This is a genomic window from Alloyangia mangrovi, from assembly GCF_002300555.2.
GTDB classification, from domain to species: Bacteria; Pseudomonadota; Alphaproteobacteria; order Rhodobacterales; family Rhodobacteraceae; genus Salipiger; species Salipiger mangrovi.
In genome coordinates this window covers 1-53,500 of sequence record NZ_NTHN02000035.1, presented here as the reverse complement: position 1 = coordinate 53,500, position 53,500 = coordinate 1, and the positions used below count along the sequence as shown (strand labels likewise).

Annotated in this window: 59 protein-coding genes and 4 pseudogenes (1 of these 63 cut by a window edge); 36 read left to right on the top strand and 27 right to left on the bottom strand. The window is 67.5% G+C overall.

Annotation, left to right across the window (positions count from 1 at the left end; all coding sequences use genetic code 11):
- The 3 genes from CLG85_RS17790 to CLG85_RS17780 all read right to left on the bottom strand — a co-directional run.
- Window positions 1-373 carry the 5' portion of a hypothetical protein gene (locus tag CLG85_RS17790; RefSeq protein ID WP_260349764.1) on the bottom strand. The gene continues 8 nt to the left of window position 1, outside the view, so 373 of the gene's 381 nt are visible here — the first part of the coding sequence; the start codon lies at window positions 371-373; its stop codon lies off the left edge, out of view.
- A 408-nt stretch (window positions 374-781) separates the two neighbouring features.
- A complete protein-coding gene (locus CLG85_RS17785) occupies window positions 782-925 on the bottom strand; it encodes a hypothetical protein (RefSeq protein ID WP_176476569.1) in 144 nt (47 codons plus the stop codon).
- A gap of 256 nt (window positions 926-1,181) precedes the next feature.
- Window positions 1,182-2,204 carry an aspartate-semialdehyde dehydrogenase gene (locus CLG85_RS17780; RefSeq protein ID WP_095881967.1) on the bottom strand — a complete coding sequence of 341 codons (1,023 nt, stop codon included), beginning with the start codon at window positions 2,202-2,204 and terminating at the stop codon, window positions 1,182-1,184.
- Window positions 2,205-2,550: 346 nt separating this feature from the next.
- Between CLG85_RS17780 and CLG85_RS17775 the strand changes: the two genes are divergently transcribed.
- Window positions 2,551-4,521, top strand: coding sequence for a polysaccharide biosynthesis protein (locus CLG85_RS17775; protein WP_095881966.1), 1,971 nt, complete (start codon window positions 2,551-2,553; stop codon window positions 4,519-4,521).
- Between the two features lie 102 nt (window positions 4,522-4,623).
- On the opposite strand, the gene CLG85_RS17770 is transcribed toward CLG85_RS17775, so the two are convergent.
- The gene (locus CLG85_RS17770) at window positions 4,624-5,466 is read right to left on the bottom strand and encodes an LOG family protein (protein WP_095881965.1); all 843 of its coding nucleotides are present in this window, start codon (window positions 5,464-5,466) and stop codon (window positions 4,624-4,626) included.
- A 74-nt stretch (window positions 5,467-5,540) separates the two neighbouring features.
- Between CLG85_RS17770 and CLG85_RS17765 the strand changes: the two are divergent.
- Window positions 5,541-6,457, top strand: a pseudogene (locus tag CLG85_RS17765) (threonine/serine dehydratase).
- 101 nt (window positions 6,458-6,558) lie between these two features.
- On the opposite strand, the gene CLG85_RS17760 reads toward CLG85_RS17765, so the two are convergent.
- Window positions 6,559-6,954, bottom strand: a complete 396-nt coding sequence (locus CLG85_RS17760) for a VOC family protein (RefSeq protein WP_095883737.1) — start codon at window positions 6,952-6,954, stop codon at window positions 6,559-6,561.
- A 111-nt stretch (window positions 6,955-7,065) separates the two neighbouring features.
- Between CLG85_RS17760 and dapD the strand changes: the two genes are divergently transcribed.
- The 3 genes from dapD to CLG85_RS17745 all read left to right on the top strand — a co-directional run bounded on the left by dapD (window position 7,066) and on the right by CLG85_RS17745 (window position 8,738).
- Window positions 7,066-7,893: a 2,3,4,5-tetrahydropyridine-2,6-dicarboxylate N-succinyltransferase gene (gene dapD, locus CLG85_RS17755; RefSeq protein WP_095883736.1), complete on the top strand. Its 828-nt coding sequence runs from the start codon at window positions 7,066-7,068 to the stop codon at window positions 7,891-7,893.
- 170 nt (window positions 7,894-8,063) lie between these two features.
- Complete coding sequence (locus CLG85_RS17750) at window positions 8,064-8,306, top strand: GlsB/YeaQ/YmgE family stress response membrane protein (protein ID WP_095883735.1); 243 nt, start codon at window positions 8,064-8,066, stop codon at window positions 8,304-8,306.
- Window positions 8,307-8,390: 84 nt separating this feature from the next.
- Window positions 8,391-8,738, top strand: coding sequence for a DUF8846 family protein (locus CLG85_RS17745; RefSeq protein ID WP_095883734.1), 348 nt, complete (start codon window positions 8,391-8,393; stop codon window positions 8,736-8,738).
- Window positions 8,739-8,744: 6 nt separating this feature from the next.
- Here CLG85_RS17745 and ade read toward each other — a convergent pair.
- A pseudogene (ade, locus tag CLG85_RS17740) lies at window positions 8,745-10,443 on the bottom strand (adenine deaminase).
- Window positions 10,444-10,610: 167 nt separating this feature from the next.
- Here ade and choX point away from each other — a divergent pair.
- Together choX and CLG85_RS17730 are read left to right on the top strand one after the other, a co-directional pair.
- On the top strand, window positions 10,611-11,531 hold the full coding sequence (choX, locus tag CLG85_RS17735; RefSeq protein WP_095883732.1) for a choline ABC transporter substrate-binding protein: 921 nt from the start codon (window positions 10,611-10,613) through the stop codon (window positions 11,529-11,531).
- A 156-nt stretch (window positions 11,532-11,687) separates the two neighbouring features.
- Window positions 11,688-13,793, top strand: a complete 2,106-nt coding sequence (locus CLG85_RS17730) for a methyl-accepting chemotaxis protein (protein ID WP_095883731.1) — start codon at window positions 11,688-11,690, stop codon at window positions 13,791-13,793.
- A gap of 96 nt (window positions 13,794-13,889) precedes the next feature.
- Here the strand turns inward: CLG85_RS17730 and CLG85_RS17725 are convergent, their stop codons facing one another.
- Window positions 13,890-14,498 (bottom strand): enoyl-CoA hydratase/isomerase family protein, encoded by a 609-nt coding sequence (locus tag CLG85_RS17725; protein WP_095883730.1) that lies wholly within the window; start codon window positions 14,496-14,498, stop codon window positions 13,890-13,892.
- Complete coding sequence (locus CLG85_RS17720) at window positions 14,495-15,244, bottom strand: SDR family oxidoreductase (protein ID WP_095883729.1); 750 nt, start codon at window positions 15,242-15,244, stop codon at window positions 14,495-14,497. The genes CLG85_RS17725 and CLG85_RS17720 overlap by 4 nt, the downstream gene beginning before the upstream one ends.
- A gap of 133 nt (window positions 15,245-15,377) precedes the next feature.
- Here CLG85_RS17720 and CLG85_RS17715 point away from each other — a divergent pair, with 133 nt between their 5' ends.
- Window positions 15,378-16,955: a DUF2125 domain-containing protein gene (locus CLG85_RS17715; RefSeq protein ID WP_095883728.1), complete on the top strand. Its 1,578-nt coding sequence runs from the start codon at window positions 15,378-15,380 to the stop codon at window positions 16,953-16,955.
- Between the two features lie 117 nt (window positions 16,956-17,072).
- Here CLG85_RS17715 and CLG85_RS17710 read toward each other — a convergent pair whose 3' ends face one another.
- Window positions 17,073-18,290: a UbiH/UbiF/VisC/COQ6 family ubiquinone biosynthesis hydroxylase gene (locus CLG85_RS17710; protein ID WP_260349759.1), complete on the bottom strand. Its 1,218-nt coding sequence runs from the start codon at window positions 18,288-18,290 to the stop codon at window positions 17,073-17,075.
- A 120-nt stretch (window positions 18,291-18,410) separates the two neighbouring features.
- Here CLG85_RS17710 and CLG85_RS17705 point away from each other — a divergent pair, with 120 nt between their 5' ends.
- The gene (locus tag CLG85_RS17705; RefSeq protein WP_260349758.1) at window positions 18,411-19,739 is read left to right on the top strand and encodes an amidase; all 1,329 of its coding nucleotides are present in this window, start codon (window positions 18,411-18,413) and stop codon (window positions 19,737-19,739) included.
- Between the two features lie 62 nt (window positions 19,740-19,801).
- Here the strand turns inward: CLG85_RS17705 and CLG85_RS17700 are convergent, their stop codons facing one another.
- On the bottom strand, window positions 19,802-20,977 hold the full coding sequence (locus CLG85_RS17700; protein WP_095883707.1) for a lytic murein transglycosylase: 1,176 nt from the start codon (window positions 20,975-20,977) through the stop codon (window positions 19,802-19,804).
- Window positions 20,978-21,220: 243 nt separating this feature from the next.
- Here CLG85_RS17700 and CLG85_RS17695 point away from each other — a divergent pair, with 243 nt between their 5' ends.
- Complete coding sequence (locus CLG85_RS17695; RefSeq protein ID WP_095883708.1) at window positions 21,221-21,589, top strand: response regulator transcription factor; 369 nt, start codon at window positions 21,221-21,223, stop codon at window positions 21,587-21,589.
- A 25-nt stretch (window positions 21,590-21,614) separates the two neighbouring features.
- On the opposite strand, the gene CLG85_RS17690 is transcribed toward CLG85_RS17695, so the two are convergent.
- The 6 genes from CLG85_RS17690 to def (CLG85_RS17665) form a co-directional block, all read right to left on the bottom strand.
- Window positions 21,615-22,595 (bottom strand): glutathione S-transferase family protein, encoded by a 981-nt coding sequence (locus CLG85_RS17690; RefSeq protein WP_095883709.1) that lies wholly within the window; start codon window positions 22,593-22,595, stop codon window positions 21,615-21,617.
- A gap of 117 nt (window positions 22,596-22,712) precedes the next feature.
- A complete protein-coding gene (locus tag CLG85_RS17685) occupies window positions 22,713-22,949 on the bottom strand; it encodes a GlsB/YeaQ/YmgE family stress response membrane protein (protein ID WP_095883710.1) in 237 nt (78 codons plus the stop codon).
- A 14-nt stretch (window positions 22,950-22,963) separates the two neighbouring features.
- Entirely contained in the window at window positions 22,964-23,878 is a 915-nt protein-coding gene (gene fmt / locus CLG85_RS17680) for a methionyl-tRNA formyltransferase (RefSeq protein WP_260349756.1), read from the bottom strand.
- Window positions 23,879-24,010: 132 nt separating this feature from the next.
- Window positions 24,011-24,505 carry a peptide deformylase gene (gene def / locus CLG85_RS17675; RefSeq protein WP_095883979.1) on the bottom strand — a complete coding sequence of 165 codons (495 nt, stop codon included), beginning with the start codon at window positions 24,503-24,505 and terminating at the stop codon, window positions 24,011-24,013.
- Window positions 24,506-24,516: 11 nt separating this feature from the next.
- Complete coding sequence (def, locus tag CLG85_RS17670) at window positions 24,517-25,014, bottom strand: peptide deformylase (RefSeq protein WP_095883978.1); 498 nt, start codon at window positions 25,012-25,014, stop codon at window positions 24,517-24,519.
- Window positions 25,011-25,532 carry a peptide deformylase gene (gene def / locus CLG85_RS17665; protein WP_095883982.1) on the bottom strand — a complete coding sequence of 174 codons (522 nt, stop codon included), beginning with the start codon at window positions 25,530-25,532 and terminating at the stop codon, window positions 25,011-25,013. Before def (CLG85_RS17665) ends, def (CLG85_RS17670) begins: the two co-directional genes overlap by 4 nt.
- A 131-nt stretch (window positions 25,533-25,663) precedes the next feature.
- Here def (CLG85_RS17665) and CLG85_RS17660 point away from each other — a divergent pair, with 131 nt between their 5' ends.
- Window positions 25,664-26,842 carry a MalY/PatB family protein gene (locus tag CLG85_RS17660; RefSeq protein WP_095883977.1) on the top strand — a complete coding sequence of 393 codons (1,179 nt, stop codon included), beginning with the start codon at window positions 25,664-25,666 and terminating at the stop codon, window positions 26,840-26,842.
- A 148-nt stretch (window positions 26,843-26,990) separates the two neighbouring features.
- On the opposite strand, the gene CLG85_RS17655 is transcribed toward CLG85_RS17660, so the two are convergent.
- From CLG85_RS17655 to CLG85_RS17625, 7 genes and pseudogenes are all read right to left on the bottom strand, one after another.
- The gene (locus CLG85_RS17655) at window positions 26,991-27,614 is read right to left on the bottom strand and encodes a trimeric intracellular cation channel family protein (protein WP_095883976.1); all 624 of its coding nucleotides are present in this window, start codon (window positions 27,612-27,614) and stop codon (window positions 26,991-26,993) included.
- 5 nt (window positions 27,615-27,619) lie between these two features.
- Window positions 27,620-28,072, bottom strand: a complete 453-nt coding sequence (gene rnhA, locus CLG85_RS17650; RefSeq protein ID WP_095883975.1) for a ribonuclease HI — start codon at window positions 28,070-28,072, stop codon at window positions 27,620-27,622.
- Window positions 28,073-28,183: 111 nt separating this feature from the next.
- Entirely contained in the window at window positions 28,184-28,636 is a 453-nt protein-coding gene (locus tag CLG85_RS17645) for a DUF3429 domain-containing protein (protein WP_095883974.1), read from the bottom strand.
- Window positions 28,637-28,750: 114 nt separating this feature from the next.
- Window positions 28,751-29,143 (bottom strand): ACT domain-containing protein, encoded by a 393-nt coding sequence (locus CLG85_RS17640; RefSeq protein WP_224847806.1) that lies wholly within the window; start codon window positions 29,141-29,143, stop codon window positions 28,751-28,753.
- Window positions 29,140-30,091, bottom strand: a pseudogene (ispH, locus tag CLG85_RS17635) (4-hydroxy-3-methylbut-2-enyl diphosphate reductase). The gene CLG85_RS17640 and the pseudogene ispH overlap by 4 nt, the downstream one beginning before the upstream one ends.
- Before the next feature lie 68 nt (window positions 30,092-30,159).
- Window positions 30,160-30,600, bottom strand: a complete 441-nt coding sequence (locus CLG85_RS17630; protein ID WP_095883972.1) for a YqaA family protein — start codon at window positions 30,598-30,600, stop codon at window positions 30,160-30,162.
- A 54-nt stretch (window positions 30,601-30,654) separates the two neighbouring features.
- Entirely contained in the window at window positions 30,655-31,227 is a 573-nt protein-coding gene (locus CLG85_RS17625) for a LabA-like NYN domain-containing protein (protein WP_092427755.1), read from the bottom strand.
- Window positions 31,228-31,361: 134 nt separating this feature from the next.
- Here CLG85_RS17625 and folK point away from each other — a divergent pair, with 134 nt between their 5' ends.
- The 11 genes from folK (at window position 31,362) to CLG85_RS17570 (ending at window position 40,300) form a co-directional block, all read left to right on the top strand.
- Window positions 31,362-31,928 carry a 2-amino-4-hydroxy-6-hydroxymethyldihydropteridine diphosphokinase gene (gene folK / locus CLG85_RS17620; protein WP_235865494.1) on the top strand — a complete coding sequence of 189 codons (567 nt, stop codon included), beginning with the start codon at window positions 31,362-31,364 and terminating at the stop codon, window positions 31,926-31,928.
- A gap of 98 nt (window positions 31,929-32,026) precedes the next feature.
- Window positions 32,027-32,380 carry a DNA-directed RNA polymerase subunit omega gene (rpoZ, locus tag CLG85_RS17615; protein WP_095883970.1) on the top strand — a complete coding sequence of 118 codons (354 nt, stop codon included), beginning with the start codon at window positions 32,027-32,029 and terminating at the stop codon, window positions 32,378-32,380.
- A 40-nt stretch (window positions 32,381-32,420) separates the two neighbouring features.
- Window positions 32,421-34,559, top strand: coding sequence for a RelA/SpoT family protein (locus CLG85_RS17610; RefSeq protein WP_095883969.1), 2,139 nt, complete (start codon window positions 32,421-32,423; stop codon window positions 34,557-34,559).
- A 21-nt stretch (window positions 34,560-34,580) separates the two neighbouring features.
- Window positions 34,581-35,234 (top strand): DUF2062 domain-containing protein, encoded by a 654-nt coding sequence (locus CLG85_RS17605; RefSeq protein ID WP_095883968.1) that lies wholly within the window; start codon window positions 34,581-34,583, stop codon window positions 35,232-35,234.
- A gap of 45 nt (window positions 35,235-35,279) precedes the next feature.
- Window positions 35,280-36,032, top strand: a complete 753-nt coding sequence (locus tag CLG85_RS17600; RefSeq protein WP_095883967.1) for a pyridoxine 5'-phosphate synthase — start codon at window positions 35,280-35,282, stop codon at window positions 36,030-36,032.
- A 25-nt stretch (window positions 36,033-36,057) separates the two neighbouring features.
- On the top strand, window positions 36,058-36,477 hold the full coding sequence (acpS, locus tag CLG85_RS17595) for a holo-ACP synthase (protein WP_095883966.1): 420 nt from the start codon (window positions 36,058-36,060) through the stop codon (window positions 36,475-36,477).
- A 140-nt stretch (window positions 36,478-36,617) separates the two neighbouring features.
- A complete protein-coding gene (gene lepB, locus CLG85_RS17590; protein ID WP_095884171.1) occupies window positions 36,618-37,451 on the top strand; it encodes a signal peptidase I in 834 nt (277 codons plus the stop codon).
- Window positions 37,448-38,134 carry a ribonuclease III gene (gene rnc, locus CLG85_RS17585; RefSeq protein WP_095884170.1) on the top strand — a complete coding sequence of 229 codons (687 nt, stop codon included), beginning with the start codon at window positions 37,448-37,450 and terminating at the stop codon, window positions 38,132-38,134. The genes lepB and rnc overlap by 4 nt, the downstream gene beginning before the upstream one ends.
- Window positions 38,127-39,053 carry a DMT family transporter gene (locus CLG85_RS17580; RefSeq protein ID WP_235865509.1) on the top strand — a complete coding sequence of 309 codons (927 nt, stop codon included), beginning with the start codon at window positions 38,127-38,129 and terminating at the stop codon, window positions 39,051-39,053. The genes rnc and CLG85_RS17580 overlap by 8 nt, the downstream gene beginning before the upstream one ends.
- A gap of 13 nt (window positions 39,054-39,066) precedes the next feature.
- Entirely contained in the window at window positions 39,067-39,975 is a 909-nt protein-coding gene (gene era / locus CLG85_RS17575) for a GTPase Era (protein WP_095884169.1), read from the top strand.
- Window positions 39,968-40,300, top strand: coding sequence for a DUF1491 family protein (locus CLG85_RS17570; RefSeq protein WP_095884168.1), 333 nt, complete (start codon window positions 39,968-39,970; stop codon window positions 40,298-40,300). Before era ends, CLG85_RS17570 begins: the two co-directional genes overlap by 8 nt.
- Here CLG85_RS17570 and CLG85_RS17565 read toward each other — a convergent pair.
- Window positions 40,245-40,886, bottom strand: a complete 642-nt coding sequence (locus CLG85_RS17565; RefSeq protein WP_235865508.1) for a Pr6Pr family membrane protein — start codon at window positions 40,884-40,886, stop codon at window positions 40,245-40,247. The two genes, CLG85_RS17570 and CLG85_RS17565, sit on opposite strands and share 56 nt — an antisense overlap.
- A gap of 193 nt (window positions 40,887-41,079) precedes the next feature.
- Here CLG85_RS17565 and recO point away from each other — a divergent pair, with 193 nt between their 5' ends.
- From recO to CLG85_RS17540, 5 genes are all read left to right on the top strand, one after another.
- On the top strand, window positions 41,080-41,808 hold the full coding sequence (gene recO, locus CLG85_RS17560; protein WP_095884166.1) for a DNA repair protein RecO: 729 nt from the start codon (window positions 41,080-41,082) through the stop codon (window positions 41,806-41,808).
- 55 nt (window positions 41,809-41,863) lie between these two features.
- On the top strand, window positions 41,864-42,529 hold the full coding sequence (pgsA, locus tag CLG85_RS17555; protein WP_095884165.1) for a CDP-diacylglycerol--glycerol-3-phosphate 3-phosphatidyltransferase: 666 nt from the start codon (window positions 41,864-41,866) through the stop codon (window positions 42,527-42,529).
- The gene (gene moaD, locus CLG85_RS17550; protein ID WP_095884164.1) at window positions 42,529-42,774 is read left to right on the top strand and encodes a molybdopterin converting factor subunit 1; all 246 of its coding nucleotides are present in this window, start codon (window positions 42,529-42,531) and stop codon (window positions 42,772-42,774) included. Before pgsA ends, moaD begins: the two co-directional genes overlap by 1 nt.
- Window positions 42,775-42,778: 4 nt before the next feature.
- Window positions 42,779-43,225, top strand: coding sequence for a molybdenum cofactor biosynthesis protein MoaE (locus CLG85_RS17545; protein ID WP_095884163.1), 447 nt, complete (start codon window positions 42,779-42,781; stop codon window positions 43,223-43,225).
- A 112-nt stretch (window positions 43,226-43,337) separates the two neighbouring features.
- Window positions 43,338-44,108: a FadR/GntR family transcriptional regulator gene (locus CLG85_RS17540; RefSeq protein WP_224847780.1), complete on the top strand. Its 771-nt coding sequence runs from the start codon at window positions 43,338-43,340 to the stop codon at window positions 44,106-44,108.
- Window positions 44,109-44,200: 92 nt separating this feature from the next.
- On the opposite strand, the gene CLG85_RS17535 is transcribed toward CLG85_RS17540, so the two are convergent.
- Window positions 44,201-44,575, bottom strand: coding sequence for a rhodanese-like domain-containing protein (locus CLG85_RS17535; RefSeq protein WP_224847778.1), 375 nt, complete (start codon window positions 44,573-44,575; stop codon window positions 44,201-44,203).
- Between the two features lie 157 nt (window positions 44,576-44,732).
- On the opposite strand from CLG85_RS17535, the gene CLG85_RS17530 reads away from it, so the two are divergent.
- The 6 genes from CLG85_RS17530 to CLG85_RS17505 all read left to right on the top strand — a co-directional run bounded on the left by CLG85_RS17530 (window position 44,733) and on the right by CLG85_RS17505 (window position 50,206).
- The gene (locus CLG85_RS17530) at window positions 44,733-45,788 is read left to right on the top strand and encodes a bifunctional transcriptional activator/DNA repair enzyme AdaA (RefSeq protein WP_260349749.1); all 1,056 of its coding nucleotides are present in this window, start codon (window positions 44,733-44,735) and stop codon (window positions 45,786-45,788) included.
- 39 nt (window positions 45,789-45,827) lie between these two features.
- Window positions 45,828-46,178: a YigZ family protein gene (locus tag CLG85_RS17525; RefSeq protein WP_095883907.1), complete on the top strand. Its 351-nt coding sequence runs from the start codon at window positions 45,828-45,830 to the stop codon at window positions 46,176-46,178.
- On the top strand, window positions 46,175-46,537 hold the full coding sequence (locus CLG85_RS17520) for a DUF4186 domain-containing protein (protein WP_095883906.1): 363 nt from the start codon (window positions 46,175-46,177) through the stop codon (window positions 46,535-46,537). Before CLG85_RS17525 ends, CLG85_RS17520 begins: the two co-directional genes overlap by 4 nt.
- Window positions 46,534-47,010 carry an aminoacyl-tRNA deacylase gene (locus CLG85_RS17515; protein ID WP_095883905.1) on the top strand — a complete coding sequence of 159 codons (477 nt, stop codon included), beginning with the start codon at window positions 46,534-46,536 and terminating at the stop codon, window positions 47,008-47,010. The genes CLG85_RS17520 and CLG85_RS17515 overlap by 4 nt, the downstream gene beginning before the upstream one ends.
- Window positions 47,011-47,084: 74 nt before the next feature.
- The gene (gene mutL, locus CLG85_RS17510) at window positions 47,085-49,070 is read left to right on the top strand and encodes a DNA mismatch repair endonuclease MutL (RefSeq protein WP_260349748.1); all 1,986 of its coding nucleotides are present in this window, start codon (window positions 47,085-47,087) and stop codon (window positions 49,068-49,070) included.
- Complete coding sequence (locus CLG85_RS17505; RefSeq protein WP_095882519.1) at window positions 49,067-50,206, top strand: DNA recombination protein RmuC; 1,140 nt, start codon at window positions 49,067-49,069, stop codon at window positions 50,204-50,206. Before mutL ends, CLG85_RS17505 begins: the two co-directional genes overlap by 4 nt.
- Window positions 50,207-50,289: 83 nt before the next feature.
- Here CLG85_RS17505 and CLG85_RS17500 read toward each other — a convergent pair whose 3' ends face one another.
- Complete coding sequence (locus tag CLG85_RS17500) at window positions 50,290-50,427, bottom strand: hypothetical protein (protein WP_260349746.1); 138 nt, start codon at window positions 50,425-50,427, stop codon at window positions 50,290-50,292.
- Between the two features lie 65 nt (window positions 50,428-50,492).
- Between CLG85_RS17500 and CLG85_RS17495 the strand changes: the two genes are divergently transcribed.
- Both CLG85_RS17495 and CLG85_RS17490 read left to right on the top strand, forming a co-directional pair.
- Window positions 50,493-51,254, top strand: a complete 762-nt coding sequence (locus tag CLG85_RS17495; RefSeq protein WP_260349745.1) for an alpha/beta hydrolase family protein — start codon at window positions 50,493-50,495, stop codon at window positions 51,252-51,254.
- A 91-nt stretch (window positions 51,255-51,345) separates the two neighbouring features.
- Window positions 51,346-51,675 carry a DUF3775 domain-containing protein gene (locus CLG85_RS17490; RefSeq protein WP_095881894.1) on the top strand — a complete coding sequence of 110 codons (330 nt, stop codon included), beginning with the start codon at window positions 51,346-51,348 and terminating at the stop codon, window positions 51,673-51,675.
- A gap of 2 nt (window positions 51,676-51,677) precedes the next feature.
- Here CLG85_RS17490 and CLG85_RS17485 read toward each other — a convergent pair.
- A pseudogene (locus CLG85_RS17485) lies at window positions 51,678-52,932 on the bottom strand (DNA polymerase IV).
- Window positions 52,933-53,010: 78 nt separating this feature from the next.
- Here CLG85_RS17485 and CLG85_RS17480 point away from each other — a divergent pair.
- The gene (locus CLG85_RS17480) at window positions 53,011-53,409 is read left to right on the top strand and encodes an NUDIX domain-containing protein (RefSeq protein ID WP_095881892.1); all 399 of its coding nucleotides are present in this window, start codon (window positions 53,011-53,013) and stop codon (window positions 53,407-53,409) included.
- The last annotated feature ends 91 nt before the right edge of the window (window positions 53,410-53,500 follow it).

Below are 53,500 nucleotides of genomic sequence, written 5' to 3'. Positions count from 1 at the left end.
GAAGCCTGGCGCTCAGCCCGTCGCGGCTGAGCCGAAGTGCCGGGCGCCCGAGCCGCGCCGCAAGACCCCGCAGGGGCGCACCGAGGCTGCGCCCCGTGCAAATCTCCGCCCCACTGTCGAGCCGGTTGAGAATCATCCGTCCCGCACGAAAGCCGAGCCCGAATCCCTTTTCCCTCAGCCGCATGACCAGATCGCCCCAACTGGAGGCAGCTTCGATCTGCGGCAGAACAACCATGCGAAGAAGCGCCGCGGTTTCGGAATCGAGATCGCCCGGCATCGTGTCGGGCGCGCAGTGTTCTTGAGAGGTGGAGGAGGGGAGGAGTGGCGAAGATTCGCCGAAAAAAAGGCGCTGGCATGGCGCCGGAACGATCAAGACTATCCATTGCTCAAATCTCGTCCATACTGAAAACACGGCGAGTGTACCACGGATCGACCCCGGACCGGATCACGTTTGACGACGGCATGTGACGGGAGGGACGTGACGGGTGCTATTCGGCGGAAGGATCGGCGGCCGTCGACCGATCGACAAGAAAACCAGCGGGGCCCGCGACCACCTGACCACGCGCCCCGCCATTACTGGTACTACACACACTCACGCTCTCCGAAACACTCGGAGACCCCCGCGTCCATGCCGGCACTCAAAACAACACCGCCGGCAAAACTCAACGCGACACGAGGGTCGGTGGGGGCTCGAAACTCCCCGCCCCCGGGGGATAACTCGCCTTGTTACGTGGCGACCTCAGGTCGCCGAGGCGGCACTCGTGAAAATCCTTTGGTCCCTTCAGGCCGGCAGGCGAAAGCCGCGCAGCAGGCGCGCCATCAGGGTGGGCATCGGACGGCTCCGCCGGCTCAGCAGCGACATGTCGCGGGCAGCAACGGCAACGATGCGGCGGCCACGGGCGACGTCTGCGAGGTCAATGGTCATGTCGGCACTCCTCTAACTGGCTGCGCCTTCTGGCGGGTGCGGCGGAAACCGTCGCTGTCGATGCACCTTTTCTACCAGCAGGTGCATTGTCCGCCCATCCTGACGGCGGAGTAGGTGCCGTTCCCAGTGGGCGAGGCCCACCTATCCCAACGGATGGGGTGTGATCCGAATTTCTGGGAAATGCTTATAAACATAGTAAAAACCCGCCCCCTTTCGGAGGCGGGCGTTAAGGATTTGTTAGTAATTTGGGAGAGCCTCAGCCCTTCTTGAGCACTTTCTGCCCAAGCACCTCTGCAATCTGCACGGCATTGAGAGCCGCGCCCTTGCGCAGGTTGTCCGAGACGCACCAGAGGTTCAGGCCGTTCTCGATCGTGCTGTCCTGGCGGATCCGGCTGATGAAGGTGGCGAAGTCGCCCACGCATTCCTTCGGGGTGACGTAGCCGCCATCCTCGCGCTTATCGATCACCATGATGCCCGGTGCTTCGCGCAGGATGTCGCGTGCCTCGTCCTCGTCGAGGAAGTCCTCGAACTCGATGTTGATTGCCTCCGAGTGGCCGACGAAGACCGGCACCCGCACGCAGGTTGCGGTGACCTTGATCGACGGATCGACGATCTTCTTGGTCTCGGCGACCATCTTCCACTCTTCCTTGGTCGAGCCGTCTTCCATGAAGACGTCGATGTGCGGAATGACGTTGAAGGCGATTTCCTTGGGGTACTTCTTCGGCGGCACCTCGGAGACCGGGTTATAGACGGCCTTGGTCTGCTCCCAGAGCTCGTCCATGCCTTCCTTGCCCGAGCCCGATACCGACTGGTAGGTCGACACGACGACGCGCTTGATCTTTGCACGGTCGTGCAGCGGCTTCAGCGCCACGACCATCTGGGCGGTCGAGCAGTTGGGGTTCGCGATGATGTTCTTCTTGGAATAGCCGAACACCGCGTCTGCGTTCACTTCCGGCACGATCAGCGGAACGTCCGGATCGTAGCGGTAAAGCGAGCTGTTGTCGATCACGACGCAGCCCGCCGCGGCGGCCTTGGGCGCGAATTCCTTGGTCGGCCCCGACCCCACGGCAAAGAGCGCCATGTCCCAGCCGGTGAAGTCGAAGGTGGCGAGATCCTGGGTCTTGAGTGTCTTGTCGCCGAAGCTCACCTCGGTTCCCAGAGATTTTCGCGATGCAAGCACGGCGATCTCGTCGACCGGGAACTCGCGCTCGGCGAGGATGTTCAGCATTTCACGGCCCACGTTCCCCGTGGCACCGGCAACAACGACCTTGTAGCCCATGGTTCTGGCTCTCCTTCCTGGATGCTGCGCGCGAGTGGATCCCGCGATGCAGGCTGGCGCGCGTCTTATCGCATGCCACCTATATCGGGAAGGGCTGTTTTCCACTGTTTCCCGGCCACCGGCGGGCCCATGCTGCGAAATAACCACGCTTCCGGCGAACTTTGCCCCAAAACCCCGGAATGCCGGGAGTTTTCCTTCTCCGCCGCCGATTTTCGTGGCATTGAAATCGCATTCTAGGGAAGAAATCCGCTCTTCCCCGCGGAAGCAGCATCTCCGCTCTTGTCCAATGTTTAGGCAGGTGCGTAGATCATGAACGTATTTGAAGACTATTTGGGCAGAAGCAACAATGCGGCGAACGACTAAGAGGCAGCAGAATTTCCAAAGCCGCACCGGTGCCGCCAAGACGCGATCACGCCCCAGCAAGACAAGGCTGCGCTTCTACAGATCTGCCATCTCCCTGTCCCGCCCGCAGAAACAGGTCATCTTCCTCAGCCTCGACATCGTCATGATCGCCGTCGCGCTCGGCCTTGCGCTGATGCTGCACGCGATGGTGCGTGCCGGCCTGCCAAGTGCCGCGCAGCTGACTCCGCTGGTGATCCTGATCATGCTCGCGGGCGGCGCGATCTCCTGGCACCTGCAATTGCCGCGGATCAAGCTCAACGCCTTCGAAACCCGGGCGATCACCCGCACCGCGCTCTTCTCGGTGCTGACCGCGGTGGCGGCGCTGGTCATCGATGCGCTGCTCTCCCCGGGGCTCGCCATTCCGGTCTACTTCAACTTCGGCATCCTTCTCATGGTGCTCAGCGCCTTCTGGCGGATCGCGCTGCGCCACGTCACCATCGTCGCCTACCGCCGCACCAAGCCGCGGATGCGGGTGCTGATCTACGGCGCCGGCAAGACCGGCCAGCAGCTGGTCGCGGCGCTGCGTCAGGACGATGCGATCGAGCCGGTGTGTTTCGTCGACGACAACCCGACGCTGCAATCGCTGGTGGTCTCGGGGCTGCGCGTGCATGCGCCCTCGACGGTCAAACACCTGATCGAGACCCGCAACATCGACCGCGTCGTGCTCGCCATGCCCTCGATCCGCCCGCCCGAGCTTGCGCGCATCGCCCACCGGCTGCGCGCCATCGGCTGCGAGGTCCACGCCCTGCCCTCCTTCGCCGAACTGGTCGGCGAGGGCGAGCTGCGCAAGCGCGTTTCGCCGGTGTCGCTCGATGACCTGCTCGGCCGCGGCCGGCTCGAGAGCGAGCTGCCCGGCGTCAGCCACGCCTACTCCGGGCGCCGCATCCTGATCACCGGCGCCGGTGGCTCGATCGGCTCCGAGCTCTGCCGCCAACTCCTTGGCTGCAAGCCCGAGTGCATCGTCGCACTCGATCACTCGGAACTGGCGCTCTACAACATCGATAAGGAACTGCGCGACCTCTCCGGGGACGGGCTCAAGATCACCCCCGTGCTCGGCTCGGTGCTCGACGAGACCCTCATCGCCCGCGTGCTCGAGCAGTACCGCATCGACGTGGTGCTGCATGCCGCCGCCTACAAGCACCTACCGCTGGTGGAAAACAACGTCATCGCCGGCATGCGCAACAACGTGCTGGGCACCAAGGTGATCGCCGAGGCCGCGCGCGAGGCCGGGGTCGAGCGCTTCATCCTCGTCTCCTCCGACAAGGCCGTGCGCCCGACCAATGTCATGGGCGCCTCGAAACGCCTCGCCGAGCTGCTGGTGCAGGATCTCGCCACCCGCAGCAGCGACACCCGCTTCTCGATGGTGCGCTTCGGCAACGTGCTGGGCTCCTCGGGCTCGGTCATCCCGCTCTTCGAAGAGCAGATCGCCCGCGGCGGCCCGGTCACCCTCACCGACACGCGGGTCACCCGCTATTTCATGACCATCTCCGAGGCGGCCCGGCTGGTGCTGCTCGCCGGGTCCTTCTCGCGCGGCGGAGACGTCTTCGTGCTCGACATGGGCGAGCCGGTTCCGATCCACAAGCTGGCCCGCCAGATGATCGAGGGCGCCGGCTACACCGTGCGCGACGACACCACCCCCGACGGCGATATCGAGATCAAGGTGACCGGCCTGCGCAAGGGCGAAAAGCTGCACGAAGAGCTGCTGATCTCCACCGACATGCTGACCACGCCGCACCACAAGATCCTCCGCGCGCAGGAGAGCTACCTGTCGGAGTTCGAGATCGCCACCGCGATGAAGGACCTGCGCCAGGCCATCGGCGAGCGTGACGAGGAGTTCGCGCGCGAGATCATCGCGCGCTGGGTCGAGCGCTGCGAGGATGTGCCGGCCAAGACGGAAGAGAAACAGTCGCTCTGACCTCAGGCCCGGCAGGGTCCGTCGCAGCGGAAACGAGCACGAAAACGAACACGAAAAAGGGGCGCGGATCACGCGCCCCTTCGTCTTTCATGGAACCGCGCGTCAGCGGCCCGGGATATCGCTCCGCGCCGGCGCCGGATCCCATTCCTCGATGATATGCGCTGCCTCTTCCGCGCTCTCGACGAAGCGGAAGAGATCGAGATCCTCGGGGCTGATCGTTCCCGCCTCCTGCAGCGCCTCCCAGTTGATGATCGTCTCCCAGAAGCTGCGCCCGAACAGCAGGAAGGGCACCCGTTCCATGCGCCCGGTCTGGATCAGTGTCAGCGCCTCGAACATCTCGTCGAGCGTACCGAAACCGCCGGGGAAGACGCAGATCGCCCGCGCCCGCATCAGGAAGTGCATCTTGCGGATCGCGAAGTAGTGGAAGTTGAAGCACAGGTTCGGCGTCACGTATTCGTTCGGCGCCTGCTCGTGTGGAAGCACGATGTTGAGCCCGATCGATACGCCGCCCGCCTCCTCGGCGCCGCGGTTGCCCGCCTCCATCACGCCCGGTCCGCCGCCGGTGGTGATGACGAACTCCCGGTTGCCGGTGGCGATCGACTTGCGGGTCATCGCCTGCGCAAACAGCCGCGCCTCCTCGTAGAAACGCGACAGATCCGCCAATGTCTGCGTCCGCGCGCCGTCCTTGTGCTCCGGCGCGGGAATCCGCGCGCCACCGAACAGCACGATGGTGCTCTCGATCTGCCGCTCGTCGAGCTCGAGCTGCGGCTTCAGCAGCTCCAGCTGCAGCCTCACCGGGCGCAGCTCCTCGCGGCATAGGAAAGCCTCATCGGCAAAGGCGAGGCGGTAGGACGGGGCGCGCGTCTGCGGCGTGTCCGGGATCTGCTCGGCAGTCTTGCGGTCACGTCCGGCGTCGCGGAAGATGGAGTGGCGTTCGTCATTCATGTCGGCCGTCCTTGTTCTGCTCAGACTCTGAATATAGCGTGCCCTGCGGCAAGAGCATCAGAGGAAAACGGAAAATGGACTGGAAAGCCGAGATCGCCGCCGCCGCGGAGCGCAGCACCGCCTACGTGCAGCGCACCCCGGTGATGCGCAGCGCGGTGCTGTGGGAACACCCCGTCGACCTCAAGCTCGAACATCTCCAGCACACCGGCAGTTTTAAGGCCCGCGGCGCCTTCAATACGCTGCTCAGCCTGCCGGTGCCCGGCGCCGGGGTTGTCGCGGCCTCCGGTGGCAACCACGGCGCGGCGGTCGCCTACGCGGCCACGCGGCTCGGTTATCGCGCCCAGATCTTCGTGCCCGAGATCGCCGGTACCGCCAAGATCGCGCTGATCGAGCGCACCGGCGCCGCGCTCACCGTGGTGCCGGGTGAATACGCCAACGCGCTGGAGCAGGCCCGCGCCTATGAGGCCGAGACCGGCGCGATGCAGGTCCACGCCTATGACGCCGTCCCCACACTCGCCGGGCAAGGCACCTTGATGCGCGAATGGGAACAGCAGGGCCTCGCCGCCGATACCGTGCTGATCGCCGTCGGCGGCGGCGGACTGATCGGCGGCGCGCTCGGTTGGCTGCAGGGCGCGCGCCGGGTCGTCGCCGTCGAGCCGCAACAAGCCCGCACGCTGGATGCGGCACTGCAGGCCGGCGCCCCGGTCGATGTCGAGGTCTCCGGCGTCGCCGCCAATGCCCTCGGCGCCCGGCGTATCGGCAGCCTCTGCTTTGGGCTGGCGCAAAGGCACCTCGCCCGTCGCGTCACCGTCACGGACGCCGCGATTGTCGAGGCGCAGCGCGCGCTCTGGCAGGCCCACCGCCTGCTGGTCGAGCCCGCCGGGGCCACCGCGCTCGCTGCGCTCCGCTCCGGCGCTATCGCCCCGAGCCGGGCGAGCGCGTGGCCGTGCTGCTCTGCGGCGGCAATATCACCCCCGACCCGCTCGCCTGAGCCCGCCGCGTTCTTCTAGGCTCAAATATCCCGGGGGGTGGCCGCAGGCCGGGGGGGCAGCGCCCCCCCTCTCCCCTCGCCGTCCCGCGCCGGTCAGCGGATCACGAGAATCGCCCGCTGCGCTCCAGCACCTCGATCTGATAGCCGTCGGGGTCGGCAATGAAGAAGAACCGCGCCACCACCTCGCCCGCGGGCGCAAATTCCACCAGCTTGCGCGGCGCAAGGCCCGCCGCGGTGAGCCGCGCGTGCTCTGCCTCAAGGTCGGCGACCGAGACCGCGAAATGGCCGTAACCGTCGCCGAGCTCGTAGGGCTCGGTCCGCTCCTTGTTCACCGTTAGCTCCAGCTCGAAGCCGCTCTCGGGAGCGCTGAGGTAGATCAGGGTGAACTCCGGAAAATCCAGCCGGTCCGCAACCTTCAGCCCGAAGGCCGTGTCGTAGAAGGCAACCGAGCGCGCTTCGTCGAGCACGCGGATCATGCTGTGGATGGGTTTTGCCACGGGTCTCTCCTGTCTTGGCCTGCCTTGCAGGGGCGGCCCGGCGACGTCTCGCATTGTCGCGGCGGCACCCTGCCGCTATAGGGCAGTAAACCCGGACGACAGGAGACGCAAATGTCCAACGCCCAGCTCGAGACCGCCATCGAAGCCGCCTGGGAGGCGCGCGACACGATCACCCCCGCAACCACCGGTGAAACCCGCGAGGCCATCGAGGACACGCTGAACGCCCTCGACAGCGGCACGCTGCGCGTGGCGGAGAAACAGGCGGACGGCAGCTGGCACGTCAACCAGTGGGCCAAGAAGGCGGTGCTGCTCGGCTTCCGCATCAAGGACATGGAGCAGCATGACGGCGGCCCGCAGGGCTCCGGCTGGTGGGACAAGGTTGACAGCAAGTTCAAGGGCTGGGGCGAAAACCAGTGGAAGGCCGCGGGCTTCCGCGCGGTGCCGAACGCCGTCGTCCGCAAGTCGGCCTATATCGCGCCGGGCGTGGTGCTGATGCCGTCCTTCGTCAACCTCGGCGCCTATGTCGACAGCGGCACCATGGTGGACACCTGGGCGACCGTCGGCTCCTGCGCGCAAATCGGCAAGGGCGTGCATCTCTCGGGCGGCGTCGGCATCGGCGGCGTGCTCGAGCCCATGCAGGCCGGGCCGACCATCATCGAGGACAATTGCTTCATCGGCGCCCGCTCCGAGGTGGTCGAGGGCGTGATCGTCCGCGAGGGCTCGGTGCTCGGCATGGGCGTCTTCCTCGGCCAGTCGACCAAGATCGTCGACCGCGAGACCGGCGAAGTCATGTACGGCGAAGTGCCGCCCTACTCGGTGGTCGTCGCAGGCTCGATGCCCTCGAAGAACGGCGTCAGCCTCTACTGCGCTGTCATCGTCAAGCGCGTCGACGAGAAGACCCGCTCGAAGACCGGCATCAACGAACTGCTGCGCGACTGAGCGCGCGGGTCCCGACCCGGCAGAGCATTTGAGAAGGGGCGCCGTGCGGCGCCCCTTTCTTTTGCCCGCGCGCCATGGCGCACCCGACGCCCTGTGCGCCCGCTCTGAGGAACCATTTTCCGCCCAAGGCGTTCCCCTAGCGTCACTTTTCCAAATAGGGGATACGTACCATGGGTCTCGGAATTATCGCGTCCATCATCGTCGGCGGGCTTGCCGGCTGGATCGCGTCGATGATCATGAAGGCCGACACCGGCATTCTCACCAATATCATCCTCGGCATCATCGGCGCCGTGGTGCTGAACCTGATCCTCTCGGTGGTCGGCATCTACGCCGCCAACACCTGGATCCCGCAGCTCATCGTCGGCATCATCGGCGCCGTCCTGCTGATCTGGGGCTACCGAAAGCTTCGCTGAGCCTGCCCCCCGCCGCGTGCCCTTTGCTTGACAGCGGCGCGCGGCTTGCCCATTGCGGAGGGCAACCACCGCGGAGCGAAGAATATGGGCAAGAAACCGTCAAAACAGCAGGTCTACACGCTCCTGGTCGAAGTCGGCCGCAAGGATGGCGACGGCCTTCCCAAGGGCGCGACCGGCGCCGGGCTGCTCTGCTACGCCTCGGGCGTGGACGAGGCCGAGGCGGTGCGCGAGACCGTGGCGATCCTCAAGCAGGCCGACATGAACCCGCTCGACGTGACCGGCTACGGCACCGAGGAAGAGCGTGTCGCGCAGGGCATGGAGATCGACGAGGCCGAGCGCGAGCTGATGGCCCGCGCACTTGAGGAAAACTCGGTGATCGTCGCCCAGGTTACGCCGTTCTACGACGATGACGAGGACGACGACGAGGAGTGATCCCGCTCAGCCGGGGATGATCTCGAACTTGGTGACATCCACCATGCCGCGGTCGGTGATTTTCAGCGCGGGGATTACCGGCAGCGCAAGGAAGGCAAGCTGAAGGAAGGGCTCCTCCAGCGTCACGCCAAGACTGCGCGCCGCGGCGCGCAGCTCGACCAGCCGGTCGCGTACCTCTTCGAAGGGCAAGAGGCTCATCAGCCCCGCCACCGGCAGCGCCAGCTCGGCGAGGATCCTCCCCTCGGCCGCTACGACGAAGCCACCCTCTATCTCCGCCAGACGGTTCGACGCCAGCGCCATGTCGGCGTAATCCGCGCCGACGCAGGCGATGTTGTGATGGTCGTGGCAGACGGTCGAGGCGATCGCTCCCTTCTGCAGCCCGAAGCCGCGCACGAAACCCGTGGCGATATTGCCGTTCTTGCCATGCCGCTCGACCACCGCGATGCGGATCAGATCGCGCGCCACGTCGGGCGCCTTGTCACCGTTCTCGATAACCACTGTCTCGTGCAGGTGGTCGGTGAGGATCTGCCCCTCGCGGATGCCGATCACATCAGTCTCCTCGCGGTTGGCGGTGGCGCGGAAACTCTGCGCGTCGAGCCTCGGTGCATGCACCGAAGAGCGCCCCACCTCGGGGATCGTCTCGCGCGCGGCAAAGGCGGCATCCTCCACCACCACGCCGCCTGCCAGCACCAGCTGCGCGTGGCACCCTTCAAGGCTGTCGATGGCGACGATATCCGCCCGCTTGCCCGGCGCGATCATGCCGCGGTCCTTGAGACCGAAGGCCTCGGCCGCCGACAACGACGCCGCACGGTAGGCAGCCAAGGGCGGCGTACCCAGTTCGATCAGCGTGCGGATCATGTAATCGAGATGCCCGTGCTCGCCGATGTCCAGCGGGTTCCGGTCGTCGGTGCAAAGGCACATGTAGGGCGAGGTCCGCTCGCTTAGCAGCGGCTGCAGCGCGTGCAGGTCTTTGGACACCGACCCCTCGCGGATCAACACCCGCATCCCCTTGCGCAGCTTCTCCAGCGCCTCCTCGGCGCTGGTCGCCTCGTGCTCGGTGCGGATGCCCGCCGCCACATAGGCATTGAGGTCCCGCCCCGACAGCAGCGGGCAATGGCCGTCCACATGCCCGCCTTCGAAGAGCTTCAATTTCTTCATCGCCTCGGGATCGCGATGGATCACCCCGGGGTAATTCATGAATTCCGCCAGCCCGATGCCCGAGGGATGGCCCATCAGCGCGGCGATATCCTCGGCCAGCAGCTCGGCCCCGGCGGTCTCCATGTGGGTGGAAGGCACGCAGGACGACAGCTGCACCCGGATGTCCATCAGCGTGTGCGCCGAGGCCTGCTGGAAGTAGCGGATGCCCGCCGCGCCGATCACGTTGGCGATCTCATGCGGGTCGCAGATCGCCGTGGTCACCCCGCGCGGCGTCACGCAGCGGTCGAACTCGAAGGGGGTGACCAGCGAGCTCTCGATGTGCAGATGCGTATCGATGAACCCGGGCACCAGGATCGCGCCCGCCACGTCGATCTCCTCGCGCCCCTCGTAGCTCTCATAGACCCCGACGATCGTATCCTCGCAGATCGCCACGTCGCCCGCGATCAGCTCGCCGGTGACCAGGTCGAGGATGCGCCCCCCCCTTGAGCACCAGGTCCGCCGCCTCGTCGCCGCGCCCCTGCGCGATCTTCGTCTCGAGTTCCGCCATTGCCTGCCTCCGTCCGCCGGTCTTGCTGTTGTGCCTTGTTGTCGTGTTTTGCGCAGCCTGCCACAGCCCGCGCCCGAAAGGCGAGAGGCCTTGCGCGCCGCCCGGTTGCAAAGCATTGGCGAAGGGCGCTTACTTGCGCGCACAAAGAACCAACAGGGGACAAGATCATGACTATTTGCCGCCTCGCGCTCTTCGCCGCGTTGGCCAGTGCCGGCGCCGCACAGGCAGATTGCGACAGCATCACTTTCTCGGACGTCGGCTGGACCGACATCACCGCCACCACCGCCGCCACCACCGTTGTGCTGCAGGCCCTCGGCTATGACACCGACATCAAGGTGCTCTCGGTGCCGGTCACCTACACCTCGATGGACCGCGGCGACGTCGATGTCTTCCTCGGCAATTGGATGCCCACGATGGAGGGCGACATCGCCCCCTACCGCGAGAAAGGCTCGGTCGACACCGTCCGTGCCAACCTCGAAGGGGCAAAGTACACGCTGGCCACAAATGCCGCCGGCGCCGCACTCGGCCTCACCGATTTCGCCGACATCGCCGCCCATGCCGATGAGCTCGACGAGACCATCTACGGCATCGAGCCGGGCAACGACGGCAACCGGCTGATCCTCGACATGATCGAGGCCGATGCTTTCGGTCTCAGCGCGTTCGACGTCAAGGAAAGCTCCGAGCAGGGCATGCTGGCGCAGGTCGACCGCGCCACCAAGCGTGACGAGCCGATCGTCTTCCTCGGCTGGGAGCCGCATCCGATGAACGCCAACTTCGACCTCACCTACCTGTCGGGCGGCGACGACTGGTTCGGCCCGGATTTCGGCGGCGCCACGGTCTACACCAACACCCGCGCCGGCTATGTCGAGGAATGCCCCAACGTCGGCAAGCTACTGGAGAACCTCGAATTCTCGCTGCAGATGGAGAACGAGATCATGGGCGCGATCCTCAACGAAGGCACCGACCCCGACAAGGCCGCCACCGCCTGGCTGAAGGCCAACGCCGGCGTGCTCGACAGCTGGCTCGACGGCGTCACAACGCTGGACGGCGGCGACGCCAAGGCAGCCATGACCGCCGCGCTGAACTGACACGAAGCTCCGGCGTCCCGCTCGGATCGGGCGGGGCGCCATAAGACCGTTCAATTTCGCGACATATTCCTGCCCGCCCGCTGGCGCCGTTCAGCAAGTCTTCACCTGTCCGGGTCCACAAGGTCCATGCTTGCCCTTCTGGACGGAATTCTGCCAATGAGCCTGCGACTGATGCTTCTCGGCGCGCTCGGACCCCTTCTGGCGCTGGTGTTCTTTTTCTCCGGGCAGGAGGTGCTGCGCCTGAACCGCAACGCCGAAACGCTCGAGCGGGTCGCGCGCATCGCAACCGAGGCCGAGGTTTTCGCCGACCTTGTGCACGAGCTGCAGAAGGAACGCGGCTATTCAGCCGGCTTGACCTCGTCCCGTGGCAAGAATTTCGCCGCCGAGCTGGTGGCGCAGCGCAGCGCCACCGACGCCGTACTTGCCGGGTTCTTCGACGCCGTGCCCGAGGCCGAAGCTGCCGCCACCACAACCATGGCCAACCTCCGCAAGCAGATCGCCGCCCTCCCCGACCTTCGCGAAAAGATCGATCGCTTCACCCTGACCGTGCCCGAGCTGGCCGGGACCTACACCGCGTTGGTGAACCTGCTGCTCGCCGCCGGAAGCCACATGCGTGACATCGCGCGCTCCCCGGCGACAGGCGCCCTCATGGAGGCGCATGAAGAAATCGGGCTCGCCAAGGAAAGCGCCGGGCTCGCCCGGGCCATGGGCGCCACCGGGCTCGGCACCGATGTCTTCCCACCGCAGGTGCACCGCCGCTTCATGGAGCTCACCGCCCGTGAAAACGCCTCCCTCGCGCGCGCGGCGCTGGTTCTCCAGGACCCTGCCCTGCTCGACGATCTGCGCGCCACACCCGCCGCTCAGGCCGTGGCACCGATGGTCGAAATGATCTCGGCTTTGCCCTACGGGGGCGAGCGCGGCGCGCTCACCGCCCCTGCCTGGTTCACTGCCTCGACGGCCTGGATCGATGCGCTCCGCGAGGCCGAGACCCGGCTCAGCAAGAAAACCTCGGCGCTGGCGCTATCCACCGCGCAGGAGGCGCGCAGCACCCTCATGATCACAGGTGCGCTGACGCTTCTGGCCGCCCTCGCCATGGCCGGGATCGGGGTGCTGATCGCCGAGTTCGTCACCCGGCGGCTCGGGCGGCTCACCACGGTGATGATGGAGTTCGTCGACGGCCGGTTCGAGGCTTGGGTGCCCCACATCAACAGCCGTGGCGAGATCGGACGCATGGCGCAGTCGATCTATCGCTTCAAGCAGCTCTCGCGGGCCGCCATCGAAAAGCGCGCCGAGGACGAGGCCCGGCTCAACGCCCGCCACCAGCAGGTGGTCGATCTCGTCACCGAGGGGCTGAACGCGTTGGCCCGGGCCGACCTGACATTGCGTTTCGACGAGCCCTTGGCCGAGGAATACGACGCGATCCGCAATGACTTCAACACCGCCACCGCCCGCCTGCGCGAAGTGATGCGCGCCGTCTCCGGCACCGTCGGAGAGATCGAGCAACGCTCGCGCGGGCTGCGCGGCTCGGCCGCCGATCTCGCCGAACGCACGGCCGCGCAGGTCGAAACCATCAGCAGCACCGCCGAGACAGTCTCGGGGCTGACAAGCACGCTGGCAGAGACCAATGGCGCGCTGAAGGACGTGAAGGACCTCGCCGACGAGGCCAAGGGACGCGCCGACCGCTCCGGCGAGGTGGTACGCAATGCCGTGGCCGCCATGGATCGCATCGCCGAAAGCTCGGGGCGCATCGCGCAGATCACCGCAGTGATCGAGGATATCTCCTTCCAGACCAATCTCCTGGCACTCAACGCCGGGGTCGAAGCCGCGCGCGCCGGCGAGTCGGGCAAGGGTTTCGCCGTGGTCGCCATGGAAGTGCAGGGGCTCGCCAGCCGCTCCGCCGACGCCGCGCTCGAGATCAAGGGGCTGATCGAGGAAAGCGCCCGCGAAGTCAGCGGCGGCGTCAACCTCGTAGGCGAAACCGGCGAGGCGCTGCAGGCGATCCTCGAACAGATCCTCCGGGTCGACGAGGTGCTCTCGAACATCAGCGCCGCCGCCGAGGCGCAGAACCGCGAGCTTCAGGGCGTGAACAACGCCATGACCCGGTTGCGCGACCTCACCTCGCAGAACATCGAGGTCGCCGATGCCAGCCGCGACGCCTCGACCGAACTCGCCGAGGGCGCACAGCGGCTGTCGGCGCTGGTCAGCGAATTCGACCTGCGCGCCCCGCAGGACGCCCATCCACCGCATAGCCGTGCGGCCTGAGCCATCACCTCCGGGCCGCGTGCACAAGCCTTCCGCGCCCTGGACATGTCTACCGGGTGACCGACCCACGCGCACCGACGGTGGGCGCGCCCTGCCTCAGGAGATGAGCGCCTTGATCCCAGCCGCATGCGCCGGGTCGGCGGCCAGCGTGTCCTCGGCCAGAGAGCGCGCCGTGGCCAGCAACTCCTCCGGCGCCACAATGCGATCGATCAGCCCCCAGTCTTGCGCTTCTTCCACCGGCACCTTCTGCCCCGCCATCAGAATCATCTTCGCCCGCGCCGGGCCTACCAAAGCTGCAAGCCTCACCGGATCCGAGGGCTGCGGCAGGAAGCCCAGCTTCATCACCGGATAGAAGACCTTGGCCCCCGGCACGGCGATGCGCAGGTCACAGGCCAGCGCCATGCCCATGGCCCCGCCCGCCAACGTGCCGTTGAGCGCGCAGATGGTCAGCCCCGGCAGCCCTGCGATGGCACCCGACAGCCGTTCCCAGAGCCCCGAGGTCGCGAGCCCCGCCCGCGCCGCCTCGAGGTCCGCCCCGGCCGAGAACACGCGTCCGGTGCCGGTGATCACCAGCACCTGCGCCGAGCGGGCCGCCTCGGCGATCTGGCAGAGGCGCTCCAGCATCTCCGGAGTCAGCGAATTGGCCTTCTCGGGACGGTCGATCACCACCAGCCAGTAGCCGCCCTCCTGCGCGAGCGAGATCATGCGACGCCGATCGCGCGGCGCACCGCCTCGTCGCGCAGCGAAACCTCGCCGCCGAGGTAGTCGTCGGTCTCGGACCCGCACATCCAAAGCAACGCTTTTGCCACCCACTCTGGCGGAATGTGGTCTTCCCAGTTCAGCTCGCTGACCGGGTTCACCCCAGAGGCCTTGATCGTGCGCTGCATCTGCGTCGCCACCGTGCCGGGCGAGAGCGAGATCGCGCGGATGCCCCGGTCGCGGTACTCGGCATCGGCCATGCGGGTCAGCATCAGCGCCCCCGCCTTCGAGGCACAATAGGCCGACCAGCCCTCGAGCGGGTGATGCGCCGCACCCGAGCCGATGGTCAGCACCGTGCCGCCACCCGCCGCCAGCATCAGCGGCAATGCCGCGTGCATGCCGTGGTAGACGCCCTTGAGGTTGACGTCGATCACCTGCCCCCAGGCGCCCGGATCGGCCCCGGCAAGCGGCGCGATCGGCTCGATCACCCCGGCATTGTTCACCAGCACGTCAATCCGGCCGAAGGCCGAGACGCAGGCCTGCACCGCCTGGTCCATCTCCCAGTAGCGCGAGATGTCGCAGGGGATCGCCATCGCCTTCGGCCCGATCTCGCCGGCCAGCTCGGCCACCGCCTCGCGGCCCCGGGCGACCAGCGCCACATTCGCCCCGGCTTCGGCAAAAAGACGCGCCGCCGCTGCGCCAATCCCCCGGCTCGCGCCGGTGATCAGCGCGGTTTTCCCTGTCAGGTCCATGGTTTGCCCCATCGCTTGCAGAATCCCTCTCTTGGTAAACACTGGCTTACCCACGGTCCAGCCTCTTGACCCTAACGCTGGGGGAGGCGAACTCTAGGCCATTGTTTACGGCCTACGTCTGAAAGGATTGGATATGCGGTTTCTCACTGGGGGTCCGGGGGCGGGTCATGGCGCTCGCCTGGGCGCAGGTCTGACGGTCGGAGCGGCAGCTCTGACCCTGGCGCTGCCCGCCAATGCCGATGTCACCCCCGCCGAGGTCTGGGATGACCTGTCAGAGCTGCTCAAGGGCGTCGGCTACGAGGTCTCGGTCACCGAAAGCGAGAGTGGCGGCAACCTGATGCTGGGCGATCTGACCCTGCGCATGGCGATCCCAGAGAGCGAAGACCAATCGGCGGGCGATGTCACCCTGGGCCTCGCCGATCTCACGCTGGAGGACCTCGGCGACGGCACGGTCGGGCTGCGCTTCCCGAGCCCCATGCCGATCGAGGTGCGCGTCACCGAAGAGGGCACGGAGCCGGTGGAGATGACCCTCGAGCTGGCCCAGGACGGACTCAGCCTCGTCGCCTCGGGTGATCCCGACGCGCTGAATTACGCCTACAGCGCCGAGGCCACCAGGCTCGAGCTGGTGCGCCTGCTGGCGGAGGGCAAGGAGCTGTCCCGCGACGTGTTCAGCGCCAGCCTCGCCACCGGCCCGCTCTCCGGCAACTCCGAGGTCGCCACGACGGACGGCAAGCGCCGCTACAGCCACAGCTACCAAGCGGACGAGCTGCGTTACGACCTCTCGGGCAGCGATCCCGAGCAGTCGGACAGCACCGGCCAGGTCTCGGGCCGGGTGACCGGCCTGACCAGCCGAGGCGAATCGGTGATCCCCGAAGTGGACCCCAACAGCGATGCCGCCGCGATCATGGGCGCCGGTTTCGAGGGCAGCGGAACGCTCACCTTCGACAGCGGCCAGACCACCTTTGCCCTGACCGACGGCGGCGAGACGATGACCGGCAGCAGCAGCTCGCAGGGTGGCTCACTCGAAGGCGCGATCGACGGGACCCGGATGAGCTATGCCTTCGGGCTCAAGGCGCTCAGCTACGAGGCCGAGGGCGGCGATCTGCCCTTCCCGGTCAGCGCCGCGGTCGATGAGCTTGCTCTGAATCTGTCAATGCCGCTGGCCAAATCCGACACGCCACAGGACATGGCCCTCGGAGTGACCCTCGGCGGGCTGACCCTGTCGGACGCGATCTGGGGTATCTTCGATCCCGGCGCCACGCTGCCGCGCGATCCGGCCACGCTGGCCTTCGACCTTACCGGCAAGGTGACGCCGCTGGTCTCGGTCTTCGACCCCGCCGGGCTGACCCGGCTCGAGCAGGAAGACGCCGCCCCGGCGGAGCTGAACGCGCTCACCCTCAACAGCCTGACGCTCTCCGCCGCCGGCGCAAAAATCACCGGCCAGGGCGAGGTCGCCTTCAACCAGGAGGACACCGAGAGCTTCGGCGGCATGCCCGCGCCCGAAGGCAAGGTGACGTTCAATCTCAGCGGCGCCAACGGGCTCATCGACAAGCTGATCGCCATGGGGCTGCTGAGCCAGCAGGACGCCATGGGCGCGCGGATGATGCTGGGGATGTTCACCGTTCCGGGCTCCGAGCCCGATACGCAGACCTCGACCATCGAGATGAACGACCAGGGCCAGATCCTCGCCAACGGCCAGCGGATCAAGTGACTCCCGAAAAGAACAGCGGGCGGTTGACTGCATCCGCCCGCTGTTTGCTTTGCATCCACCCAACTCTTTTCGAAGAGAGTTGCAAACTCCTTCAAAGGAGCTTGGCCGACCCCAGACTTATTTTGCCATAAGGTCCGGCAGCTCGCCGGTCAGCCCCGCCGCCTCGCGCACGAAGTTTCGGCGCAGGCCGGGCAAGCCCTGAACCAGCGCCATGCCGAAGTCGCGCCCTGCCCGAAGGATCGGGTTGTCGTTCGAGAAGAGCCGGTTGAAGAGGTCCGTCGCCGCCGCCAGCGCCGCGGTGTCGAAGCGCCGCCAGCTCTGGTAGCGCGCCAGCACCAGCGGCGAGGCCATGTCCTCGCCACGCCGCTGCGCATGTGTCAGCACATGCGCCAGAGCCGCCACGTCGCGCAGCCCGGCGTTGAGCCCCTGCCCGGCGATCGGATGCATGCCATGCGCGGCATCCCCTACCAGCGCCAGCCGGTCGGCGACGAAGGCATTCGCCAGCGTCAGCCCCAGCGGGTAGGTGTAGCGCGGCCCTGCGAGGGAGATCTCGCCAAGGAAGTCGCCGAAGCGCGGGTGCAGCACCTGAAGGTACTCGTCGTCGGGGAGGGCGTGGATGGCGCGGGCGAGTGCGTCCTTCTCGCTCCAGACGATCGAGCTGCGGTTGCCGGTGAGCGGCAGGATCGCCAGCGGCCCGCTCGGCATGAAGAACTGATGCGCGACGCCCTCGTGCGGCAGTTCGTGGGCGATGGCGCAGACCAGTGCGGTCTGCCCGTAGCTCCAGCCCATGCGCCGGATCCCGGCGCGCGCGGCGGTGCCGCTGCTGCGCCCGTCGGCGCCGATCAGCAGCCGCCCGCGCAGGGTGCCGCCATCGGCCAGCGTCACCGTCACGCCCGAGACGTCCACCGCCTGCCCGACCACCGTCGCCGAGGCGCGGTGGCTGATCAGCGGCTCGGCGGCCATGGCCTCGAGCAGCGCACGGCGCAGGAAGCGGTCCTCGACCATATGGCCCATCGGGCCTTCCTCGATCTCCGCGGAGGCGAAATCGAGCCCGAGGAAGACCTCGGCCTCGCCGACGCGCCCGTCGGTGACACGGATCGCAGTCATCGGCTGGGCGTCGGGCGCCAGCTGCTCCCAGAGCCCGAGGTTGGCCAGCAGCCGCACCGAGGCCAGCGCCAGCGCATAGGCGCGGCCGTCGAACTCCGGCTCGGCCCGCAGCTCGGCGGGCAGGGCGTCGATGACGGTGGCGCTGAGACCGGCCTTGGCCGCCGCCAGCGCGAGGGCGGGCCCGTTGAGGCCGCCGCCGATGATGAGCAGATCGCTGTCCTGTGTCATGGGGCGTACTATGGTCCTGCGGGTGGGATTGTCCATGCGCCGCCGTGCCGCTACCGTCGCGCCGATCGAAAAAAAGCAAAGCCGCCCAGGATGGAAGGCGGCTTCAACAAGGATAACGGCATGACGGACTGGACAGGGAAAAGCGCGGCAGAACTGGGGCGGGCGATCGGGGCGGGCGAGGTCGACCCGGTCGAGCTGGCGCAGGCCTATCTCGACAAGATCGCGGCGCACCCGCTGAAGGATCGCATCTATGCGCGGGTGACGCCCGACCGCGCGCTGGCCGAGGCGAAAGCCGCAAGCGATCGCGCCAAGGCGGGCATGCGCCTCTCGCCGCTCGATGGTGTGCCGGTGAGCTGGAAGGACCTCTTCGACACCGCCGGCGTGGCGACCGAGGCCGGCTCGAAGCTGCTCGAGGGCCGCGTGCCCGAGAGCGATGCCAAGGTGCTGCAGACCGCCACCGCCATGGGGCTCGTCTGCCTTGGCAAGACCCACCTGTCGGAGCTGGCCTTCTCCGGCCTCGGGCTGAACCCGGTCACCGCCACCCCGCCCTCGGTCAATGATGCCGAGGCGGTGGCGGGCGGTTCCTCGTCGGGCGCCGCGGCCTCGGTCGCGTTCGGCCTCGCCGCCGCGGCGGTGGGTTCGGACACTGGCGGCTCGGTGCGCATCCCCTCGGCCTGGAACGACCTTGTGGGCCTCAAGACCACCTGGGGCCGGTTGTCGCTGGTCGGCGCGGTGCCGCTGGCCTCGCGTTTCGACACGGTCGGCCCGCTGTGCCGGACCGTCGAGGATGCGGCGCTGATGCTCGCCGCACTCGAAGGCCGCCGCGCCCCCGACCTGACCGGCGCCTCGCTGAAGGGCGTGCGCCTTGCCGCGCTGACCACCATCGTCATGGACGACCTGCGCCCCGAACCCGCCGCCGCCTACCAATCGGCGCTGGAGCGCCTGGAAGCCGCGGGTGCCGAGATCGTGCCGCTGGATGTGCCCGAGGTCGCCATCCCCATGGGCGATGCCGCAGTTCTCTACACCGCCGAGGCCTGGGCCACCTGGCGCAATGACATCAGCGCGCGCGGCGACCTGATGTTCGCGCCGATCCGAGAGCGCTTCGAGGGTGGAAAAGCCTTTGGCGCCGCCGAGTACCTTCGGGCCTGGGACCGGATGATGGAGGCCCGCGCCGCCTGGGCCAAGTCCACGGCGGGCTTCGACGCGGTGCTCTGCCCCAGCGCGCCCAACCTGCCGCCCAAGGTCGACCGGCTGCTCAGCGACGACGACTACTACGTCACCGAGAACCTGCTAACCCTGCGCAACACCCGGGTCGGCAACGTCATGGGCCTCTGCGTCACCACGCTGCCCACCGGGACGCCGAGCTGCGGGATTTCGCTGATGGCCGCCCCGATGGAGGAGGACCGGCTGCTGCGCCTCTCCGCCGCCGCCGAGGCCGCCCTCGCCTGAGCCAGGAACAAAGCAGGCCGGGCGTCTTGCGCCCGGCCCTTCCTGCACCCCCAGAGCTTCGCTCAGAAGCCCTGCAGCAGCTCCGCCGTCGGCCAGCCATCGACCGGCAGGCCCATTTCGGCCTGCACCTTGCGCACCGCGCTCCGCGTGCCCGCGCCGAGGATGCCATCCGCCTCGCCTACGTCGAAGCCACGCGCCTGAAGCTTGCGCTGCAACTGCTGCATCTGCGGCCCCGAAAGACCCGGTGCCGGACTGCCCGCGTCATAGACCGGCGCGCCCTCGAGCCTTGTCGCGAAATAGCCCGCGGTCAGCACGTAGGTGAAGCTCTGGTTCCACTCGAAGAAAACCCGGAAGTTCGGATAGGCGATGAAGGCCGGACCGCCCCGCCCCTGCGGCAGGATGATCGAGGCCTGCAGCCGCCCGTCATCCAGAGCGCCATTGCGCCCGGCAACCCCGAGCCGCTCCCATTCCGCGACGGTCAAACTCGTCTCGAGCCCGGTCATAGACCAGTCGAACTCCGCCGGCAGGGTGATTTCCTGCAGCCAGGGCTCGTTGGGGCGCCATCCGAGACCCGAGAGCATCCGCGCACCCGACATCAGCGCATCAGGCACCGAGGTCTTGAGCCGCACGTGCCCGTCGCCATCACCATCGACGCCGTTTTCGATGATGTCGCGGGGCAGCATCTGCACCATGCCGATCTCGCCTGCCCAGGCGCCAGTGGTGGTGGCCGGGTCGAAATCACCATGCTCGTAGAGTTCGAGCGCCGCGATCAACTGCGGGCGGAACAGCTCGGGCCGGCGGCAGTCATGCGCCAGCGTGGCTAGCGCATTGGCAGTGTTGAAGTTGCCCTGGTAGCCGCCGTAGTCGGTCTCGAAGGCCCAGAAGGCCAGCAGCACACCGCGCGAGATACCGTATTCGCGCTCGATCCGGTCAAAGACCGCATCCCACTCCTCGGCCTTGCGGCGGCCCTTGTCGAGCCGGTCTTGCGAGATCAGCTTGCGCGAAAACTCGATGAAGGGGGCCTGGAAAATGCCCTGCGCCCGGTCGGCCTTGAGCACCTTTGGATCCTGCCGCAGCCCCGAGAAGAAGCGCGCCGCCCTCTCCGGCTCCGCGCCCTGCGCCACGGCCTCATCCGACACCCCGCGCAGGAAGCTGCGGAAGTCGCCGCCGCAGGGCGCCGATTGCGCCTGCGCCACCACGGGAAGCAGCAGGGCGGTCAAGAAGGGCAGGACACGCATGGACACCTCGCACAAAGACTGCCCCCACCCTATCAGCCCGCGACAGGCTGGCAAGCAGGCCGGGCTCCGCGCCGATCACGCAAGGTTGCAGGCTTTGTGAGCGAAATGTTTCAACTGCTAACCGAAATTAATCTTTTGTTTAGGAAGCCATCCGAAAACGAAGAAGAAGGGTCAAAACCAGCTAAAAACGGGAACGGATAACGGTCAGCTGCGGGCAAGGGGGTGTCTGCCGGGAGATGATGAATGAAAGTCCTCATCGTACAAGGTAATCAGACCCTCGCCGGGAGTTGGTGTCGCCATCTCGAAGGCAATGGCGCCGACGTCCTCGTGGCGCAGGATCAGGACGGCGCAACCCGGCTGATCCGCGACGAGGATGTCGACGTGATCGTGCTCGACCTGATGCTGGCCGCGGGCAGCGCGCTCGCGGTCGCGGATTTCGCCTCTTTTCGACAACCCGACTGCCGCGTCGTCTTCGTGACGGACTCGCCGGTTTTCTCGGACGGCTCGATCTTCCGGCACTGCGCCAATGCCTGCGCCTACCTGCCAACGGCCACGGCCCCCTCCGATCTGGCGGCCATGGTCGAGCATTACGGCGCGCGCTGCGCGGTCTGAGCTCTGAACGGTCTCGGGCCAGCGACTAGAGCGCGTCGCGCCCGTGCGGGGCATCCAGGTCGAGCACCGGCCCGACCGGCACGATGCGGTGCGGATTGATGGTGTCGTGGCTGTAATGGTAGTGCTGCGTGATGTGGTCGAGCCGCACCGTCCCCGCCACGCCCGACCACTGGTAGAGCTCGCGCACATAGGCCCAGAGCGCCGGGTAATCGACGATGCGCCGCCGGTTGCACTTGAAGTGGCCGTGATAGACCGTGTCGAAGCGGATCAAGGTGGTGAAAAGCCGCCAGTCGGCCTCGGTGATCAGATCGCCCATCAGGTAGCGCTGGCCGGACAGCCGCTCTTCGAGCCAGTCGAGCGTGTCGAAAAGCGGCAGCACCGCCTCTTCGTAAGCCTCCTGCGAGGTTGCGAAGCCCGCCTTGTAGACCCCGTTGTTGACCGTGTCGTAGATGCGCGCGTTCACCGGCTCGATGGCCATGCGCAGCGCTTCGGGCCAGTAGTCGTCGGTATTGCCGGTCAGCCCGTCGAAGGCCGCGTTGAACATGCGGATGATCTCGGCGCTCTCGTTCGAGACGATGGTCTCGCGCTTGCGGTCCCAGAGCACAGGCACGGTGACCCGGCCCGAGATCGCCGGATCGGTCTTGAGGTAGATGTCGCGCAGGAAGGGCAGCCCGTGCAGCCGGTCGCCGGTGGCGCCGTCGAAATCGGTGCGGAACTCCCAGCCCTCGGACAGCATCTCGGGATGCACGACGCTCACCGGGATGAGATCCTCGAGACCTTTCAGGGCCCGGAAGATCAGCGCCCGATGCGCCCAGGGGCAAGCGTAGCTGACGTAGAGATGGTAGCGGTCGGGCTCGGCGATGAAGCCGCCCTCGCCCGAGGGACCGGCGCTGCCGTCCGCGGTGATCCAGTTGCGAAACTTGGCGGTGGACCGCACGAATTTGCCCCCGGTCTTGCCGGTGTCATACCACGTGTCCTGCCATTCGCCGTCGACCAGTTGGCCCATGATGTTCGCGCTCCCTGCGTTTTCTTTCGTGAAAGACGTAGGGGAGCTACCTGCCCGAGCAAACCGGCACCCGCGCGCAGCCCCTCCGGCATGAGCGCACAGGCCGGGCCGGCCGGCTCAGCGCGGGCCGAACCTCTGCAGGATCCAGATCAGCAGCATCGCGCCCAGCACCGCGCCGACGAGCCCGGCGAGCGCGCCGGTCATCGCGATCAGCCCGCGCAGCACCAGCCCGCCGATGAGCGCCCCGCCCATGCCGAGCGCCACCGTCTGCAGAACGCCGGTCCGCACCTGCATGACCCGCGTGGCGAAGAAACCCGCCGCGGCGCCGATGATCAGAAGCCAGAGAATGCCCATGACCTGTCCTCGCGCTATGCCCCGCCCAGCATCGTGCCGGCGGGAATGTTCATGCCGCGCAGGAAGGTCTCGACATCCTGCGCCCCCTTGCCGGCGCGCTGCGCCCGGGTGATCTGCACCGCGCCCGCGCCGCAGGCGATGACAAAGCCCGAGTCCAGCGCCTCGCCCGGCGCACCCTCGCCCGGCACGACCCGCGCGCCCAGGAGCTTGATGCGCTCGCCGCCCACCATGGTCCAAGCCCCGGGAAAGGGCGCCAGCCCGCGGATCCGGCGCGACACCTCCTCGGCGGGCAGCCCCCAGTCCAGCACCGCCTCGGCCTTGTCGATCTTCTGCGCGTAGGTCACCCCCGCCTCGGGCTGCGACACGGGCTCCAGCAGGTCGAGCCGCTCGAGCGCGGTGACGATGAGCCGGGCACCCATGTCCGAGAGCCGGTCATGCAGCGCACCGGTGGTCTCCTCGGCGCCGATCTTCAGCGCCTCGCGCAGCAGCACCGGCCCGGTGTCGAGCCCGGCCTCCATCTGCATGATGCAGACGCCGGTCTCCGGGTCCCCGGACAGGATCGCCCGGTGGATCGGCGCCGCCCCGCGCCAGCGCGGCAGCAGGGACGCGTGGATATTCAGGCACCCGCGCGCGGGTGCATCGAGAATCGCCTGCGGCAGGATCAGCCCGTAGGCGACCACCACCGCCACATCGGCCTCCAGCGCCGCGAAAGCCGCCTGCTCTTCAGCCCCCTTGAGGCTCACCGGGTGGCGCACCTCCAGCCCCAGCGCCTCGGCGCGGGCCTGCACCGGCGAGGGGCGGTCCTTCTTGCCGCGCCCGGCGGGTCGCGGCGGCTGGCTGTAGACCGCGGCGATCTCGTGCCCCGCCCCGACCAGCGCCTCGAGCACCGGCACCGAAAACTCCGGGGTTCCCATGAAGACCACGCGCATCGGGCCGCTCCCTTCCGTCATTCCACAGATGCGGGGCCGCGCGGCAACCTGCCGGCGCCCGCCCCTTCTTCTCTTTGACAAATACGCAAATCCCGCCCGCGCCGCCAGCACCGCCTCGGGCAGGGGCGCGCCTCAGCCGCGCTTCTTCGAGCGGCGGATCAGCATGTCGCGCTTCACCTTGCCGAGATGGTCGAAGTACATCCGGCCGTTGAGGTGATCGACCTGGTGCTGCACCGAGGTCGCCCAGAGCCCGACGAAGTCCTGCTCCTGCATCTCGCCCGCCGCGTTCAGGAAGCGCACGGTCACGCCGCGCGGGCGCTCGATCTTGGCCCAGACGCCGGGCAGGTTGGGGCTGGCCTCGTCATGGGAGTTCATCTTCACCGAGGCATGCAGAATCTCGGGATTGGCCATGCGGATCGCCTTGCCGCGCTCTTCCGAGGCATCGACCACCGCGAGCCGCAGCATCACCCCGATCTGCGGCGCGGCGAGTCCGACGCCGGGCATCGCCTCCATCGTGTCGATCATGTCGTTCCAGATGGCGCGGATCTCGTCGGTGATCGCCTCGACCGGCGCAGCGGGCGTGCGCAGGCGCTTGTCGGGCCAGGGAATGCATGTGCGTGCGGTCATCGGCAGGCTCCTTACGCCAGCGCCTCGTAGTCGGCGATCAGCGCGTCTCGCGCCTCTGCCGAAAGCCGGTCGAAATGCACCAGCCCGTCGAGATGGTCATACTCGTGCTGCGCAACGATCGCCTCTGCACCCGACAGCTCGACTTCCTGCACCTCTCCGGTGAGATCGGCATAGGCCAGTCGGATGCGCGCGTGGCGCTCGACCTGCGCGGTGACCCCGGGGATCGAGAGGCAGCCTTCAGTGCCGTTGACACGCTCGTCCGAAACCCAGGTGATCTCGGGGTTGATGCAGGCGCGCGGCGTCATCTCGCCGTCCTTCCAGCCCGCGTCCATGACGAAGACCCGCACCATCGCGCCTACCTGCGGCGCGGCGAGGCCGCGGCCGGGAGCGTCGTACATGGTCTCGAAAAGATCGCTGACCAGCTCTGCCACCTCGGCCACCGAGCCGACCTCGGCGCAGCGCTGTGACAGACGCGGGTCGGGCCAGCGAAGGATCGGACGCAGGCTCAAATCCGTGCCCTCTCGCGTTTCAGCTTCTGCATTTTGCGGGTGATCATCTGGCGCTTGAGCGGCTTGAGGTAGTCAATGAAGAGCTTGCCATCGAGGTGGTCGATCTCGTGCTGCACGCAGGTCGCCCAGAGCCCGTCGAACTCTTCCTTCTGCAGCGTGCCGTCACGGTCCAGCCATTCGACCTCTACCATCTTCGGGCGCTCGACCTCGGCATATTGCTCGGGGATCGACAGGCAGCCCTCCTCGTAGAAGTTGCGCTCGTCCGAGCTGGCGATCACCCGCGGGTTGAACATCACCAGCGGGCGCGGCGTCTCGCCGTCGTCGGGACGTGTGCAGTCGAGCACGATCAGCCGCTCCAGCACACCGATCTGCGGCGCGGCCAGCCCGATGCCCGGCGCGTCATACATGGTTTCGAGCATGTCGTCGGCCAGCACGCGCAGCTCGTCCGACAGGTCGGGCACCGGCGCACAAAGCTTCTTCAGCCGCGGATCGGGGTGGATGAGGATGGGGCGTTTCATGCGCTTCATCTAGGCAAATCGACGTGAGCGCGCAAGATGCCCGCGCCTGTGACCCTTGCACTCGGGCGCGCGTTCGCTAGCGTCGGCCCGAGACCTGTTGTCCCAGCCGCCGTAAGAAAGTGACATCGCCGATGAAAGACCTGTTCAATCAACCGATCGACCGCCGGGGCACCGGCTCCTCCAAGTGGGACCTGATGGAGAAGCTCTTCGGCGTGCCGCAGGAGGACGGTCTGGCGATGTGGACCGCCGATTCCGACTATCCCACCGCACCCTGCGTGCGCGACGCGCTGCAGGCGCAGGTCGATCTTGGCATCTTCGGGTATTTCTCGGCGATGGGGCTCTACACCAGCGCGGTGCAATGGTGGATGAAGGCCCGCCACGACTGGCACATCGAACAGGAGTGGATCGTGCCGGTGCACGGCCTGGGCAACGGCGTGGCCATGTGCCTCGACGTCTACACCGCACCGGGCGATCACGTGGCGATCTTCTCGCCGGTCTACCACGAGTTCGCCGCCAAGGTGCGCCGCGCCGGCCGTGTGGTCACCGAATGCCCGCTGAAGCGCGAGGGAGAGCGCTACGAGCTCGACCTCGAAGACGCGCAGGCGCGGCTCACCGGCAAGGAGTCCATGCTGATCTGGTGCTCGCCGCAGAACCCCTCCGGCCGCATCTGGACCGCGGACGAGCTGCGCGCCGTCGCCGACTTCGCCAGGCGCAACGACCTGATGCTGCTGTCGGACGAGGTGCATCACGATCTCGTCTACCCGGGCGAGACCTTCGTGCCGATGGCCGTCGCCGCGCCCGAGAGCGAAGACCGGCTGGTCACCCTCACCGCCGCGTCGAAGACCTTCAACATCGCCGGCCAGCGCGTCGGCGCACTGACCATCAGCGATGCCGGCCTGCGCCAGCGGATGGAGGACCGGCTGACCGCGCTCGACAGCAAGCCCAACGCGCTCGGTCTGATCATGAGCGCCGCCGCCTATTCGCCCGAGGGCGCGGAATGGGTCGACGCGCAGATCGCCCATCTCGAGGGCAACCGCGCGCTCTTCGACGAGATGGTCAACGCCATCCCCGGCATGCGCTCGATGCCGCTGCAGGCGACCTACCTCGCCTGGGTGGATTTCTCGGGCACCGGCATGGACTTCGACGAGGTCAACGCGCGGGTGCGCGACATCGCCCGGATTGCCGTCAGCCCCGGCCCCTCCTTCGGCACCGGCGGCGAGACCTTCATGCGGATCAACCTCGCCGCGCCGCGCGCCATCATCGCCGAGGCCGGAACCCGCCTGCAGAGGGCTTTCGCCGACCTGCAGTGAGCCGCCGCCGGTTCTTCTAGGTCAAAATATCCCGGGGTGAATTGCCGCGCAGCGGCAAGAGGGGCAGCGCCCCTTCCATGCGACAAGAGCGAGGGGCGCTGCCCTCGCGCTCCCCGGCGTATTTCGAAAGAGAAGAAGGGGACGGGCGTCAGGCCCGCGGCGGGCGCGACTTGTAGACCGGGATGCCCCAGCCAAAGGCCAATGCCGAGGCGCGCAGGGCAAAGGTTACCCCGGCGCAAACCAGCGCGGCGGAGAAAGGCGGCAGGCCCAGCCAGCCGGCCACCAGCAGAGCCAGCGCGCCGCAGAGCGCGCAGGTGGCATAGGGCTCGCCCTGTTTCAGCAGGAGCGGCACCTCGTTGGCCACCACGTCGCGCATCAGCCCGCCGAGGCAGCCGGTCATCACCCCCATCACCAGCACCACGCCCCAGGCCGCGCCCTCGTCCTTGGCGATGCTGCTGCCGGCGGCCACCGCCACCGAGAGCGCCGCGGCGTCGAGCCAGAGGATTGCCTTGGCCCGGCTCTCGAGCCGGTGCGCGGTGAAGAAGACCAGCAGCGCGGCGGCGCAGGCAATGGCGAGATAGGTGGGCTGGGCGATCCAGAACACCGGGTGACGGTCGAGCAGCAGATCGCGCGTGGTGCCGCCGCCGACCGCGGTCAGGCACGCAAGGAAGGCAAAGCCCACCACGTCGAGCTGCGCCCGGCTGGCGACCAGCGCCCCCGTGAGGGCGAAGATCAGCACCGAGGCGTAGTCGAGAAGGACGAGCGGGCTCACCTGCCTCAGCCCTTGAACGGGGCCATGCCGGCCCGCGCCAGCTCGTCGGCGCGCTCGTTCTCGGGGTGGCCGGCGTGGCCCTTGACCCATTCCCAGGTGACGTCGTGGCGTTTCTGCGCCTCGTCGAGGCGCATCCAGAGCTCGGCGTTCTTCACCGGCTTCTTGGCGGCAGTCTTCCAGCCGTTGCGCTTCCAGCCGTGGATCCAGCCGGTGACGCCATTCTTCACGTAGGCACTGTCGGTGACGACGGTGATCTTCGACGGGCGCGACAGCGCCTCGAGCGCGCTGATCGCCGCCATCAACTCCATGCGGTTGTTGGTGGTCTCCGCCTCGCCGCCGTTGAGCTCGCGCTCCTTGGCGACGGTTTCGCCCTCCATCGCGCGCATGAGAACGCCCCAGCCCCCGGGGCCGGGATTGCCGGAGCAAGCTCCGTCGGTATATGCATATAGGTCAGCCATGGGCGAGCACGCTAAGCCATGGCGCCGAGGTGCCGTCAAGCCCGCACCCCTCGCCGCGGGGGACCATCGCGACGGCATGTCCCGTCCGGGCCGCCGCATGCCCCTTTCCGCTCACAGGAAGGCCTCGACCGACAGGCAGGCGACGACCACCGCGGTCAGCGGCACGCGCAGCGCCAGCCACCAGCGCGGGGTCAGGTTCCAGAGCTGGAAGAAGGCGTCGAGCAGCAGCAGGCCGAGGAACCCGAAGACGAGGTTGGTCGCGGCCGCCACCGGCCCGCCACCGACCATGAAGAAGGCCCAGAGCGCGGGCAGAACCGACAGCGCATAGGCCGCGGTCGCCTTGCTCCCGCCGGCCTTGGTGGCAAATCCCCAGAGCACGCCTGACATGAAGCCGAGGATCACCGTGCCGTAGGAGAGCTGCAGGTAAGGCGCGACGAAGCGGCTTCCGAGATGGGCCAGGGACCAGTCGTAGAGCGCGCCGTTAAAATGGGTGGCCACCGACCAGAGGAAGGGCAGCAGCCCGGCGAGCGCGAGGAACATCGGAGCGCGGGGCACGGAGCTCATGCGCGGCTCCGCGAAAGGGTTGGGCGGGGCATGGTCTCTCCTCCTGCGCGTGTTTTCGCCGCAAGGTTTCCGATCGCCCGGCCGCTGTCAACGAAGACAGGTCCGGACGGGCTTTCAGACGGGGGTGACCTGGTGCCCTTCGGCTTCGAGCAACTCCCGCGCCGCATCGAGCTGTGGGCCGTTCACCAGAAGGTAGTCGCGCAGGAAGGTCGAGATCACGAAAACACCCAGCCCCGCCTCGGAGAGCGGCTTCACCGCCGCCAGCACAACCCCTGGCTCGTCGAGCCCCGCCAGCGTGTCGACCCGGAAGGCCCGCCAGCCGAAGCTCCCCTCGGTCCCCTCGGGCACGGCGGCGGCGGGGCAAACCACCGACAGCTCGTCCGGCGCGCGGGTAAGGCTGACGCAGCCCTCGTCGCCGGTCCAGTCCGGAAAGGCGGCGCCCGCGGGCAAGCGCACTATGGCGTGGTCCTGCGGCAGCAGGGCAAGCGAGAGCCTGGGAAGAATCACGCCGACACACGCAGAACGCGCGGCACCTTGAACTCGACGTTCTCCTGCGCGGTCTCGACCTTCTCGACGGTCATGTCGAAGCGGGCTCCGAAGGCCGCGACCACCTCGTCGATCAGCACCTCGGGAGCCGAGGCGCCGGCGGTGACGCCGACCGCGCGGATGCCCTCGAGCGCGCGCCAGTCGATGTCCTCGGCGCGCTGGACAAGCTGGGCGTAGGAGCAGCCCGCCTTACGTGCCACCTCGACCAGCCGCTTGGAGTTCGAGGAGTTGGGCGCACCGACCACCAGCAGCGCATCGCAATCCGGCGCGATGGCCTTCACCGCCTCCTGGCGGTTGGTGGTGGCGTAGCAGATGTCTTCCTTGTGCGGGCCGACGATGGCCGGGAAGCGGTCGCGCAGCGCCGCGACGATGTCCACCGTGTCGTCGACCGAGAGCGTGGTCTGGGTCACGAAGGCGAGCTTGTCGGCATCGCGCACCTCGACCGTTGCCACGTCGGCGACGGTCTCGACCAGCAGCACCTCGCCCTCGGGGAGCTGGCCCATGGTGCCGACGGTCTCGGGGTGGCCCTCGTGGCCGATCATGATCATCTGCAGCCCGTTCTCGTGATGACGGGCGGCCTCGATGTGCACCTTCGAGACCAGCGGGCAGGTCGCATCGACGTAGACCATCTCGCGCCGCGCCGCCTCGGCTGGCACCGCCTTGGGCACGCCATGGGCAGAGAAGATCACCGGCCGGTCCGGCGGGCAGTCTTCGAGCTCCTCGACAAAGACCGCACCCTTGTCGCGCAGCCCGTCGACAACGAACTTGTTGTGCACGATCTCGTGCCGCACGTAGACCGGCGCCCCCCCATTTCTCGAGTGCCATCTCGACGATCTTGATCGCCCGGTCGACACCGGCGCAGAACCCGCGCGGTGCGGCGAGATAGAGGGTGAGAGGGGCTTTGGTCATGGCTTGGGTCACCGGTGCGTCTGCTGTTTCCTCAGACCTAGTGGCTCTGCACGCGCGGGTCCAGAGGCTCAGCCCAGGGTCGCGGCGGTCAGCCAGGCGAGAATGATGTACCGTCCGGTCTTTGCCACCGCGACGAGCAGCACGAAGAGCCAGAGCGGAGTGCGCATGATCCCCGCGACCACGGTGAAGCCGTCGCCCAGGGGTGCCCAGCTCAGCAGCAGCGACCAGATGCCCCATTTGGCGTACCAGCGCTGCGCGCGCTCCAGCTGCGCCTCGGTGACGGGAAACCAGCGGCGATGGCGGAAATGCTCGAGCCCGACGCCGAGGGTGTAATTTACCACCGAACCGAGCGTGTTGCCGATGCTCGCCACGAGCACCAAAGCCCAGATCGGCAGGTTCGAGCCGAGCTGTAAGCCGACGAAGATAAGTTCTGACTGGAACGGCAGGATGGTCGCGGCTCCGAAAGCCGCGACGAAGAGGCCGCCGTAGCTGGCAGCCTCACCTAGCATGGGCGGCGGACCTCATCCCCATAAGATCCGCCTGCCTTGGAAGGCACCAAGGGATCAGTTCCCGTTGGCAACCTCGAAGTTGCGCTCCGCCTGCTGCTCACGCGGAGGGCGGCCGATCACTTCGCGCAGTTCGTCGAGCTCGATGAAGTTGTCGGCCTGACGGCGCAGCTCGTCGGCGATCATCGGCGGCTGGCTGCGGATCGTCGAGACGACCGAGACGCGAACGCCTTGACGCTGCAGGCTTTCGATCAGCGGCCGGAAGTCTCCATCCCCAGAGAACAACACGATGTGATCGACGCGCGGCGCCAGTTCCATGGCATCGACGGTCAGCTCGATGTCCATGTTTCCCTTCACCTTACGGCGGCCCTGCGCGTCGGTGTATTCCTTCGCGGGCTTGGTCACCATGGTGAAGCCGTTGTAGTGCAGCCAGTCCACCAGCGGACGGATCGGCGAGTATTCGTCGTTTTCGAGGAGCGCAGTGTAATAGAATGCGCGCACCATCTTGCCGCGACGCACGAATTCTTGTCTGAGCAGCTTGTAGTCGATGTCGAAGCCGAGGGCTTTGGCGGCTGCATACAGGTTCGACCCGTCAATGAACAGCGCCAACCGTTCGTCCTTGTAAAACATCAAATGTCCTTTCGAGCAATCGGGGCGCCGGATCCGTGAGTGGAAAAATGGAATAATGAGGCACCCTGCTATGAGAGTAAGCCTTTCAGGCAGCTTTTCAAGCAGCGCAATATATGCAGAAGGATAGTGTAAGGTTGGGTTTACGTAAGAATTTCCTGATTGCCCTGGGTGCAAACTTGCCGTCGGAGGCCGGGACACCGCTGCAAACGCTGCAGGCCGCGCTCGCCGCTCTAGCGCGCGAGGGATATAGGATCGAGAAGGTCAGTCGCTTCTACGCAACACCTTGTTTCCCTGCAGGATTCGGGCCGAACTATTGCAACGCCTGCGCCATGGTGAGCGGGCCCGCGGATCCCGCCTCCATGCTTGCTGCACTGCACCGCGTCGAGGCGCAGTTCGGCCGCGAAAGAGAGCGACGCTGGGGCAGCCGGACGCTCGATCTCGATCTGCTTGCTGCTGGCGAACTCGTGATGCCGGATGAGGCAACTCAGACGCAATGGCGGGAAATTGCTCAAGAGAAACAAACGGCGATGACTCCCCCAGAGCTCATTCTGCCGCATCCGAGATTGCAGGACCGTGCCTTTGTCCTTGTTCCCCTTTGCGAAATTGCCGCTAATTGGCGTCACCCAATTCTCAGGCTGACCGCGCAGGAACTTTGCGACGCCCTCCCCGAGGAGGCCCACGCCGAGGTCGTTCCAATGTGACCGAGCCGCTCCGATGGAACGCCGCGTTTGCGCTTGTCAATCCTCAAGCGTCGCGGTAGGAGTCTCATTTCTTACGGTCAACCGAAGGTGAAACGCTCATGGCCCGCGTCACGGTAGAAGACTGCGTCGACAAGGTTCCCAACCGCTTCGAGCTGGTTATGCTCGCGTCCCATCGGGCGCGCGAAGTCGCTTCGGGTGCGCCGATCACCGTCGATCGCGACAACGACAAGAACCCGGTGGTCGCCCTGCGCGAAATCGCCGAGGAAACCCAGTCGGCTGACGAGCTGCGCGAACGCCTGATCGAGTCGCACCAGACCCAGATCGAGGTCGACGAGCCCGAAGAGGACAGCATGGCGCTTCTCATGGGTGCCGAGCAGGACAAGCCCGCCGATGACGACATGTCGGAAGAAAAGCTCCTGCGCGCCCTGATGGAAGCGCAAGGAGAGAGCTGAGAGGCTCGCTTGTAGCGGGCCAGCGTAAGGATAGGCGCCCATGATCGCGGCGGAAGACCTCGTTGCACTGGTCCGCAACTACAACCCGAAGACCAACGAGAAGCTGATCCGCGAGGCCTATGATTACGGCCTGCGGATGCATGAGGGGCAGTATCGCCATTCGGGCGAGCTGTACTTCACACATCCCGTTGCGGTTGCCGCCATCCTGACCGAGCAGCAACTCGACGACGCGACGATCATCACCGCCCTTCTGCACGACACGATCGAGGACACCCGCGCCTCGTATCAGGATGTTGCGGATCGCTTCGGCACCGAGGTGGCGGATCTGGTCGATGGGGTCACCAAGCTGACCAACCTGCAGCTCTCCTCGTCCGAGACCAAGCAGGCCGAGAACTTCCGCAAGCTCTTCATGGCGATGTCCCGCGACCTGCGGGTGATCCTTGTCAAGCTCGCCGACCGCCTGCACAACATGCGCACCATCAAGGCCATGCGCCCCGAGAAACAGGTGCAGAAGGCGCGTGAGACCATGGACATCTACGCGCCGCTTGCCGGCCGGATGGGCATGCAGTGGATGCGCGAAGAGCTCGAGGACCTGGCCTTCCGGGTGCTCAACCCCGAGGGGCGTGCCTCGATCATCCGCCGCTTCATCAACCTGCAGAAGGAAGCCGGCGACGTGATCCACCGGATCACCGGCGACATGCGGCACGAACTGGAAGAGGCGCAGATCGAGGCCGAGGTCTTCGGTCGAGCCAAGAAGCCCTACTCGATCTGGCGCAAGATGCAGGAAAAGGGCATGGGCTTCTCGCGCCTGTCCGACATCTACGGCTTCCGGGTCATCACCCGGAGCGAGATGGACACCTACCGCGCGCTCGGCGTGATCCACCAGCGCTGGCGCGCCGTGCCGGGCCGCTTCAAGGACTACGTCAGCCAGCCGAAATCCAACGGCTACCGCTCGATCCACACCACCGTCTCGGGCCGCGACGGCAAGCGCGTCGAGGTGCAGATCCGCACCCGCCAGATGCACGACGTCGCCGAGACCGGCGTCGCCGCGCATTGGTCCTACCGGGACGGCGTGCGCTCCGAGAACCCCTTTGCCGTCGATCCCGCCAAGTGGATTTCCTCGCTGACCGAGCAGTTCGACGCCGAGGAGGATCACGACGAATTCCTCGAGGCGGTGAAGCTCGAGATGTATTCGGACAAGGTCTTCTGCTTCACGCCCAAGGGCGACGTGGTGAAGCTGCCGCGCGGCGCGACGCCGCTCGACTACGCCTATGCCATCCACACCCGCATCGGCTCGGCCTGCGTCGGTGCCAAGGTCGACGGAATCCGCGTGCCGCTCTGGACCCGGCTGAAGAACGGCCAATCGGTCGAGATCATCACCGCCGAGGGGCAGACCCCGCAGGCCACATGGCTCGACATCGCCACCACCGGCAAGGCGCGCAGCGCCATCCGCCGCGCCCTGCGCGAGGCCGGTCGTGGCCGCTTCATCAAGCTGGGGCAGGAGCTTGCTCGCTCGGCCTTCGAGCACGTTGGCAAGAAATCCACCGACAAGGTTCTGGAGAAGGCAGCCAAGACGCTACGGCTCGAGGATGCGGACGAGCTGCTCGCCCGGCTCGGCAGCGCAGAATTGACCACCCGCGAGGTGGTGCATGCGGTCTACCCCGACCTCACGCCCTCGGACGCGCATGAGGTCGAGATGCAACGCGCGGTGATCGGCCTCGAGCCCGGCACCGGCTTCACCCGCGCGCGCTGCTGCCAGCCGCTGCCGGGCGAGCGGATCGTCGGCATCACCAAGCGCGGCAAGGGCGTCTTCGTGCACGCCATCGACTGCGAAGCGTTGGCCAAATACGAAGACCAGCCCGAGCGCTGGGTCGATCTGCACTGGGCCGACGGCACGCATCCCGCGGCCTATGACATGAGCCTTGACCTTACGGTCGGCAACGATGCTGGGGTCTTGGGGCGCATTTGCACCTTGATCGGAGAGCGCGGGGCCAATATCTCGGACCTGCACTTCATCGACCGGAAACCGGATTTCTTCAGACTTCAGATAGATGTGGAACTGAGGGACGCCGAGCATCTCCATTCGTTGATGTCAGCACTCGAAGCCGAAAGCGACGTGGCCTCGGTCAGCCGCCACCGCGATACCTCCCTGGCGGCCGTGCCTGCCGCCGCGGAATAGAGACAAAGGGGAAAGGCGCCATTGGTTTTCAAGCGGCGCGACAAACGGCCAGTCTGGAGGGCCGTGCTCGAATTCTTCTGGCCGCGTGGCGGCTGGGGGCGCGCCGCCCGTTATGTCCAGTACCGCCTGCACCGGCTTCCCGATTCGCCTGAAAAGATCGCCCGCGGCATCTTTGCCGGGGTCTTCACCACCTTCACCCCGCTCTACGGTCTGCATTTCGTCGTGGCCGCCGCGATCGCCTGGCTGGTGCGGGGCAATATCCTTGCCGCGCTGCTCGGCACCTTCTTCGGCAACCCGCTGACCTACGTGCCGATCGGCATCGTCTCGCTGGAGCTGGGGTATTTCCTGCTCGGCATCGACCGTCGTTCGCCGCATCACGCCTCGCTGCTCGACAAGTTCACCTACGCGGGCCACGACCTCTGGCACAATGTCTGCGCGGTCTTCACCGGGGACCCTGCCGACTGGACCAACCTGCGGATCTTCTTCCACGAGGTCTTCTACCCCTACCTGATCGGCGGCATCCTTCCCGGCATCATTGCCGGGCTGGTGGCCTATTACCTCTCGGTGCCGGTCATCCGCGCCTATCAGAACCGCCGCCGCGGGGCGCTGAAGAAAAAGCTCGCCGCCCTGAAAAAGAAGCAGAAAGCGGCTGACGAGGGCGGCGCGGCGGACTAGGGTCCGGCGCGAAGAGACCCCCTATCGTCCCCCGGAGGACACGCGATGACTTCCTATGCCGGCCGCCTGAGACTGGGCGTCAACATCGACCACGTCGCCACCGTGCGCAACGCCCGCGGCAGCGCCTATCCCGACCCGCTGCGCGCCGCGAAGATCGCCGAAGAGGCCGGGGCCGATGGCATCACCGCGCACCTGCGCGAAGACCGCCGCCACATCTCGGACGCCGACATCGACGGGCTGATGGAGACGCTCTCGGTGCCGCTGAACTTCGAGATGGCCGCCACCGAGGAAATGCAGGCCATCGCCCTGCGCCACAAGCCGCACGCGGTCTGCATCGTCCCCGAGAAGCGCGAAGAGCGCACCACCGAGGGCGGGCTCGAAGTCGCGCGCGAGGAGAACCGTCTGGCCCACTTCATCGCGCCGCTGCGCGAGGCGGGCTGCCGGGTGTCGATCTTCATCGCCCCCGACAAGCCGCAGATCGAGGCCGCGCACCGCATCGGCGCGCAGGTGATCGAGCTGCACACCGGCGCCTATTGCGACCTCCACGCCGAGGGCAAGTTCGAGGAGCGCGATGCCGAACTCGAGCGTCTGCGCGAGATGGCCGCCTTCGCCCACTCGCTGGGGCTCGAAGTCCACGCCGGCCACGGGCTGACCTACGACACGGTGAAACCCATCGCGGCCTTCCCCGAGGTGGTCGAGCTCAATATCGGCCACTTCCTCATCGGCGAGGCGATCTTCCTCGGCCTCGGCCCGGCCATCGCCGAGATGCGGCGCCTGATGGACGAGGCGCGGGCGTAAGCGCCCGCTGCCCCGGAGGCGACAGATGATCCTCGGCATCGGCACCGACCTTGCGAATATCGAGCGCATCGAGGCGACGCTGGCGCGCTTCGGCGACCGGTTCCGCAACCGCGTCTTCACCGAGACCGAGCAGCGCAAGGCCGAGCGCCGAAAGGACGTGGCAGGCACCTATGCCAAGCGGTGGGCCGCCAAGGAGGCCTGCTCCAAGGCGCTCGGCACCGGGTTGCGTATGGGCATCTCGTGGAAGGACATGGCGGTGACCAACCTGCCCACCGGCCAGCCGGTCATGCAGGTGACCGGCTGGGCGAAAGAGCGGCTCGACCTGATGACCCCACCCGGCCACGAGGCGATCATCCACGTGACGCTGACCGACGACCACCCGTGGGCTCAGGCCTTCGTGGTGATCGAGGCCCGCCCGCTCGTCGGCGATCTCACGAACGGGTAACGCCGGCACAAAACCCTTCGAAGGTTTTGCAAATCTCTTCGAAGAGATTTGCCCCGCTCCAGCGCTGGCTTGACACTCTCCCCTCTGCCGCTCATGAAGCCTTGAAACCAAGGCACACCGAGGCACAAGGGCGGGATTCCATGGCGAAAGAAGAGAAATCCGGCGGAATCTGGGAAACCGTCAAGACGGTGTTCTGGGCGCTGATCATCGCGGGCGTCTTCCGCACGCTGTTCTTCCAGCCCTTCTGGATCCCCTCGGGCTCGATGAAGGACACGCTGCTGATCGGCGACTTCCTCTTCGTCAACAAGATGACCTACGGCTATTCCTACGCCTCCTGCCCGTCAATCCGCCTGAACTCCTTCGGCATCGACATCGACGCCAAGGACATCTGCGGCTTCCTCGACGGCGACAACACCCGCCTCTTCGGCTCCGAGCCCGAGCGCGGCGATGTGGTGGTGTTCCGTCACCCGGTCAACGGCACCGACTTCATCAAGCGCGTGATCGGTCTGCCGGGCGACCAGATCCAGGTCAAGCAGGGGCTGCTCTACATCAACGGCACCCCGGTCGAAGTCGAAGCCAACGGCACCTTCACCGAGACCGCCGAGCCGCAGGGCCCGCAGGGCCTGCGCCCGCGCTGCGAGAACGGCCCGGTGGGCACCGGCGGTGTCTGCGAGAAGTCGCGCTGGACCGAAACGCTGCCGAACGGCGTGAAGCATGATATCCTCAACATCGCCATGCAGGGGTCGGACAACACGCCGATCTACACTGTGCCCGAGGGTCATTTCTTCATGATGGGCGACAACCGCGACAACTCCGCCGACAGCCGCGTGCCCAACGCCGCGGGCGGCGTCGGCTTCGTGCCCTTCGAGAACATCATCGGCAAGGCGACGCGGGTCATGTTCTCCTCCTCGGGCCGCTCGATGCTGTTCTTCTGGACCTGGCGCTCCGACCGGTTCTTCCACAAGATCACATGAAGCGCTCGGCCGAGATAATCGCGCTCGAGGAGCGACTCGGCCACCGGTTCGACCGGCCCGAGCTCCTGCGCCGCGCGCTGACCCATTCGTCGATGTCCGGCCCCGGCCGCGAGGACAACCAGCGGCTCGAGTTCCTCGGCGACCGCGTGCTCGGTCTCGTCATGGCCGAGGCGCTGCTGTCCGAGGACCGCAAGGCCTCCGAGGGTCAGCTCGCGCCGCGTTTCAATGCACTTGTGCGCAAGGAAGCCTGCGCCGAGGTCGCGCGCGAGGTCGACATCGGCGCCGCGCTGAAACTCGGCCGCTCAGAGATGATGTCGGGCGGGCGGCGCAAGCAGGCGCTGCTCGGCGACGCGATGGAGGCGGTGATCGCCGCGGTCTACCTCGATGGCGGCTTCGAAGTTGCGCAGAAGATGATTTTGCGGCTCTGGGGCAATCGCGTCTCGACCGTGGAGCAGGACGCGCGCGACCCCAAGACCTCGCTGCAGGAATGGGCGCAGGCGCGCGGCATGACCCCGCCCGCCTATGTCGAGACGGCGCGCTCCGGTCCGGACCATGCGCCGGTCTTCACCATCGAGGTGCGGCTCGCCTCGGGCCAGAAGGCCGATGCCACCGCCGGCTCGAAGCGCAAGGCCGAGCAGGAAGCCGCGGCTGCGCTGCTGGCGCAAGTCTCGGAAAATGGCTGACACCGCCGCGCCGCGGATGAGCGCGAATGCCACCGGCGCCGGTTTCATGGTGCTGGCGATGACGCTCTTCGCCATCGAGGACGCGCTGTTCAAATCCGTCGCCCCCGGCCTGCCGCCGGGCGAGGCGACGCTGATCTTCGGCCTCACCGGCGTCACGCTCTACACCGCCATGACCCTGCGCGCGGGCGAGGCGGTGCTGCATCCGGCGATGCTGCGCCCCAGCCTGCTGCTGCGCACGGTCTTCGAGATCATGGGGCGGCTCTTCTTCGCTCTGTCGCTGGCCTATACGCCGCTGTCGGTCACCTCCTCGATCCTGCAGGCCGCGCCGCTGGTGGTCACCGCCGGGGCGGCGCTGCTGCTTGGCGAGAAGGTCGGCCCGCGCCGCTGGGCCGCCATGGCGGTGGGCTTCATCGGCGTGCTGCTGATCGTGCGCCCCACGCCCGAGGCCTTCCGGCTCGACGCGCTGCTGTCGATCGCGGCGATGTTCGGCTTCGCCATGCGCGATCTCTACACCCGCGCCGCGCCACCCGCGGTCTCGGCAAGGCAACTCGGCATCCTCGGCTTTGCCGTCGTCACCTTTGCGGGGCTGCTGCTTTTGCCCTTTGACCCCGCGCCGCCGCGCCTGCCACAGACCTCCGAGCTGCTGCGCCTGCTGGCCACCGGTTTCGTCGGCGTCTGCGCCTACACCGCCCTCACCCGCGCCATGCGCAGCGGCGAGGTCTCGGTGGTTGCCCCCTTCCGCTACTCGCGGCTGCTGGTGGCGCTGGTCTTCGCCTATCTTCTCTTCGGCGAGCGCCCGGATTTGTGGACGCTTGCAGGAGCGCTGCTGATTGTCGTCTCGGGATGCTATACCCTGATCCGCAGCGGCCGCTCTGGCCCCGCGCCGCAAAAGCCTGTAAGGGCCACGGATCGTCAGTAACGGGAACGCCCCAATGACCACACGTGCCGGATTCATCGCCCTCATCGGCGAGCCCAACGCGGGCAAGTCGACGCTCACCAACCGCATGGTGGGCGCCAAGGTGTCGATCGTCACCCACAAGGTGCAGACCACACGCACCCGCATCCGCGGCGTGGCCATGGAGGGCGAAAGCCAGCTCGTCTTCGTCGATACGCCGGGTCTCTTCAAGCCGCGCCGTCGGCTTGACCGCGCCATGGTGGCGGCGGCCTGGGGCGGCGCTTCGGATGCCGACATCATCGTGCTGCTGATCGAGGCGCACCGGGGCATGACCGACGGCGTGAAGCGCATCCTCGACGGGCTGCAGGATCTGCCGCGCGGCCGCAAGGTGGCGCTGGCGATCAACAAGATCGACCGGGTCAAGGCTGAGGACCTGCTGGCGCTGACCCAGAAGATGAACGAGGCCTATCCCTTCGCCGAGACCTTCATGATCTCGGCCGAGCGCGGCCATGGCGTCGACGCGCTGCGCAAGTGGCTGGCTGAGCAGGTGCCCGAGAGCCCCTGGCTCTACCCCGAGGACCAGATCGCCGACCTGCCGATGCGCATGATCGCCGCCGAGATGACCCGCGAGAAGCTGACCCTGCGCCTGCACCAGGAACTGCCCTACCAGTTGACGGTCGAGACGGAGCACTGGGAAGAGCGCGAGGACGGCTCGGCCCGGATCGACCAGATCATCTATGTCACCCGCGACGGCCACAAGGGCATCGTGCTGGGCAAGAAGGGCGAGACGATCAAGTCGGTCAGCCAGGCCTCGCGCGCCGAGCTCGAGGAGTTCCTCGGCCGCAAGGTGCACCTCTTCCTGCAGGTGAAGGTCCGCGAGAACTGGCTGGAAGAGGCCGAGCGCTATTCCGAGATGGGGCTCGAGTTCAAGGACGGCAATGCCTGAGCCCCGGCTCGCCACCCATGTCTGGGTCGGCGCCTACCTGCGCCGCCTGTCGCTGCAGGACATCCCTGCCTATGTGACCGCCCACGGCGACGACACCGCCGGGGCGGTGATCGTCAAGCTCGCCACGCTCGACGGCAAGGCCGTGGCCTTCAGCCGCGAATGGGATCTCATGACCGGCGCCCGCCGCTGGGCCACGCTGGCCGAGGGGCCGGAATACGAAGTCGACGCGCGCGTCGCCAAGCAGCGCGACTTCGACCCCGACCTCTGGGTCATCGAACTTGAGGACCGTCAGGGGCGCCATCTGCTGACGGAGATGGACGGCTGAGCAGCCGCCCGAGCGCCACCACCCCGAGACCGCCGAGCCAGAAGCTCACCCCCAACGCCACGCACCACAGGCCGACCCCGCTCCAGCCGACCTCATGCGGGTCGATGAAGAAATACGGGTGCCGCCCGTCGAATTCGCCGCGGATCAGTGCGTAGCTGACGTAAATCAGCGGCCAGAGCAGCCACCAGACCGCGTGTCGCGGCATCAACCCGTCCTTCGGTGCCAGCGCCAGCCACCAGAGCCCGACCGTGATCGGAACGAAGGTGTGCACCGCCATGTCCGACCACCAGCGGATGCCGTCCAGCGGTCGTGCCAGCAGCCCGTGGTAGACGATGGCGACGATGAGGATCCACAAGGCGACCGCGGCCAGCCACCACGGCGGGCTCCGATGCCCGGCCGCGATGCCCGCGAAGGTCACCGCGACCATCAGATTGGTCAGGATGGTAAAGTAACGCCCCAGCCGCCAGAGCTCTTGCCAGACCTCGTGGTCCGGTCTTCGCGCCAGCCCCACGTAGACCTGCAACCACAAAGCCCCCAGAGCGAGCAGGGCAATCAGCAGGGCGGTCAGGCGGTGAGTCTGGGTCATGGCTTCTCCCGGGCCGACCATCCTACTGCAGGAAGAAGATTCTTGCGAGGCCAAGCGACGGCCGGTTCACGGGGCGGTGTGCCCGCGCGAGCGGGTCGCCTCCGGTCCAAGTCCCGCGCGATCGGCAGGCTCTGCACCACCCCCCCTGTGCGCACCCCTTGCCCCTGCCGAAGCAAACTCCGAGAGTGCGCGCATGGAATGGCGCGACACCGGCATCCTTCTGACCTCGCGCAGGCACGGCGAAAGCTCGGCCATCCTCGAGGTCTTCACCCCCGGACACGGGCGGCACATGGGCGTGCTGCGCGGCGGTGCCTCGCGCCGTGTCGCCCCCTTCCTGCAGCCCGGTTCGCAGCTCGACCTGACGTGGAAGGCGCGGCTCGAGGACCACATGGGCAACTTCACCGCCGAGCCTCAACGCTCGCGGGCCGCCAATGCACTGGCAGACCGGCTGTCGCTGGCGGGGCTCAACGCGGTCTGCGCCCTGCTCGCCTTCTCGCTGCCCGAGCGCGAGGCGCATCCCGCGCTCTACGCCCGCACCGAGCAGCTGCTCGACCTTCTGCCGCAGCAGGACATCTGGCCGCTGGCCTACTTGCGCTGGGAAATGGCGCTGCTCGACGAGATGGGCTTCGGGCTCGACCTTTCGGCCTGCGCGGTACGCGGCACCAACGAGGAACTCTGCTTCGTCTCGCCCCGCACCGGCCGCGCCGTCTCGCGCCAGGCGGCGGGAAAATGGGCCGACCGGCTGCTGCCGCTGCCCGACATTCTCAAAGGAGAGGGCCCAGGCGGCGATGGCGAGATCCTCGAGGCGCTGCGCACGACGGGACACTTCCTCGAGCGCCACATGGCCCCCGCCCTGCGCGACAGGCCCCTGCCGCAGGCCCGCGCCGCCTATGTCGAGAGATTTCGTCGCAGCACCGTGTGAGGTCTGCGGCGCAAGGCGTCTTTCCCCTCCCCAAAAAGCGCGCTACGTAAGTCGCATGCGCTGGAACCTGCCAAATATCCTCACCGCCCTCCGCCTGATCGCCGCTCCCGGCGTGGCGGTGATGTTCCTGTATTTCTCGCGGCCGCTCGCCGACTGGTTCGCGCTGCTGCTGTTCATCGGCGCCGCCGTCACCGACTGGTTCGACGGCTACCTCGCCCGGCTCTGGGGGCAGGAAAGCAAGATCGGCGCCATGCTCGATCCCATCGCCGACAAGGCGATGGTGGTGATCGCACTGATGGTGATCGTCGGCTACTCCTCGATGTCGCCCTGGCTGGTGCTGCCTGCGACCATGATCCTCTTCCGCGAGGTCTTCGTGTCGGGCCTGCGCGAGTATCTCGGCGACGTCGCCGGCACTCTGAAGGTGACCAAGCTGGCAAAGTGGAAAACGACCTTCCAGATGATCGCCATCGCCACGCTCTTTTCACAGGGGGTGTTCGAGCATTACCTTGCTCTCAGCGTCGAGGCGCTGGATCAGCAGACGGTCACCCGCGCGCTCGACGCCGGCGGCGCCGATCCGCACGGGCTGCGCTGGCAGGAAGCCGGGATGATCTGGACCGGTCACCTCGGCCTGACGCTGCTGTGGATCGCCGCCGCGCTGACCCTGATCACCGGCTGGGACTACTTCGTGAAGGCCCTGCCGTTCCTGAAGGACGATACGTGATGGACCTGCTCTATTTCGCCTGGGTGCGTGAGCGCATCGGCCTGCCGAAAGAGCGCTACGAGACCGAGGCCGCCACGGTCAACGATCTCATCGAAGAACTGCGTGGCCGCGAGGAACGTTACGCCATGGCTTTCTCCGACCTCTCGGCGCTGCGCGTGGCGCTGGACCAGGAGCTGTCGGAGTTCGACGCCCCGCTCGCCGGTGTGCGCGAGGTCGCCTTCTTCCCGCCGATGACCGGGGGCTGAACCCATGGCGATCCGGGTTGTCGTGCAGGAAGAGCCTTTTGATTTCGGCGCCGAAGCCGAGTGTTTCGCCGCGGGCCGCAGCGACATGGGCGCCGTGGTGACCTTCACCGGCGTGGTGCGCGATGTCTCGGGCACGCTGGAGACGATGGAGATCGAGCACTACCCCGGCATGACGCAAAAGGCGCTGGAAAAGATCGCCGCCGAGGCCGAGGCCCGCTGGCAGCTCGGCGAGGTGCTGGTGATCCACCGCCACGGCCGCATGGGCCCGGGCGAGCGCATCATGATGGTCGCCACCGCCTCCCCGCACCGCGGCCATGCCTTCGAGGCGGCCGAGTACCTGATGGACTACCTCAAGTCCCGAGCGCCCTTCTGGAAGAAGGAAAGCGGCACCGGCGGCACCTCCTGGGTCGCCGCCAAGGACGAGGACGAAGACGCGCTCTCGCGCTGGTAAGCGCCCCGCGGGTGAGCTCCCCTCAGGAAGAGCCACTGTCCTTTCGTCGCGCTTGAGCCGCGGCACGCGTGGTCATATGATCTGACCAATTCCCGCCTGTCAGGACCCTTCCATGCCCTTCCGCCCCGTGCAGTCCGAGAAACTCTCCAGCGCCGTGGTGCGGCAGATCGAGGAGCTGATCCTGCGCGGCATCCTGCGCCCCGGCGAGCGCCTGCCCGCCGAGCGCGAGCTGTCGGAGCGGCTTGGCGTGTCGCGCCCCTCGCTGCGCGAGGCGGTGGCCGACCTGCAGGACCGCGGTCTTCTCGAAACCCGCGCCGGCGCCGGAATCTTCGTCACCGAGGTCCTCGGCTCGGCCTTCTCCGACGCGCTGATCCAGCTCTTTTCCAAGCATGACGAGGCGGTCTTCGACTATCTCAGCTTCCGCCGCGACATGGAGGGGCTGGCCGCCGAGCGCGCGGCGCTGCACGGCACGCCCTCGGACCTCAAGGTGATCGACGCGCTCTTCGCGAAGATGGAAGCGGCGCATATGAAGCGCAACCCGGCCGAGGAGGCGCGGCTCGACGCCGACTTCCACCTCGCGATCATCGAGGCCAGCCACAACGTGATCATGCTGCACATGATGCGCTCGATGTACCAGTTGCTGCGCGAGGGGGTCTTCTACAACCGCTCGGTCATGTTCAAGCAGCGCACCACCCGCGAGGCGCTGCTCGAGCAGCACCGGGCGATCAATACCGCCCTGCAGGCGCGTGACGCGGCGGCGGCAAAGGCGGCGGTGCAGGCCCACCTCGGCTACGTCGAGGCGGCGCTGATCGCCGACCGCAAGGCGGAGCGCGACGAGGATGTGGCCCGGCAGCGCTTCGACCGGGTGACCGGGCGCGGCTGATCCGCGGAAGAAGGGGGGGCGCTGCCCCCCTCGCCCGTGACGGGCTCACCCCCCGGGATATTTGCACCTAGAAGAAAGCCCTCCGGACAGTTTTAGGTGATTGGAGTCGGGGCGCCGGTGGCCATGTTGGTGCCGATGTAGGGCTTGTGGTTGCCCTTCCAGGCGCCGAAACCGCCTTCCATGTGGGCCACGCGCGCGAGGCCGGCGGCGATGGCCGCGCGGGCGACCTTTTCGGAGCGCACTCCGGAGCCGCAGTGGAAGACGATGCGCTTCTCGCCCTGCCCCGGCAGCTTCTCGGGCTTGAAGAAGGCCATGGGCATCAGCAGTGCGCCCTCGATGTGCTCGAACATGTATTCCTGCGGCGTACGCACGTCGATCAGCACGATCTCGTTGCGGTCAAAGGCCGCGGCGACCTCGTCGACGGACCATGTCTCCAGCAGGGCGGCACCTACTTCCTCGGTCTTCATCGCTCGGCTCCTTTCATATCTCGAAAATTCGATCTTTCATCACATGTGGGCCCGCCAGCCCTCTTGGCAAGAGGGCCGCGCCGGTACGTCGGCAGGAATGTGAATAGCCGCCTGATTTCCGGCGGCACGCCGCACGCGGATCGGCTAGACTCGTGCCATGCTGTTTACCCTTCCAGATCCCGACACGCTCTACCAGGCGCTGCTCGACCGCGACCCCTCCTACGATGGCCGGGCCTATGTCTGCGTCGCCTCGACCGGCATCTTCTGCCGGCTGACCTGCCCCGCGCGCAAACCGCTGCGCGCCAATTGCACCTTTCATGAGACAGCGGGCGACTGCATCGCCGCCGGCTTCCGCCCCTGCAAGCGCTGTCACCCGCTGAAGCCCATGGCCGAGAGCGACCCGGTGATCGCGCGGCTGCTGGAGGCGCTCGACGCGCGCCCCGCCTTCCGCTGGTCGGAACCGGATCTCGTGGCCATGGGGCTCGATCCCTCGACCGTGCGCCGCGCCTTCAAGCGGCAGTTCGGTATGACATTCCTCGAGATGGCCCGCCAGCGCCGGCTGCGCGAGGGCTTCACGGCGCTGGCCTCGGGCGCGCCGGTGATCGAGGCGCAGCTCGACGCCGGGTTCGAGAGCGCCAGCGCCTTTCGCGCGGGCTTTGCCAAGGCGCTCGGCGTGGCACCGGGCGCGCTGAAGCCGGATGCGCTGCTGCGGGCGGACTGGATCGCCACGCCGCTCGGCGACATGGTGTCCGTGTGCTCGACGTCGCACCTGCACCTGCTGGAGTTCATGGACCGCAAGGCGCTGCCGCGCGAGTTGGAAAAGCTGCGCAAGGGCGCTGGCGGCGAGATCGGCGTGGGGACGTTCGGCCCCTCGGAACAGATCCGCGAGGAGCTGGCGCGCTTCTTCGCAGGGGAGAGCGCCGCCTTCGACACGCCGCTGGCGCTGCACGGTTCGGAGTTCACCAAGTCGGTCTGGCGCGCCCTGCGCGAGATTCCGGCGGGCGAGACGCGCAGTTATGGCGCGCTGGCGCAGGCGCTGGGGCGGCCCACGGCCACGCGGGCGGTGGCGCAGGCCAATGGCGCCAACCAGATCGCGCTGGTGATCCCCTGCCACCGGGTGATCGGCGCGGATGGCTCGCTCACCGGCTACGGCGGCGGGCTCTGGCGCAAGCAGCGGCTCTTGGAGATCGAGCGGGGCTATCTCGGGAGCTGAAGGCTTGCGCAGGGACGCGGCGCGGCTTACCCCTCTGGCATGCGCATCCTCGAGAACATCATCAGCGACCGCGGCTCGAAATACGCCGTCTCGGGCGGGCCCTGCGCCTCCGAGGACGAGGCCAAGGCCTTTCTCAAGGAGCTCAAGCGCAACAAGAAGTTCGCCAAGGCGACGCACAACACCTGGGGCCTTCTGACCGAAGAGGCGCCGATCAAGAACGACGACGGCGAGAGCGGCGCGGGCATGGTGATCCTGCGAATGCTCGAGCGCGAGGGACTGAAGGGCCACATCATCGTGGTCACCCGCTGGTACGGCGGCAAGCACCTCGGCGGCGACCGCTTCCGCCACGTGCAGGACGCGGTGCGCACCTATCTCGAGAGTATGGAGTGAACGCCCCGGAGCAGCTGTTCGAGCGGCTGGCCCGTTCGACCTTCCGCAGCCGCTTCCGGCTCGGCCCGAAGGAGCGCACTTATGCCGACGCGAAGGGCCGCGCGGTGATCCTCTCCCATGCGCGGGATTTCATCGCCGAGCGGCTCGCCCCGGCGCAGCCGAAGAACGACGGCAAGCAGACACCGATGCGCGGCCACCCGGTCTTCGTCGCGCAGCACGCCACGGCGACCTGCTGCCGGGGGTGCCTTGCGAAATGGCACGGGCTGGCGGCCGGGCGCGCCCTGAGCGAAAACGAGCAGGCGCAAGTGGTGGGGGTCATCATCGCGTGGATCGACCGTCAGATGGGGTATCGGGCATGAGCAAGGGCACACCGGCGACTCAGGCGCTGGCGCGCGCCAAGGTGGCCTTCGAGCTGCTGGAGTATGACTACGTCTCCGGACAGGCGCAGATCGGGTTGCATGCGGCCGAGGAGATCGGCTGGCCTCCCGAGAAGGTGCTGAAGACGCTGATGGTCGAGGTCGATGGCAAGCCGTGCTGCGCCGCGATACCTTCGGGCGCCTCGCTGTCGATGAAGCGCGTCGCCAGCGCCTTCGGCGGAAAGTCGGCGCAGATGATGGATCCGGCCAAGGCCGAGCGGCTGACCGGGATGCACACCGGCGGCATCAGCCCCTTCGGGCAGAAGAAGCGCGTGCCCACGGCCTTCGAGGCGGCGGCGATGGGGGCCGAGCGGATCGTGCTGAACGGCGGCAGGCGCGGATTGATGGTGGTGGTCACCCCGGCGGATGCGCTAGAGGTCTCCGGCGGCAAGGCGGCCCCGCTGGCAGCGGACTGACCGCGCCACCCCCGCATAGCGCCTCGCGGCGCAAACCGTTCCAGAATCGCGAAATCCCTGCTAGGTATGGTGGCATGAACACCCACAGCCCCAATATGCGTCCCGTCATCCGACAGCTCGACGAGGCCGCGATCAATCGCATCGCCGCCGGCGAGGTGGTCGAGCGCCCGGCCTCGGCGGTCAAGGAGCTGGTGGAGAATGCCATCGACGCAGGGGCGACCCGCGTCACGGTGGAAATCGCCGACGGCGGCAAGACGCTGATCCGGGTGAGCGACGACGGCTGCGGCATGGGGCCGGAAGAGCTGCCGCTGGCGCTGTCGCGCCATGCCACCTCGAAAATCGACGGCTCGGATCTGCTGAACATCCACAGTTTCGGTTTCCGCGGCGAGGCGCTGCCTTCACTGGGCGCCGTGGGCCGGCTGACCATCCAGAGCCGCGTCGCCGGGCAGGACGGGGCCGAGATCGCGGTCTCGGGCGGGCAGATGGGCGCGGTGAAACCGGCGGCGCTGAACCCCGGCACGGTGGTCGCCCTGCGCGATCTCTTCTTCGCCACGCCCGCGCGACTGAAGTTCCTGCGCACCGACCGCGCCGAGATGATGTCGATCTCGGACGTGATGAAGCGGCTTGCCATGGCCGAGCCCTCGGTGGGATTTACCCTGCGCGATGTCTCGCAGGGCAAGGACCGGGTGAGCTTCCGCGCCGATGCGGTCTCCGGCGATCTCTTCGACGCACTCCGGGGCCGGCTGGCGCAGGTGCTGGGCGCCGAGTTCACCGACAACGCGCTTGCCATCGACGCCGAGCGTGACGGCTTCCGGCTGACCGGTTACGCCGCGCTGCCGACCTATTCGCGCGGCTCTTCGGTGGCGCAGCATCTCTTCGTCAATGGCCGCCCGGTGCAGGACAAGCTGCTCTACGGCGCGCTGCGGGGGGCCTATGCGGACTACCTCAGCCGCGACCGGCACCCGGCGGTGGCGCTCTTCGTCGACTGCGATCCGCACCTTGTGGACGTCAACGTCCACCCGGCGAAATCCGAGGTTCGCTTCCGCGAGCCGGGTCTGGTGCGCGGGCTGATCGTCTCGGCGCTGCGGCAGGCGCTGGCGGGGGCCGGGCACCGCGCGTCGAGCACCGTCGCCGCCGACACGCTTGCGGCGCTACGGCCAGAGATGCGGCCTCAGACTGGCATGGAGGGGCAGATACCTCTGCACCGGCAGCCCTCGCACACGGACAGTTTCGGCGCCTATGGCGGCGGCGCACCTCTGGGCGCGGCCCCGGCCACCCCGGGCCACGCCCGCGTCTACCAGATGGACCGACCCTCGGCCGGTGCACGCAGCGCCGCCTATGCCGCGCAGGCGCCCGATCCGAACTTCGTCCCGGCCCCGCCGCGCGTGCCCCCGGTGCAGACGCAGGGCTTTGCCGAGATGCAGGGCAGCTGGTCAGGCCGCGTGGTCGAGGAGGCCGGCGCAGAATCCGAGGCCGCCCAGCTGCCGCTTGGCGCCGCCCGCGGGCAGGTGCACGAGAACTATATCATCGCCCAGACCGAGAGCGGCATCGTCATCGTCGACCAGCACGCGGCGCACGAGCGGCTGGTCTATGAAAAGCTGAAGCGCCAGATGGCCGAACGCGGTGTCGCCGCGCAGGCGCTGCTGATCCCCGAGATCGTCGAGCTGTCGCAGGACGACCTGTCGCGCCTCCTCGAGATTGCCGAGGACCTGGGGCGCATGGGCCTCTCGGTGGAGCCCTTCGGCGGTTCGGCCTTGGCAGTGCGCGAGACCCCGGCGATCCTCGGCGAGGTCAACGCCGAGGCGCTGATCAAGGACATCCTCGACGAGCTGTCGGACTACGGCAGCTCGCAGCTTGTGCAGGAGAAGCTCGAGGCGATCCTGTCGCGCGTGGCCTGCCATGGGTCGATCCGCTCGGGCCGCCGCATGCGCGCCGAGGAGATGAACGCCCTGCTACGCGAGATGGAGGCGACGCCGCATTCCGGCCAGTGCAACCACGGCCGCCCCACCTATGTGGAGCTGAAGCTTTCGGATATCGAGAGGCTCTTCGGCCGCACATGATCGAGATCGCCGGGCAGACCATCGGCTTCGACGACCCGCGCCTCTGGGCCGCCGCGGGCGCGGCCCTGCTTGCCCTGCTGCTGATCCTGTCGATCCGCGCCTCGAACCGCGCCGCCCGGCTCGGCTATCCGCTCAGCCAGCTCTCGCAGCGGGTGCAGGCGCTCTCCGAAGGGCAGGAAAGGCTCGCCGGGGGGCTGCACCATGTCTCCGAGGCGCAGGTGAAGAGCCAGAACGCCATGCTGCAGCTCATGGAAAAGCGGCTGGCGCAGGTGCAGCAGAACATGACCGAGAACCTGCATGGCACCGCCCGCCGCACCGCCCATTCGCTGGGTCAGCTTCAGGAGCGGCTGAAGACCATCGACAAGGCGCAGGAGAATATCACGAGGCTGTCGGGCGACGTGCTGTCGCTGCAGGACATCCTGTCGAACAAGCAGACCCGCGGCGCCTTCGGAGAGATCCAGCTCAACGACATCGTCTCGAAAGCACTGCCCCCCGACGCCTACGCGATGCAGGCGACGCTCTCGAACGGGCGCCGCGCCGATTGCCTGATCAAGCTGCCCGAGCCGCCGGGCCATATCGTCGTCGATGCCAAGTTCCCGCTCGAGGCCTACGAGATGCTGCGCCGCGCCGAGACCCCCGAGGCCAAGCAGCGCGCCTCGCAGGCCTTCCGCATCTCGGTCCGCAAGCACCTGCGGGATATCTCGGACCGCTACATCCTCGATGGCGAGACGGCCGATAGTGCGCTGATGTTCCTGCCCTCCGAAGCGGTCTACGCCGAGCTGCACGCCAGCTTCCCCGAGGTGGTGCGCGAGGGCTTCTCGCTGCGGGTCTGGATCGTCTCGCCGACCACCTGCATGGCGACCCTGAACACCCTGCGTGCGGTGCTCAAGGATGCCCGCATGCGCGAGCAGGCCGGGGCGATCCGCCGCGAGCTTGGGCTGCTGCACCAGGACATCGAGCGCCTCGAGGGGCGCGTGGAAAACCTCGACCGCCACTTCGGCATGGCCGCCCGCGACCTCTCGGAAATCCGCATCAGCGCCGAGAAAGCGGGACGACGTGCCCAAAAACTCGACAATTTTGATTTCGAAGATCTGGCGCCCGAGGGGCGTATCGTGCCATTGCCACGGCAGACCTGACTTTTCGACCGACTCGCCAAGGAAAATCGGATGCTTGCCCGCCTGACCGGCCTCGCGCTTGCGGCGCTTCTTGCAGCTCCCGGCTACGCCGCGGGCGACAAGACCGGTGTCGGGGTCAGCAGCATGATCCGCCCCGACGCGAATTTCGGCCGCGGCGTGTCGATGACCATCTGGTACCCCGCGCAGAGCGGCGGCGGCGTCTCGGAGCTCGTCGGCCGCAACGCGGTCTTCGAGGGCACCCCCGCACAGCGCGAAGCCTCCCCCCCTGCCCGGCAAGCTGCCGCTGGTGCTGCTCTCGCACGGCGGACGGCGCTCGGCCGAGCAGACCGGCGCCTGGCTGGCGGCGCGGCTGGCCGAAGGCGGCTATATCGTCGCCGAGGTGAGCGGCCAGCGTCCGCGCGATCCGGCCACGGCGCTCGGCGAGATATGGCGGCGCCCGGCAGAGCTGGGGCAGGCGCTCGACCTGCTGCTCAATGACCCCGACTGGCAGATGCGCATCGACGAGAGCCGCGTGGCGGTGGCTGGCGTGGCGCTCGGCGGTACCGCGGCGATGATGCTCGCCGGCGGGATGATCGACGAGGGCGCCTACGCGCGCAATTGCTGGACGGCGCATCCCTCCGCGGACTGCGACTGGTTCGCCACCGGCGGCATCGATCCCGCGAGCGTCGACCCGCAGGCCCTGACCCTGCCGCGCCGCGACGAACGCGTGCGCGCGGTGCTGGCCATCGCGCCTGAGTATCTCGCCGAGTTCCGCGCCTCTAGCCTTGCCGAGCGCAGCGCCCCTGTGACGATCTTCGGCCTCGACCAGCCCGCGCCGGGCGAGGCACGGCTCGCCGCCCAGACCGGCATCGAGGTGCTTCCGCTGCAAGGCGCCGATCTCTACGATCTCTTCGCCCTCTGCACCCCCGGCGGCGCCAAGCTTCTTGAGGAGGAAGGCGGCGATCCGGCGCTCTGCGGCAGCACTGCCGAGGAGCGCGGCGCCGTGCACGACCAGCTCGCCGAGAGCGCGCTCGACGTCCTCGGCCGCGCGCTGCCGCTGCCCTACTGAGCTTCCGCCGCGGGCCACGCGCCGCTTGTCGCAGATCAAGGTCGGGGTGTACGCTTTTCTCCATGGTGTGCGGGACGAAAGGAGACGCGCCATGGAAGAAATCAGCGTCCGCACGGTTGCCGCCGTGATCCTGATGGCCCGCGAGATCGAACGGGCCGAGGGTGAGCTGCGCGGCTTCATCGACCGCATGAGCGAAGAGGAACAGGCCGCGCTTGTGGCGGTGATGTGGATCGGCCGCGAGGCGTTTGACGCCGACGAATGGGACGAGGCCTATGGCACGGCCCTGTCCGAGGCCTCCACCCCGACCGCCGACTACCTGATCGGCACACCGCATCTGGCCGACAACCTCGAAGCGGGGCTCGAGGCGCTCGGGTTCGATCCCGAGGACGAAGAGGACGAGCTGCTGAACCGCGGCAGCTGAGCTCAGCGCAACGCCCGGCCCTTCACGATCGCCGCATCGCCAAATCGGGCGCGGATCGCATCCGTTGCCCGTTCCGCCGCAGCGCGCTTGCCTGCGTCCGGATCCAGAAGATCGCCGCCCCGGTCCGCCTGCTCGGCGCTCACCAGCTCGGAGATCCCCGCCCCCAAGAGCCGCCACGGCCCCTGCCGCTCCAGCCCGTCGAGCATGCCGCGGGCCACGCGGTAGATGCGGTCGGCCATCTGCGTGGCATCGCCCAGCGACTGCCGCCGGGTGATCAGCTTGAAATCGGCGCGCTTGACCTTCAGCGTCACCACCCGCCCGGCCAGCCCCTTGGCCTTGGCCCGGTCGGCGACCTTCTCGCACATGCGCCAGAGGTGCCCGTCGAGCAGGGCGTGATCACCGGTGTCCTCGTTGAAGGTGGTCTCGTTGGAGATCGACTTGATCGGCGCATTGCGCATCACCCGCCGCGTGTCCTCGCCCCGGGCGAGGTGGTAAAGCCGCTGCCCCAACGACCCGAAGCGGGCGATGAGATCGCGCTGCTCCCAGCGCAGCAGGTCCTCGAAGGTGCGGATCCCGGCACGCTCCAGCGCCTCCTGAGAGGCCATGCCCACGCCCCAGATCATCCGCACCGACTTAGGGCGCAGGAACTCGGCGGTCTCGGCCTTGCCGATCACCGAGAACCCATGCGGCTTGTCGAGGTCCGAAGCGATCTTGGCCAGAAACTTGTTGTGCGACAGGCCGACCGAGCCGGTCACCCCCAGCTCCTCGCGCATGCGCTTGACCAGCCGCGCCATCATCACCGCCGGCGGATGGCCGTGCAGTCGCGCCGTGCCGGTGAGATCGAGAAAGGCCTCGTCCAGGGACAGTGGCTCGATCGCGGGGGTCAGCTCCTCCATCAGCGCGCGGATCTGCCGCGAGACCTCGACGTAGAGCTCCATCCGCGGCTTGACCACCACCGCGTCGGGACAGAGCTTCAGTGCCTGGAACATCGGCATGGCCGAGCGCACGCCACGGATGCGGGCGACGTAGCAGGCGGTCGACACCACCCCCCCGCTTGCCGCCACCGACGATCACCGGCTTGTCGGCCAACTCGGGATTTTCCCGTTTCTCCACCGTGGCGTAGAAGGCGTCGCAATCCATATGCGCGATCGAGAGGTCCCAAAGCTCGTCGTGGCGCACGATCCGCGGGCGTCCGCAGCTCGGGCAGCGCGATCCGTGGTCGAATTCGGCAAGGCAGTCGCGGCAAAGCGCGGGCATGGGTGGCAATTCCGGCAACAGGTGTTACCTCGGCACTATAGGCTTTCCCCCGTACCAGTGCCATTGCCCGGAGACACGATGGAATTCAGAGGCGCCAAGCTCATCCTCTTTCTCGGCAGCGATCTGCTGATCCTGCGTCGCGACCATACCGAGGGCATCCCCTGGCCCGGCTATCTCGACTTTCCCGGCGGCACCCGCGAGGAAGGCGAGAGCGGCATCGACTGCGCCCTGCGTGAGACGGTCGAGGAAGTCGGGCTCGATCTTCCGCGCGAGGCGGTGAGCTGGGAGCAGCTGCAAGACGGCTTGTGGTACTACGCGGCGCACCTGCCCGCCGAGCGCGTCGGTGACGTGATCTGGGGCGGCGAAGGCGAGGGCTGGATGATGATGCCCCCCGAGGAGTTCATCTCCCGCGAGGACGCCATCCCGCATTTCCGCACCGTGCTGCGCGGCTACATGGACAGTCGTTCCGCCGACTGAAGGCGCGGCAGTCCGTCCGGCGCTCAGGCCGCGCGGAACAGCGACAGCCAACTCAGCCCGGCCCGGCCCCGGCCCGGCCGCCCGCCACTCG

What these genes read in the sequence shown, in the direction of transcription:
- CLG85_RS17710 (WP_260349759.1), bottom strand. Translation starts at nt 18,290, where the DNA reads ATGACACAGGACAGCGATCTGCTCATCATCGGCGGCGGCCTCAACGGG.
- acpS (WP_095883966.1), top strand. Translation starts at nt 36,058, where the DNA reads ATGATCCTCGGCATCGGCACCGACCTTGCGAATATCGAGCGCATCGAG.
- CLG85_RS17630 (WP_095883972.1), bottom strand. Translation starts at nt 30,600, where the DNA reads ATGCTAGGTGAGGCTGCCAGCTACGGCGGCCTCTTCGTCGCGGCTTTC.
- CLG85_RS17515 (WP_095883905.1), top strand. Translation starts at nt 46,534, where the DNA reads ATGAGCAAGGGCACACCGGCGACTCAGGCGCTGGCGCGCGCCAAGGTG.
- CLG85_RS17785 (WP_176476569.1), bottom strand. Translation starts at nt 925, where the DNA reads ATGACCATTGACCTCGCAGACGTCGCCCGTGGCCGCCGCATCGTTGCC.
- CLG85_RS17565 (WP_235865508.1), bottom strand. Translation starts at nt 40,886, where the DNA reads ATGACCCAGACTCACCGCCTGACCGCCCTGCTGATTGCCCTGCTCGCT.
- CLG85_RS17660 (WP_095883977.1), top strand. Translation starts at nt 25,664, where the DNA reads ATGAAAGACCTGTTCAATCAACCGATCGACCGCCGGGGCACCGGCTCC.
- choX (WP_095883732.1), top strand. Translation starts at nt 10,611, where the DNA reads ATGACTATTTGCCGCCTCGCGCTCTTCGCCGCGTTGGCCAGTGCCGGC.
- CLG85_RS17690 (WP_095883709.1), bottom strand. Translation starts at nt 22,595, where the DNA reads ATGGGCCAACTGGTCGACGGCGAATGGCAGGACACGTGGTATGACACC.
- CLG85_RS17645 (WP_095883974.1), bottom strand. Translation starts at nt 28,636, where the DNA reads ATGAGCTCCGTGCCCCGCGCTCCGATGTTCCTCGCGCTCGCCGGGCTG.
- lepB (WP_095884171.1), top strand. Translation starts at nt 36,618, where the DNA reads ATGGCGAAAGAAGAGAAATCCGGCGGAATCTGGGAAACCGTCAAGACG.
- CLG85_RS17570 (WP_095884168.1), top strand. Translation starts at nt 39,968, where the DNA reads ATGCCTGAGCCCCGGCTCGCCACCCATGTCTGGGTCGGCGCCTACCTG.
- fmt (WP_260349756.1), bottom strand. Translation starts at nt 23,878, where the DNA reads ATGCGCGTGGTCTTCATGGGAACCCCGGAGTTTTCGGTGCCGGTGCTC.
- CLG85_RS17480 (WP_095881892.1), top strand. Translation starts at nt 53,011, where the DNA reads ATGGAATTCAGAGGCGCCAAGCTCATCCTCTTTCTCGGCAGCGATCTG.
- CLG85_RS17720 (WP_095883729.1), bottom strand. Translation starts at nt 15,244, where the DNA reads ATGGACCTGACAGGGAAAACCGCGCTGATCACCGGCGCGAGCCGGGGG.
- CLG85_RS17685 (WP_095883710.1), bottom strand. Translation starts at nt 22,949, where the DNA reads ATGGGCATTCTCTGGCTTCTGATCATCGGCGCCGCGGCGGGTTTCTTC.
- CLG85_RS17715 (WP_095883728.1), top strand. Translation starts at nt 15,378, where the DNA reads ATGCGGTTTCTCACTGGGGGTCCGGGGGCGGGTCATGGCGCTCGCCTG.
- rnhA (WP_095883975.1), bottom strand. Translation starts at nt 28,072, where the DNA reads ATGGCTGACCTATATGCATATACCGACGGAGCTTGCTCCGGCAATCCC.
- CLG85_RS17545 (WP_095884163.1), top strand. Translation starts at nt 42,779, where the DNA reads ATGGCGATCCGGGTTGTCGTGCAGGAAGAGCCTTTTGATTTCGGCGCC.
- CLG85_RS17695 (WP_095883708.1), top strand. Translation starts at nt 21,221, where the DNA reads ATGAAAGTCCTCATCGTACAAGGTAATCAGACCCTCGCCGGGAGTTGG.
- CLG85_RS17580 (WP_235865509.1), top strand. Translation starts at nt 38,127, where the DNA reads ATGGCTGACACCGCCGCGCCGCGGATGAGCGCGAATGCCACCGGCGCC.
- rnc (WP_095884170.1), top strand. Translation starts at nt 37,448, where the DNA reads ATGAAGCGCTCGGCCGAGATAATCGCGCTCGAGGAGCGACTCGGCCAC.
- CLG85_RS17600 (WP_095883967.1), top strand. Translation starts at nt 35,280, where the DNA reads ATGACTTCCTATGCCGGCCGCCTGAGACTGGGCGTCAACATCGACCAC.
- CLG85_RS17745 (WP_095883734.1), top strand. Translation starts at nt 8,391, where the DNA reads ATGGGCAAGAAACCGTCAAAACAGCAGGTCTACACGCTCCTGGTCGAA.
- CLG85_RS17530 (WP_260349749.1), top strand. Translation starts at nt 44,733, where the DNA reads ATGCTGTTTACCCTTCCAGATCCCGACACGCTCTACCAGGCGCTGCTC.
- CLG85_RS17535 (WP_224847778.1), bottom strand. Translation starts at nt 44,575, where the DNA reads ATGAAGACCGAGGAAGTAGGTGCCGCCCTGCTGGAGACATGGTCCGTC.
- mutL (WP_260349748.1), top strand. Translation starts at nt 47,085, where the DNA reads ATGAACACCCACAGCCCCAATATGCGTCCCGTCATCCGACAGCTCGAC.
- CLG85_RS17610 (WP_095883969.1), top strand. Translation starts at nt 32,421, where the DNA reads ATGATCGCGGCGGAAGACCTCGTTGCACTGGTCCGCAACTACAACCCG.
- CLG85_RS17625 (WP_092427755.1), bottom strand. Translation starts at nt 31,227, where the DNA reads ATGTTTTACAAGGACGAACGGTTGGCGCTGTTCATTGACGGGTCGAAC.
- CLG85_RS17700 (WP_095883707.1), bottom strand. Translation starts at nt 20,977, where the DNA reads ATGCGTGTCCTGCCCTTCTTGACCGCCCTGCTGCTTCCCGTGGTGGCG.
- recO (WP_095884166.1), top strand. Translation starts at nt 41,080, where the DNA reads ATGGAATGGCGCGACACCGGCATCCTTCTGACCTCGCGCAGGCACGGC.
- CLG85_RS17490 (WP_095881894.1), top strand. Translation starts at nt 51,346, where the DNA reads ATGGAAGAAATCAGCGTCCGCACGGTTGCCGCCGTGATCCTGATGGCC.
- CLG85_RS17540 (WP_224847780.1), top strand. Translation starts at nt 43,338, where the DNA reads ATGCCCTTCCGCCCCGTGCAGTCCGAGAAACTCTCCAGCGCCGTGGTG.
- CLG85_RS17705 (WP_260349758.1), top strand. Translation starts at nt 18,411, where the DNA reads ATGACGGACTGGACAGGGAAAAGCGCGGCAGAACTGGGGCGGGCGATC.
- CLG85_RS17780 (WP_095881967.1), bottom strand. Translation starts at nt 2,204, where the DNA reads ATGGGCTACAAGGTCGTTGTTGCCGGTGCCACGGGGAACGTGGGCCGT.
- CLG85_RS17750 (WP_095883735.1), top strand. Translation starts at nt 8,064, where the DNA reads ATGGGTCTCGGAATTATCGCGTCCATCATCGTCGGCGGGCTTGCCGGC.
- CLG85_RS17525 (WP_095883907.1), top strand. Translation starts at nt 45,828, where the DNA reads ATGCGCATCCTCGAGAACATCATCAGCGACCGCGGCTCGAAATACGCC.
- CLG85_RS17505 (WP_095882519.1), top strand. Translation starts at nt 49,067, where the DNA reads ATGATCGAGATCGCCGGGCAGACCATCGGCTTCGACGACCCGCGCCTC.
- def (WP_095883979.1), bottom strand. Translation starts at nt 24,505, where the DNA reads ATGACCGCACGCACATGCATTCCCTGGCCCGACAAGCGCCTGCGCACG.
- dapD (WP_095883736.1), top strand. Translation starts at nt 7,066, where the DNA reads ATGTCCAACGCCCAGCTCGAGACCGCCATCGAAGCCGCCTGGGAGGCG.
- CLG85_RS17775 (WP_095881966.1), top strand. Translation starts at nt 2,551, where the DNA reads ATGCGGCGAACGACTAAGAGGCAGCAGAATTTCCAAAGCCGCACCGGT.
- pgsA (WP_095884165.1), top strand. Translation starts at nt 41,864, where the DNA reads ATGCGCTGGAACCTGCCAAATATCCTCACCGCCCTCCGCCTGATCGCC.
- CLG85_RS17770 (WP_095881965.1), bottom strand. Translation starts at nt 5,466, where the DNA reads ATGAATGACGAACGCCACTCCATCTTCCGCGACGCCGGACGTGACCGC.
- def (WP_095883982.1), bottom strand. Translation starts at nt 25,532, where the DNA reads ATGAAACGCCCCATCCTCATCCACCCCGATCCGCGGCTGAAGAAGCTT.
- rpoZ (WP_095883970.1), top strand. Translation starts at nt 32,027, where the DNA reads ATGGCCCGCGTCACGGTAGAAGACTGCGTCGACAAGGTTCCCAACCGC.
- CLG85_RS17725 (WP_095883730.1), bottom strand. Translation starts at nt 14,498, where the DNA reads ATGATCTCGCTCGCGCAGGAGGGCGGCTACTGGCTGGTGGTGATCGAC.
- moaD (WP_095884164.1), top strand. Translation starts at nt 42,529, where the DNA reads ATGGACCTGCTCTATTTCGCCTGGGTGCGTGAGCGCATCGGCCTGCCG.
- CLG85_RS17730 (WP_095883731.1), top strand. Translation starts at nt 11,688, where the DNA reads ATGAGCCTGCGACTGATGCTTCTCGGCGCGCTCGGACCCCTTCTGGCG.
- era (WP_095884169.1), top strand. Translation starts at nt 39,067, where the DNA reads ATGACCACACGTGCCGGATTCATCGCCCTCATCGGCGAGCCCAACGCG.